Annotated in this window: 58 protein-coding genes and 4 pseudogenes; 47 read left to right on the forward strand and 15 right to left on the reverse strand. The window is 55.2% G+C overall.

Annotated features, from left to right (window positions below):
- Positions 1-185 precede the first annotated feature (185 nt).
- A pseudogene (locus BLU74_RS14100) lies at positions 186-1,357 on the forward strand (IS701 family transposase).
- A 97-nt stretch (positions 1,358-1,454) separates the two neighbouring features.
- Here the strand turns inward: BLU74_RS14100 and BLU74_RS14105 are convergent.
- The 3 genes from BLU74_RS14105 to BLU74_RS14115 all read right to left on the reverse strand — a co-directional run bounded on the left by BLU74_RS14105 (position 1,455) and on the right by BLU74_RS14115 (position 4,654).
- The gene (locus BLU74_RS14105) at positions 1,455-2,432 is read right to left on the reverse strand and encodes a branched-chain amino acid ABC transporter permease (RefSeq protein WP_089768452.1); all 978 of its coding nucleotides are present in this window, start codon (positions 2,430-2,432) and stop codon (positions 1,455-1,457) included.
- A complete protein-coding gene (locus BLU74_RS14110; RefSeq protein ID WP_089768454.1) occupies positions 2,432-3,292 on the reverse strand; it encodes a branched-chain amino acid ABC transporter permease in 861 nt (286 codons plus the stop codon). Before BLU74_RS14110 ends, BLU74_RS14105 begins: the two co-directional genes overlap by 1 nt.
- A 144-nt stretch (positions 3,293-3,436) precedes the next feature.
- On the reverse strand, positions 3,437-4,654 hold the full coding sequence (locus BLU74_RS14115; protein WP_089768457.1) for an ABC transporter substrate-binding protein: 1,218 nt from the start codon (positions 4,652-4,654) through the stop codon (positions 3,437-3,439).
- 491 nt (positions 4,655-5,145) lie between these two features.
- Between BLU74_RS14115 and BLU74_RS14120 the strand changes: the two genes are divergently transcribed.
- The 4 genes and pseudogenes from BLU74_RS14120 to BLU74_RS19385 form a co-directional block, all read left to right on the forward strand.
- Positions 5,146-5,904 (forward strand): IclR family transcriptional regulator, encoded by a 759-nt coding sequence (locus BLU74_RS14120; protein ID WP_089768459.1) that lies wholly within the window; start codon positions 5,146-5,148, stop codon positions 5,902-5,904.
- Positions 5,905-6,134: 230 nt separating this feature from the next.
- Complete coding sequence (locus tag BLU74_RS14125) at positions 6,135-7,463, forward strand: glycine cleavage T C-terminal barrel domain-containing protein (protein WP_089768461.1); 1,329 nt, start codon at positions 6,135-6,137, stop codon at positions 7,461-7,463.
- A gap of 192 nt (positions 7,464-7,655) precedes the next feature.
- Positions 7,656-8,852: an MFS transporter gene (locus BLU74_RS14130; RefSeq protein WP_089768463.1), complete on the forward strand. Its 1,197-nt coding sequence runs from the start codon at positions 7,656-7,658 to the stop codon at positions 8,850-8,852.
- Between the two features lie 250 nt (positions 8,853-9,102).
- Positions 9,103-9,998: pseudogene (locus BLU74_RS19385) on the forward strand (RNA-guided endonuclease InsQ/TnpB family protein); the annotation flags it as partial.
- 351 nt (positions 9,999-10,349) lie between these two features.
- Here BLU74_RS19385 and BLU74_RS14140 read toward each other — a convergent pair.
- Positions 10,350-10,769, reverse strand: a complete 420-nt coding sequence (locus BLU74_RS14140; RefSeq protein ID WP_394327878.1) for a nucleotidyltransferase domain-containing protein — start codon at positions 10,767-10,769, stop codon at positions 10,350-10,352.
- On the opposite strand from BLU74_RS14140, the pseudogene BLU74_RS19615 reads away from it, so the two are divergent.
- Together BLU74_RS19615 and BLU74_RS14150 are read left to right on the forward strand one after the other, a co-directional pair.
- Positions 10,659-10,995 (forward strand): annotated as a pseudogene (locus tag BLU74_RS19615) (hypothetical protein); the annotation flags it as partial. The gene BLU74_RS14140 and the pseudogene BLU74_RS19615 sit on opposite strands and share 111 nt — an antisense overlap.
- Positions 10,992-11,234: pseudogene (locus BLU74_RS14150) on the forward strand (hypothetical protein); the annotation flags it as partial. The pseudogenes BLU74_RS19615 and BLU74_RS14150, both read left to right, overlap by 4 nt.
- A 30-nt stretch (positions 11,235-11,264) precedes the next feature.
- Here BLU74_RS14150 and BLU74_RS14155 read toward each other — a convergent pair.
- A complete protein-coding gene (locus tag BLU74_RS14155) occupies positions 11,265-11,606 on the reverse strand; it encodes a hypothetical protein (RefSeq protein WP_089768468.1) in 342 nt (113 codons plus the stop codon).
- Positions 11,607-11,609: 3 nt separating this feature from the next.
- Here BLU74_RS14155 and BLU74_RS14160 point away from each other — a divergent pair, with 3 nt between their 5' ends.
- The 8 genes from BLU74_RS14160 (at position 11,610) to BLU74_RS14195 (ending at position 16,716) form a co-directional block, all read left to right on the forward strand.
- On the forward strand, positions 11,610-12,095 hold the full coding sequence (locus BLU74_RS14160) for a hypothetical protein (protein ID WP_139175787.1): 486 nt from the start codon (positions 11,610-11,612) through the stop codon (positions 12,093-12,095).
- A 12-nt stretch (positions 12,096-12,107) separates the two neighbouring features.
- Positions 12,108-12,494 (forward strand): hypothetical protein, encoded by a 387-nt coding sequence (locus BLU74_RS14165; RefSeq protein ID WP_089768471.1) that lies wholly within the window; start codon positions 12,108-12,110, stop codon positions 12,492-12,494.
- A 70-nt stretch (positions 12,495-12,564) separates the two neighbouring features.
- Positions 12,565-12,963, forward strand: a complete 399-nt coding sequence (locus BLU74_RS14170) for a hypothetical protein (RefSeq protein WP_089768473.1) — start codon at positions 12,565-12,567, stop codon at positions 12,961-12,963.
- Positions 12,964-12,966: 3 nt separating this feature from the next.
- On the forward strand, positions 12,967-13,470 hold the full coding sequence (locus BLU74_RS14175; protein ID WP_089768475.1) for a GNAT family N-acetyltransferase: 504 nt from the start codon (positions 12,967-12,969) through the stop codon (positions 13,468-13,470).
- On the forward strand, positions 13,467-14,150 hold the full coding sequence (locus BLU74_RS14180) for a hypothetical protein (RefSeq protein WP_089768477.1): 684 nt from the start codon (positions 13,467-13,469) through the stop codon (positions 14,148-14,150). Before BLU74_RS14175 ends, BLU74_RS14180 begins: the two co-directional genes overlap by 4 nt.
- A gap of 58 nt (positions 14,151-14,208) precedes the next feature.
- Positions 14,209-15,294: a hypothetical protein gene (locus BLU74_RS14185; protein ID WP_089768480.1), complete on the forward strand. Its 1,086-nt coding sequence runs from the start codon at positions 14,209-14,211 to the stop codon at positions 15,292-15,294.
- Positions 15,295-15,351: 57 nt separating this feature from the next.
- Positions 15,352-16,116, forward strand: a complete 765-nt coding sequence (locus tag BLU74_RS14190) for a CPBP family intramembrane glutamic endopeptidase (protein WP_089768482.1) — start codon at positions 15,352-15,354, stop codon at positions 16,114-16,116.
- Between the two features lie 87 nt (positions 16,117-16,203).
- A complete protein-coding gene (locus BLU74_RS14195) occupies positions 16,204-16,716 on the forward strand; it encodes a hypothetical protein (RefSeq protein WP_089768484.1) in 513 nt (170 codons plus the stop codon).
- 8 nt (positions 16,717-16,724) lie between these two features.
- On the opposite strand, the gene BLU74_RS14200 is transcribed toward BLU74_RS14195, so the two are convergent.
- Positions 16,725-17,099: a hypothetical protein gene (locus BLU74_RS14200; protein ID WP_089768486.1), complete on the reverse strand. Its 375-nt coding sequence runs from the start codon at positions 17,097-17,099 to the stop codon at positions 16,725-16,727.
- Positions 17,100-17,204: 105 nt separating this feature from the next.
- Between BLU74_RS14200 and BLU74_RS14205 the strand changes: the two genes are divergently transcribed.
- From BLU74_RS14205 to BLU74_RS14215, 3 genes are all read left to right on the forward strand, one after another.
- On the forward strand, positions 17,205-18,086 hold the full coding sequence (locus tag BLU74_RS14205) for a hypothetical protein (RefSeq protein ID WP_089768488.1): 882 nt from the start codon (positions 17,205-17,207) through the stop codon (positions 18,084-18,086).
- Between the two features lie 5 nt (positions 18,087-18,091).
- Positions 18,092-18,445 (forward strand): hypothetical protein, encoded by a 354-nt coding sequence (locus BLU74_RS14210; protein WP_139175789.1) that lies wholly within the window; start codon positions 18,092-18,094, stop codon positions 18,443-18,445.
- A gap of 67 nt (positions 18,446-18,512) precedes the next feature.
- Positions 18,513-19,184 (forward strand): hypothetical protein, encoded by a 672-nt coding sequence (locus BLU74_RS14215; RefSeq protein ID WP_089768492.1) that lies wholly within the window; start codon positions 18,513-18,515, stop codon positions 19,182-19,184.
- A 591-nt stretch (positions 19,185-19,775) separates the two neighbouring features.
- Here BLU74_RS14215 and BLU74_RS14225 read toward each other — a convergent pair.
- On the reverse strand, positions 19,776-20,180 hold the full coding sequence (locus BLU74_RS14225) for an SHOCT domain-containing protein (protein WP_089768647.1): 405 nt from the start codon (positions 20,178-20,180) through the stop codon (positions 19,776-19,778).
- 844 nt (positions 20,181-21,024) lie between these two features.
- On the opposite strand from BLU74_RS14225, the gene BLU74_RS14230 reads away from it, so the two are divergent.
- Both BLU74_RS14230 and BLU74_RS14235 read left to right on the forward strand, forming a co-directional pair.
- Positions 21,025-21,876, forward strand: a complete 852-nt coding sequence (locus BLU74_RS14230) for a DUF6884 domain-containing protein (RefSeq protein WP_089768496.1) — start codon at positions 21,025-21,027, stop codon at positions 21,874-21,876.
- The gene (locus BLU74_RS14235) at positions 21,876-22,406 is read left to right on the forward strand and encodes a hypothetical protein (RefSeq protein WP_089768649.1); all 531 of its coding nucleotides are present in this window, start codon (positions 21,876-21,878) and stop codon (positions 22,404-22,406) included. Before BLU74_RS14230 ends, BLU74_RS14235 begins: the two co-directional genes overlap by 1 nt.
- Positions 22,407-22,421: 15 nt before the next feature.
- On the opposite strand, the gene BLU74_RS14240 is transcribed toward BLU74_RS14235, so the two are convergent.
- Positions 22,422-22,820 carry a hypothetical protein gene (locus tag BLU74_RS14240; RefSeq protein ID WP_089768498.1) on the reverse strand — a complete coding sequence of 133 codons (399 nt, stop codon included), beginning with the start codon at positions 22,818-22,820 and terminating at the stop codon, positions 22,422-22,424.
- Here BLU74_RS14240 and BLU74_RS14245 point away from each other — a divergent pair.
- A complete protein-coding gene (locus BLU74_RS14245) occupies positions 22,800-23,144 on the forward strand; it encodes a hypothetical protein (protein WP_089768500.1) in 345 nt (114 codons plus the stop codon). The two genes, BLU74_RS14240 and BLU74_RS14245, sit on opposite strands and share 21 nt — an antisense overlap.
- 110 nt (positions 23,145-23,254) lie before the next feature.
- Here the strand turns inward: BLU74_RS14245 and BLU74_RS18540 are convergent, their stop codons facing one another.
- A complete protein-coding gene (locus BLU74_RS18540) occupies positions 23,255-23,539 on the reverse strand; it encodes a hypothetical protein (RefSeq protein ID WP_139175791.1) in 285 nt (94 codons plus the stop codon).
- 386 nt (positions 23,540-23,925) lie between these two features.
- On the opposite strand from BLU74_RS18540, the gene BLU74_RS14255 reads away from it, so the two are divergent.
- Both BLU74_RS14255 and BLU74_RS14260 read left to right on the forward strand, forming a co-directional pair.
- The gene (locus BLU74_RS14255; RefSeq protein WP_089768504.1) at positions 23,926-24,525 is read left to right on the forward strand and encodes a DUF7995 family protein; all 600 of its coding nucleotides are present in this window, start codon (positions 23,926-23,928) and stop codon (positions 24,523-24,525) included.
- A gap of 6 nt (positions 24,526-24,531) precedes the next feature.
- Positions 24,532-24,837 (forward strand): hypothetical protein, encoded by a 306-nt coding sequence (locus BLU74_RS14260; protein WP_089768505.1) that lies wholly within the window; start codon positions 24,532-24,534, stop codon positions 24,835-24,837.
- Positions 24,838-25,092: 255 nt separating this feature from the next.
- On the opposite strand, the gene BLU74_RS14265 is transcribed toward BLU74_RS14260, so the two are convergent.
- Positions 25,093-25,449: a hypothetical protein gene (locus tag BLU74_RS14265; protein ID WP_089768507.1), complete on the reverse strand. Its 357-nt coding sequence runs from the start codon at positions 25,447-25,449 to the stop codon at positions 25,093-25,095.
- 353 nt (positions 25,450-25,802) lie between these two features.
- Positions 25,803-27,200: a Cdc6/Cdc18 family protein gene (locus BLU74_RS14275; protein ID WP_089768513.1), complete on the reverse strand. Its 1,398-nt coding sequence runs from the start codon at positions 27,198-27,200 to the stop codon at positions 25,803-25,805.
- A 921-nt stretch (positions 27,201-28,121) separates the two neighbouring features.
- Here BLU74_RS14275 and BLU74_RS14280 point away from each other — a divergent pair.
- The 5 genes from BLU74_RS14280 to BLU74_RS14305 all read left to right on the forward strand — a co-directional run bounded on the left by BLU74_RS14280 (position 28,122) and on the right by BLU74_RS14305 (position 32,131).
- Entirely contained in the window at positions 28,122-29,009 is an 888-nt protein-coding gene (locus tag BLU74_RS14280; protein WP_089768515.1) for an N-6 DNA methylase, read from the forward strand.
- 654 nt (positions 29,010-29,663) lie between these two features.
- Positions 29,664-30,671, forward strand: a complete 1,008-nt coding sequence (locus BLU74_RS14290; protein WP_139175793.1) for a hypothetical protein — start codon at positions 29,664-29,666, stop codon at positions 30,669-30,671.
- Positions 30,672-30,741: 70 nt separating this feature from the next.
- Positions 30,742-31,278 carry a metal-dependent hydrolase gene (locus tag BLU74_RS14295; RefSeq protein WP_089768521.1) on the forward strand — a complete coding sequence of 179 codons (537 nt, stop codon included), beginning with the start codon at positions 30,742-30,744 and terminating at the stop codon, positions 31,276-31,278.
- A 141-nt stretch (positions 31,279-31,419) separates the two neighbouring features.
- Entirely contained in the window at positions 31,420-31,629 is a 210-nt protein-coding gene (locus BLU74_RS14300) for a hypothetical protein (protein ID WP_089768651.1), read from the forward strand.
- A gap of 10 nt (positions 31,630-31,639) precedes the next feature.
- Complete coding sequence (locus BLU74_RS14305) at positions 31,640-32,131, forward strand: hypothetical protein (RefSeq protein WP_089768523.1); 492 nt, start codon at positions 31,640-31,642, stop codon at positions 32,129-32,131.
- 38 nt (positions 32,132-32,169) lie between these two features.
- On the opposite strand, the gene BLU74_RS19690 is transcribed toward BLU74_RS14305, so the two are convergent.
- On the reverse strand, positions 32,170-32,322 hold the full coding sequence (locus tag BLU74_RS19690) for a DUF7837 family putative zinc-binding protein (protein WP_449271659.1): 153 nt from the start codon (positions 32,320-32,322) through the stop codon (positions 32,170-32,172).
- Positions 32,323-32,670: 348 nt separating this feature from the next.
- Between BLU74_RS19690 and BLU74_RS14310 the strand changes: the two genes are divergently transcribed.
- From BLU74_RS14310 to BLU74_RS14320, 3 genes are all read left to right on the forward strand, one after another.
- The gene (locus tag BLU74_RS14310) at positions 32,671-32,892 is read left to right on the forward strand and encodes a hypothetical protein (RefSeq protein ID WP_089768525.1); all 222 of its coding nucleotides are present in this window, start codon (positions 32,671-32,673) and stop codon (positions 32,890-32,892) included.
- Positions 32,893-32,971: 79 nt separating this feature from the next.
- Positions 32,972-33,439 carry a hypothetical protein gene (locus BLU74_RS14315; protein WP_139175797.1) on the forward strand — a complete coding sequence of 156 codons (468 nt, stop codon included), beginning with the start codon at positions 32,972-32,974 and terminating at the stop codon, positions 33,437-33,439.
- A 21-nt stretch (positions 33,440-33,460) separates the two neighbouring features.
- Positions 33,461-33,976, forward strand: coding sequence for a hypothetical protein (locus BLU74_RS14320; RefSeq protein WP_139175799.1), 516 nt, complete (start codon positions 33,461-33,463; stop codon positions 33,974-33,976).
- Between the two features lie 73 nt (positions 33,977-34,049).
- Here BLU74_RS14320 and BLU74_RS14325 read toward each other — a convergent pair whose 3' ends face one another.
- Entirely contained in the window at positions 34,050-34,217 is a 168-nt protein-coding gene (locus BLU74_RS14325; protein WP_089768530.1) for a DUF1931 domain-containing protein, read from the reverse strand.
- A 252-nt stretch (positions 34,218-34,469) separates the two neighbouring features.
- Between BLU74_RS14325 and BLU74_RS14330 the strand changes: the two genes are divergently transcribed.
- The 7 genes from BLU74_RS14330 to BLU74_RS14360 all read left to right on the forward strand — a co-directional run bounded on the left by BLU74_RS14330 (position 34,470) and on the right by BLU74_RS14360 (position 40,523).
- Positions 34,470-35,936, forward strand: coding sequence for a TRM11 family methyltransferase (locus tag BLU74_RS14330; RefSeq protein ID WP_089768532.1), 1,467 nt, complete (start codon positions 34,470-34,472; stop codon positions 35,934-35,936).
- Positions 35,937-35,963: 27 nt separating this feature from the next.
- Positions 35,964-36,245 (forward strand): hypothetical protein, encoded by a 282-nt coding sequence (locus BLU74_RS18545; protein ID WP_139175801.1) that lies wholly within the window; start codon positions 35,964-35,966, stop codon positions 36,243-36,245.
- Positions 36,246-36,320: 75 nt separating this feature from the next.
- Entirely contained in the window at positions 36,321-36,671 is a 351-nt protein-coding gene (locus BLU74_RS14335) for a hypothetical protein (RefSeq protein ID WP_089768534.1), read from the forward strand.
- Positions 36,668-37,594 carry a phosphoadenosine phosphosulfate reductase domain-containing protein gene (locus tag BLU74_RS14340; protein WP_089768536.1) on the forward strand — a complete coding sequence of 309 codons (927 nt, stop codon included), beginning with the start codon at positions 36,668-36,670 and terminating at the stop codon, positions 37,592-37,594. Before BLU74_RS14335 ends, BLU74_RS14340 begins: the two co-directional genes overlap by 4 nt.
- Before the next feature lie 187 nt (positions 37,595-37,781).
- A complete protein-coding gene (locus tag BLU74_RS14345; RefSeq protein WP_089768538.1) occupies positions 37,782-38,864 on the forward strand; it encodes a DUF6610 family protein in 1,083 nt (360 codons plus the stop codon).
- Between the two features lie 112 nt (positions 38,865-38,976).
- Positions 38,977-39,252 (forward strand): hypothetical protein, encoded by a 276-nt coding sequence (locus BLU74_RS14350; RefSeq protein WP_089768540.1) that lies wholly within the window; start codon positions 38,977-38,979, stop codon positions 39,250-39,252.
- Positions 39,253-39,536: 284 nt separating this feature from the next.
- On the forward strand, positions 39,537-40,523 hold the full coding sequence (locus BLU74_RS14360; RefSeq protein ID WP_139175803.1) for a hypothetical protein: 987 nt from the start codon (positions 39,537-39,539) through the stop codon (positions 40,521-40,523).
- 80 nt (positions 40,524-40,603) lie between these two features.
- Here BLU74_RS14360 and BLU74_RS19695 read toward each other — a convergent pair whose 3' ends face one another.
- Positions 40,604-41,686, reverse strand: a complete 1,083-nt coding sequence (locus BLU74_RS19695; protein ID WP_139175805.1) for a transcriptional regulator FilR1 domain-containing protein — start codon at positions 41,684-41,686, stop codon at positions 40,604-40,606.
- A gap of 162 nt (positions 41,687-41,848) precedes the next feature.
- Between BLU74_RS19695 and BLU74_RS14370 the strand changes: the two genes are divergently transcribed.
- The 8 genes from BLU74_RS14370 to BLU74_RS19050 all read left to right on the forward strand — a co-directional run bounded on the left by BLU74_RS14370 (position 41,849) and on the right by BLU74_RS19050 (position 54,032).
- Entirely contained in the window at positions 41,849-43,234 is a 1,386-nt protein-coding gene (locus tag BLU74_RS14370; RefSeq protein WP_175454667.1) for a cytochrome P450, read from the forward strand.
- A gap of 330 nt (positions 43,235-43,564) precedes the next feature.
- Positions 43,565-43,966 carry a hypothetical protein gene (locus tag BLU74_RS18555; RefSeq protein ID WP_139175807.1) on the forward strand — a complete coding sequence of 134 codons (402 nt, stop codon included), beginning with the start codon at positions 43,565-43,567 and terminating at the stop codon, positions 43,964-43,966.
- Between the two features lie 183 nt (positions 43,967-44,149).
- Complete coding sequence (rdfA, locus tag BLU74_RS18560; protein ID WP_139175809.1) at positions 44,150-44,980, forward strand: rod-determining factor RdfA; 831 nt, start codon at positions 44,150-44,152, stop codon at positions 44,978-44,980.
- Between the two features lie 2 nt (positions 44,981-44,982).
- Positions 44,983-46,773 carry an archaea-specific SMC-related protein gene (locus tag BLU74_RS14380; RefSeq protein WP_089768549.1) on the forward strand — a complete coding sequence of 597 codons (1,791 nt, stop codon included), beginning with the start codon at positions 44,983-44,985 and terminating at the stop codon, positions 46,771-46,773.
- A gap of 271 nt (positions 46,774-47,044) precedes the next feature.
- Positions 47,045-49,165: a DUF8186 domain-containing protein gene (locus tag BLU74_RS14385; protein WP_089768551.1), complete on the forward strand. Its 2,121-nt coding sequence runs from the start codon at positions 47,045-47,047 to the stop codon at positions 49,163-49,165.
- A 384-nt stretch (positions 49,166-49,549) separates the two neighbouring features.
- The gene (locus tag BLU74_RS14390) at positions 49,550-51,352 is read left to right on the forward strand and encodes a TrbL/VirB6 family protein (RefSeq protein ID WP_139175811.1); all 1,803 of its coding nucleotides are present in this window, start codon (positions 49,550-49,552) and stop codon (positions 51,350-51,352) included.
- Between the two features lie 272 nt (positions 51,353-51,624).
- A complete protein-coding gene (locus BLU74_RS14395) occupies positions 51,625-52,686 on the forward strand; it encodes a hypothetical protein (RefSeq protein WP_139175813.1) in 1,062 nt (353 codons plus the stop codon).
- Positions 52,687-52,754: 68 nt separating this feature from the next.
- Positions 52,755-54,032 (forward strand): TraC-like domain-containing protein, encoded by a 1,278-nt coding sequence (locus BLU74_RS19050; RefSeq protein ID WP_089768557.1) that lies wholly within the window; start codon positions 52,755-52,757, stop codon positions 54,030-54,032.
- Positions 54,033-54,429: 397 nt separating this feature from the next.
- Here BLU74_RS19050 and BLU74_RS18570 read toward each other — a convergent pair whose 3' ends face one another.
- Positions 54,430-56,262: a hypothetical protein gene (locus BLU74_RS18570; protein WP_139175817.1), complete on the reverse strand. Its 1,833-nt coding sequence runs from the start codon at positions 56,260-56,262 to the stop codon at positions 54,430-54,432.
- On the opposite strand from BLU74_RS18570, the gene BLU74_RS18575 reads away from it, so the two are divergent.
- Positions 56,236-56,892, forward strand: a complete 657-nt coding sequence (locus BLU74_RS18575; protein ID WP_139175819.1) for a hypothetical protein — start codon at positions 56,236-56,238, stop codon at positions 56,890-56,892. The two genes, BLU74_RS18570 and BLU74_RS18575, sit on opposite strands and share 27 nt — an antisense overlap.
- Positions 56,893-56,913: the final 21 nt, after the last annotated feature.

A 56,913-nucleotide genomic window follows, 5' to 3' on the forward strand; every position in this document is an offset into this window, starting at 1 on the left:
AACATTGCGTTCGGGTGACGCGGACGCGTCGCCCTTGCCCGCTACGCTTTCACAGCGTCAGCTCTACCCGACCAACAATCTGCTTCCGAAGAGCGTTAATCTTATCCCCTAACGCTCAGTGGTGTTTAGCTACTTGACTTCGCACGTTATGCTGTTGGAGCACGTAGAGACTACGTGAACTGCTGATGCTGCCGATCACGTCGTTCTTGTCGTGTACTGAGCCAATCGACCAGTTCAGGTGCTTCTCAACCCGGCAGAAACCCACGCCAAAACCTACGTGACAGGTCTTGTTGCGGCCAGCAACAAGACCGTTCAGGGCATCTCGAACATTGTTCTCCCAGCCAAGAGCGAACGAGCCCTCAACAAGTTCCTCACCGAGTACGATTGGGACGAAGACCAGCTCAACAAAGAACGACTTGAGTTGCTCCAGCAGACCGATGAAACGCGCTGGGGCAGTGAAGGTGTCGTCATCATCGACGACACCTTCACGCATAAAACGGGCGACAACATCCCTCACGCTGGGAAATTCTACGATCACGGTATTCACAGCTACATCTGGGGACAGAACCTCATCTACGCACTCTACGCCGACGAGAAAACCACCTATCCTCTTGGCTTCCGTCTCTACGAGAAAGACGACAAGCGGCGTGTCGAACTCGCCATCGATCTCGTTGACGAACTCATCGAGATAGGTGTCCCCGCGGACACCTATCTCTTCGATATGCTCTACTGTTCGGAGGAGTTCGTCACTTACCTCGAAAGCTACGGGAAAGAGTGGGTGTCTGCGGTCAAGAGCAATGCGTACGTCACCTACGGTGGTGAGCGTATCCGTGTCGATGCGCTCGGCCAGCGCATCGACACAGTCCCGCGCACGATCAACGGCGAGACCTACCATATCTGGACACAGAAGCGCGAAGTCGGCCGTCTTGGCGAGATGAAACCGCCGATCACCGAGAAGGAATCAAGCGACGAAGACGAGGAACCGAGCGTGAAGTACATCGTATCGAACAAGATCGACGCACCAGCGAGCCATCTCATCGAGTTGTACGCGATGAGATGGCGCGTGGAGACGTTCTTCAGAGACACCAAGCAGGACCTTGGTTTTGGAGACTGCGAGTTACGGCATACCGCAGGTGCCAGTCGGCACTGGCACCTGCTAATGCTGGCCTACAGCCTCCTCAAGTTCAGTGCTGCACACAGCGCTCTTGGAACACTTCTCGCACACGCGAGTTCACTCCGCAACGACGTCAAGCGATCCTTCCGCGAAAGCGTTCAAAATCTTCTCTCCTGGGCACTCAACAGCCCTGACCGCAGCATCGACGAGCTAATGCACCAGACCGACGGTATGTTCGTCTAACGTGCGAAGTCAAGTAGCTAAGCGTCATAATAATATCGAATGATGAATAGTTCGAAGACAGAATTTTGCAGATTAAATTAAATCCTAATATCCAAAACTATCTGTCTATTATGTCAAGGTCCGCGAGTCCTTGCCGAAACCAGACCACGACACCGTTCTGGAAGTAAATGAAGAGAAGAATCAATAGAGCTCCGAAGAGAGCAGTTCGCCAGTTACTCGCATATGACGCAAGTACTTGTTCAATCGCTACGACGATCACTGCTCCAAAAACTGGCCCAAGAGTTGTTCGGAGACCGCCTACGATAAGTACAATAAGTATCACCACGTCTATCGCAAAGAATGAGAATGCACTGGGAAGGATATAGCCTGCCTCCTTTACAATAAGTGGTCCAGTGAACCCAATAAGGAACGCCGAGAGGAATCCTGCGACCATCTTGTATCTGTCTACGTCGATTCCAATTGACTCTGCGGCCAATTCGTCTTCACGAAGGGCAGCAAATGCTACACCGTATTTTGAGTTAATTAAACGAACATAGAGAAGAAGGGAAACGAGAAGCAGGATAAGAACAAGATAGTAGACTACTACTTTATTTCCAAGTCCAGTAACTGCAGTGATTGATTCAAGTGACAGTACATCGTAGCTAAAACCAGTAGATCCTCCAGTTATATCTCGCGCCCCTACGTATATTTCTGTAAGTACGAATTGAAGACTGAGAGTAAGAATAGCAATAAGAACAACAGTGAAATTCCGTTTCGCAGAGATCCAACTTACAAGAAGGCCAATACCTCCTGCAAGGATGGCAGCCAGTGGCAAAGTAATCCAGGCCGATAGCGACAACCAATCGGCAAGGAGTGCTGTCCCATAAGCACCAAAGCCTGCTAACCCACCACTGAATAAAAACAGTTGATCTGTCTGGCCAAATACGATATTGAGAGCTACGGCTAGTACTGAAATAAGGAGTATGCGCGCTAGAATTCCCTCATAATAGCTACTTCCAAGAACCGGAATTGGCGCAAGAGCTAGCACTACAAACGCTATCCAAATCCCCTTATGATCGTTATCGAGCATCGACATTATGCTAACACCTCCGGCTTTGCCAACAGAGCTACGATTGCGGTAACAAACAAAATGATGGTAGCGACATATGAACCAACAAAGAAATTAGCGAATTGATTCACTGTCCCAAGAAGTAGTCCGGCAACAACAGCTCCTCCAATACTGCGAACACCGCCAACAATAGAAACAATAAGTGCGAACGATGTAAATTCAAACCCAGTTCCAACGGAGACTGTTGTTCCTGATGCCCAAATGAGACCTGCTGATCCTGCAACGACTGTTGATAAGACGAAAATTAACGAACGAATCCGACGGATATTCACTCCCACTAGTTGCGCGCCGCGTTCATCCTGGAATATTGTTCTTGTGGCTTTTCCAAGAAACGTTCGTCGGAGGAAGATTAGTAATATTGCTAATATGAATCCGCCAATAAGAATAATCGCAATCGAAGAACCAGTTAGGATAATTTCACCAATCTGAATCGACGAAATGTCTATCGGAAGATCATATTGGGACGGAAAAAAGTTTGTTAGAGTCCCTTCTAGTAGAACATCAAGGCCAAGTGTTATGAAAATTCCAAGGAGGATCCGATCTTCTCCAGTGGATTGATATACAATCTCAAGCAGCGTTCTATCGACAACGAGGCCAACAAGCCCGATAAACAACAGAGCCGTAACGAGTCCTAACGCAAGGCCAAGACCACTATTGATAGCTGTTCGTGCAGCTAGAACGGTGAGGACAGCAAATATACCGATAGCCAAGTTCAAGACTTCCCCCAACCCAAACACGAGTGTAATACTCACACCCAATAGTGCTAAAACCACCCCATAAGCTAAGCCGTCTACAGTTACCCCAATTAATGTGCTGGTAGCCACCATATCGATAGATAGTGCATAACTCAGTAATGTATGTGTTTCGGTTGCGTCGGAGACTCAGAGGCCAAGCGGTGGTTCCCTCTGCTAGAATAGCTGCCCTCGGTTAATCAAGAAATCAAAACGAGATGCGTGCAGCGGTTTGTACACCTACGGTTCAGGAGCCGGCAGTGACTCCGATTTTCCAACCACTTCCAGATGGTAGTCGCCGTCTGAATAGTATGACGGCGCACCCTCTGTTAATCGACTATACTGTATAACTAAATTCCGGAATTCTCCCCATTCCGTATATTCAAGCGGGTTTTGATACATTACGTCGAAGGAATTGTTCCGAATGTAATTTGCAAGTTCGGTGGGGTCTCCGCTTCCTTCCCTCACTGCTTCAGCTACCATCATTGCGTTAATATATCCAATCGGTGCATACGTGAACATTGTTGCGTCATATTCTTCACCGTATTGCTCACCAAGAGTAGTAAACTGATCTGAAGTTGGAACGGCTAGGTGACGAGTAATGACGTCAGTTGCACGTGAACCTAGTGCGTCAATGATTACACGCTGAGGTGGATCAACACCCAGAATTGGTTGTTCCATCCCTAGGTCCGCCATTTGTGATGCCGCAGATACTGAACCGGGAGGATGACCAACAAAGTCCATCAGTTCGACATCATTTGGCATCTGTCGCAGATAAGATCGGAAATCACTTGTACCAACTGGGGCTGCCTCAATAGTCAGCTCAATATCGTCTGGTGTGAATTGTTCCAGGGCAGCTTCAATTGAGCGTCCCCACGCATAATCAGCAACAATAGCGCCTACAGAGCTAATGTTATTTTGCTGAAAATATTGTGCATCAGCTCGCCCGTGTGATTGGGCCTGTGGCCATCCCGTTCGAAAAACATAGCGAGTATCTCTGGATAGAATCTCCGATGATCCGGCAACGGCTAACAGGTTAGGAACTTGCAGCTCTTCTGCAGTTTGAGCAGTCCGAATACCGACGTCACTGGAAACAACACCAGTGGCTACGACGGCACCATCTTGTTCGACGTGCCGTCGGAATGCACTGTCTGCTTCACCTGGGTCAGCCCCTGTATCTGTAACCACAATCTCAATATTCTGGTCCAGCATATCGCTGTTGTTGATCTCATCAACACCGAGTCTTAATCCGCGTAGATGCTCAGTTGCCCAAGGGGAAAAGGGCCCAGACTGAGGTTCCAAAGCGGCTACAGTAATTGGTTCTGAGGATCCACTTCCTGATCCTGTAGTGGTCCCCCCACCGTTTCCACCATTACCGTTGTTTGAATTACCAGCACATCCTGCTATCGAAGCTACACTTCCTGCTCCAATTAATTTAAGGTATTTCCGTCTCTCCATATACAGAGTTGCCTAAGAGAGTGTGCCTATTTAATTATTACCATTCAGAGAGTCAGATATGCTAAATAATACCACACTGTGATTATTTCTCAAGCTATCAACGTTAGAAAGGCATATTGATTGAGTGAAGATAATATGATGAATTTCTAAGGGGAAAGTCCTATTGGGAAATTCGTTATAAGCGAACGAGTTACTTAGTTTCTCAAAGAGCTGTAGAAGCGGTTTGACGAGTCATTCGAAATCTCAATAACGTTTGACAGGCCACCAATTACAAAACTGGGACTGTAATGATACGGCTATTTTTAGTGAATCTATTGTTCGGTTATAACGGATTTTGGCGGTTGGCTCCAGTACTGGCTCTAAATGGCAGAGTTCCGTTTAATTAGCTATAATAATATTTGTATCGGCAACCGCCAATATATTAGAATAAAATTGGGAAAGGTTGCTACCATTGCAAATGTGTTTTATTGTTGTGCCCTATTGGTAGAAATATGGAAAAACAGGATGCTCCACTGACGACAGTGACTCAGGCATTTGATATCCTCGATTTTATTGAAGAAGAAGGGGTGGTTGGTCCCTCTGCAGTTGCAAAGGAGTTTGACGTTAGCCGGAGTACAGCTCACGAGTATCTTGCTTCGCTTAAGGTGACTGGCTTCGTAGTTGGGAAAAAAGGATCATATGAAATTGGATATCGATTTTTAAAGCGGGGTAGTTTGAAAAAATATAGGAACAAATTTTACCATTCATCGAAAGTCGTATTACAAAAATTAGCTTCTGAAACTGGGGAATTAGCACATATTGGGGTCGAAGAAGATGGGGAGTGGGTACTGCTTCACGATGAAGGTAGTATTACCTCGGTTGAGCTAGGTACATACCCTGGGTTTCGGGTTCCCCTTCATACTCAGGCAGCCGGCAAGGCCCTCCTAGCTGCGATGCCAGAACCTCAGGTAGAAGAGATCTTAGATGGGAATCTAAAGAAAATGACAGAGAAGACGATCACTGATGTCGATCAAATCTATTCAGAACTCAACCAAATTTCTACAGACGGATACGCTGTTGACTGGAATGAGCAAGTACTCGGTGTTGGGTTTGTTGGGTGTGCTGTCAATTGTGATGATGAATTACTCGGAAGCCTTTGCGTTTCCTGCCCAACCGGGCGGCTAAAAGAGGAAAACTACCGCCAGTCGTTGGTTCAGCAAGTACAAGCTGCTGCTGACGAGATTGCACTAAATTGTAGGTATGATAACTAGCCACTCATAGATTGAGGTGTAATCTTGGTTCAGCACGACCTCTTTGGGACTGTTGCTAACTTTAAGAACTCGTTCGTAACTACGCAAGTACGTAGACCGCTTGATCTTCGGTATAGGCTTGAGATTAACACTTTATTTTTACCTCCTCGGATTCTTCTCTGTTCTATACTCAACTCGTACGAATAAACAGTAAGAATAAAGAGTGATTATGATGAAGGCTCGGCTGCAGTATGAGCGAGCACAACAATCGCAGTCTTCCGACTGTAGAAGAACTTCGAGAGAACCAGACTGATTATCACGTCGGATGGAGAAAACGTGAGTTTTCGGGGTGGGTTGATGAGCAGGTCTCCTGGAAGGAAACTTGCTATATCGGAGATTGGTCCTTCCTTCCTGAAGCTAGGCTCAAAGGCCCAGATGCAGAAAAACTGCTTTCTGAACTATCTGTAAATACGTTTGACGATTTCGCCATTGGTCAAGCGAAGCACGTTATTCAATGTAACGAACAGGGTCTAATTGTTGCTGAAGGTCTTCTTATGCGTCTCGATGAGGATGAATACAGTCTTTCTGCGAACCCTGCCTTCTGGACTGGATATAAACTAGCGCAGAGCGATTATGACGCATCTTGGAAAACAGTCGATACTTTTAATTTCCAGGTTCAAGGTCCAAACTCCCTAAAAGTCCTTGAGGAGTTAGTAGATGGCTCACTCCGGGATATTGACTTCATTCATTTCGCAGATGTAACGATAGAGGATCAAAAGGTGACTGCCATTCAAGGCAATCGGAACGTGACCGCTATCCGAATGGGAATGGCAGGCGAGGCAGGGTTCGAACTTCAAGGCCCTGCTGAATATGCTGATGAGGTATGGAATGCAGTGGTCGAGGCTGGGGAAGAATATGGCCTCGAACAACTAGGTGCTCGGACAGTTATGATTAATCACCTAGAGGCTTGCTTCCCCACGAGGGGTAGAGATTACCTTCCTGCCATTTATCACAGTGGGATGGAGGAGTTCAATCAGTGGAAGTTAGAGAACGGCGGAGGATATACTGGAATTGTAGGGATTGCTGGAAGCTTTGAAAGTGACGAAATTACAGACTACTATCGTAACCCAGTAGAGATGGGTTGGAAGAGGAATGTCGCCTTAGATCACGACTTCATCGGCAAAGAAGCACTTGCTGAAGAAGTTGAAAATCCAACCCGGGAGATGGTAACCTTAGAATGGAATAGTGAAGATGTAAATGACGTATCTGCATCTCTCTACCGTGATGAAACACCATACCAACCGATGGATATGCCAACCGAACAAAAGTGGAATATGCGTGCAGACAAAGTTCTCAGTGATGGTGAACTAGTTGGTATTGCTACCTCACGGGGGTACAGCTACTACTTCCGCAAAATGCTCTCACTCTGTACGATTGATGCTGAATACAGCGATCCTGGCACTGAAGTGACTGTCATTTGGGGCGATCCAGATCAACGTCAGAAAGAGATTCGTGCTACTGTTGCCCCTGCTCCCTATAAGGAAGATAAGCGACGAACCAACCTTAATGAGTTCGCTTGAGATAGAATCATTAGACCACGCCAAAATGCCAGGTTCACAATAGTCTAGCATACAAACTTAAACAGATAGTATTTATATGGTACTGAAGATCATTTATATCAGAAACCTAATTCACGCACCTCATTGATAGATTACAGCGATTTCCGTGGAGTCTGAATGTATTGCGATCAAAATCGTGATGAGGTTTAATTAATGGAAACTAGCTCTCAAGGCTCACAAATCGATTCGATGATAGGATGGCTCATTGTCGGTCTTGGATTATGTACTCTAACTTTGATTTGGGGTACTGTATTCACTTTTACAGTATATGCTAACGAGCTAAAAGCTACCTTTGGTTTATCGGAATTTCAAACGTCCTTCATATTTTCAATAATGACATCATTATTTCTAGTTGCAGGTGGACTTCTTGGTATCCTCGTTGCACGATTAAAACTTCGAAAGGTAGTATTATCAACCGCCTTTGGAATAAGTATCGCAGTATTATTGTTCCAAATAGTCAATTCATACCTAGGGGTTATCATAGTATTTGGATTGATTGGTACCGCTGGTGGCACTGCGGTGATTGTAGTAATTTCTCTCGTTCCACAGTGGTTTGACAAGTATCAAGGTAGGGCGATGGGCGTTACACTGACGGGGAGTGGTCTAGGAATATTATTACTTCCATTCATATGGTTGTGGTTATTTGAGCGCACTAACATTCGTGTCTCATTCATTGTAGTTGGCGGAGTCACAGCAGGAGTATTGTTTATAGCTAGTATTGTGTACAGACGTCCGTTTGACATCAAAAATAATGATCTAGACCTAGTTGACTTGGGTTGGGTAATTGAAAATATAACAAATATTAGATTTATGACTGCTATGGTCGGGTTTGCACTTTTATGGACCTGGTATTTTGTTTTATCTGCAAAGCTAGTTGATATTCTCTCTACTCTGGGATTTTCAGATACTCTTGCCACTGCTGCGTTTGGTTTTATTGGCGGAATTAGTATTTTCACACGAGTTAGTAGTGGGATTATCGCTGACAGGTTTGGGCTCCGAACTACATTTATAGGAGGCGTAATTCTTGCCGGAGGAGGTCTTCCTCTACTTTTAACTTCAAATTCTCGTACTGGACTGTACATCGCGTTACTGGTCTTCGGTATTGGATTAGGTGCGATCGCCTCACTCTACTCGCCAATACTCATTCAGCAGTTTGGCCCCCAAAATGCTTCAGCAATTATTGGTACCTTTACACTGGCAGAGGCTTGTACGGCCTTTCTTGGACCCCTCCTAATAAACTCTCTATTTGAAGTGACCGGTAGCTACTCTCTCCCAATTATGGGACTAGCCTGTATCACCTTCGTTGGAGCAGTTTTGTTCTACTGGGGTACTGACTTTACACCAGTTTGAATGAATCACTTTATAGTAGAGGACCTCGGGGTATGCGGAGGTTCAATCGCTTGATCCAGATTACCGGACGCTGGGGGCGACGAGCTGCGTCGAGAACGACGATGGGTGTCGCCTCGATATCTTCAACTGAAGTGGTACGCGGAGTTTCCTTCCACAACGAACGAGCGAGACAAGTGAGTAGGGGGTTGAAGAGCGCGGTCATATCGGCTACACACTGATCTATAAGTAGCAACAGCCTCACATTGAAATTGTGACAGACGGCTACGTGCGGCGGACGGCAATTACTCGCCTCTCGGTAGATGGCGAGCAATGCGAGTTGCTTGAGGAAACCATCTCTGAGTGGAAGCGTGGTTGCCAAATGGCCACGGATATGGTGGGGAAAGTGCAACGCCAAGAGTGACGTACAGCCCCTCGCCTATGACACAGTACGCGACGTAACCAACCTTGGTAGTCAGCACGCGATTCTCGCCACCCACCAAGCCGCCAAGCCATCACCGGCTGCATCGAACGTCGAAACAACGGGAAGAAGGTCAGCAAGCCGTCGTTCACAGCACTAACGGTGAAATATGACACTCGGACTATGACGCTGTTTGATGACGATACGGTGTCGCTCTCTACTACGAAGAACCGCGTTCGGTGTGAACTTGCTCTGCCCGACGCCGACGATGGCTACTAACGGCAGTACCTCAAATCCGACAAATGGAGCGTCACGGAAAGCACGCTCACCGCCCGGGACGGCGACTACTTCCTGCATATTGGCTTTCGACGACCCAAAAATGACACCGAGCGGAACACCGCTGAGGACGGAACGGTTCTCGGGGTTGACCTCGGTGTCGAAAACCTCGCTATCACCAGCACCGCCTACTTCTTCAGCGGCCGTGAGTTGACCCATAACCTCCGCGAGTTCGAGAAGGTACGCGCCGGACTCCAGCAGGCCAGGACGTGAAGCGCCCACCGAACGCTCGAACAAGCGAGTGGCCGCGAGCTTCGCCACATCCGCGACGTACTCTACCAAGCGTCGAACGCTATCGTAGACGAATCACTCCGGTACGACTGTGACGTAATAGCATTCGGAAGACCTAACTCATATGCGTGACCGCACGGGCGCGTCGTGGGGGCACGTGGGCGTTCCAAACGCTGTATCAGCTGAGGTAACTGCCTCGGCGTCCCCGTTGTAGAGAGCACTCCACTCTTCCTCTGTAGCGTAGTAGGTTTTCCACGGGAGAGTTTCCGTGTAGGCCTTCCTTTTCGGTAGACCGTCTTCTTCTGGGTTTTCGCGGTCGATCCGTTCGGTTTCCTCGAGGACGGGGTCCTCAAGACCGTAGCGAGTCTTGAGTGACGGACTCCGCTTCTTGATATGCTGGATGATTTCGTCCGGCGTGACCTCAGTTCGAATCGTCTGCGTACCTTCGACGTAGAATTCTCGGCCACGACCGACCATCCCGGGCGTCTTGGGCGCGGTCCAACGCATCGCGGACGGCAGCCGGGTCTGAGCCACTACTCATCGTTGCCGCCTTCCTCGAGGAGGAGTTTTTCGACGGTCTCGAACTTGTTGGTCGTAAAGATTGGGATGCCCGAGACGACGATCTCCCGGATGTCCTCTGTGTAGGTCGGGATAGCTTGGACTGCTTCGACGTTGATATCGTAGGCGTACCTGTTCCCGTTGAAATCGGCGTCTTCTAAATCACGAGCGACAGCGTTCGCCTCTCGCTGTTTTGCGGCACGGTCTCCCTGAGTGAGTACCCAGATGTCGAGGTCGCTACGTCGGTTTGCTTCCCCTCGGGCAACACTCCCGTAGAGAATGACACCTACGACGCCGTCGCCAACCTCGATGGCTGCTGGCACCTCTCCATCCGGGAGATGAAGCCGGAGTTCATCGGACTGCTGGCCGAGGGCATCGACTTCCTCGATGCTCACAAGACCGACTTGATGCATCAGCTAGGCGGTGCCCGCAACTTCGGCGCAGGGATCGTCGACTGCCGCCTGATCAACCCGCTCTACGAGGAGCGTGAACTGAATCGCGTCTTCGACCGTGGGAAGGGCAACACGAACAAGATGGACGAGAAAGACGACCAGTGGGAAAGAGGAGTACCGCCCGGCGTTCGTGGAGGCGCTGGAAGAGCGCATCGAGGAGGGGCTATGAGCGACGACACGATGGTGGCGGTCTACCACCACGATGCTCACAAGATGAACGGCCAGCCCCACGACTACGCCCCGGAGACGTTCGCGGGCGTTCCCGTGAACCAGACGGTTCCTCACGGCGCGGACGGCGATGCGTCGGCACTCAGCCGGCCCAGCGGCCAGCCTGAACAGACCGTCGAGAACCACGAGACGCTCTACCGGCTGTCCCTCATCGAGGGCGAGAGTCGGTACGACCCACAATAGTTCACGCGCGACTACAAGGTCGGTAGCTCATATCCAAAGACAGTCTTCGTTTACGCCGAGGATGCCTCCGGTGAATCCCTCTCCCACAATGCACTCGAAGCCATCCTTGATGATCGGAATCTCTGGTCGGATGCGCTCACTCCCGTCCTCCTCCCGAAAGGTATCGAAGAAGACCAAGCAACCTGGTACTCCGCGTTCCAATTCCGTCCCCCGGAGCGTGCACCGAGCCTCCGCCGGGTCAAGCGCCAGCTCGACCGCGTCTTCGACAACGCCGAGATCTATCACGAAGGCCCATTCCTCGATGTGCGAATCTGGCACGAGTAGCCGCACCACCTGTTGTTTTTCACCCCCATCTGAAGTGAGGTGCACAAAATGCGATCGTTCCTTCCACCGTCAGAATTCGATCTCTCGGATCTCCCCGAGAGACTCGATGTCGAACAGCAGCTCAAAAACCGACAAGGAGTCCATATGGCGTTTGCGACGACAGCCCTCACGGTCGACATACTCGGTCGTGATCAAGGCGAACGCCACAATGCCCTGAAAGGACTAGTCCAAGCGTGGGACTACCTTGCCCGCCAGTACGGCGAGGATGTCCACGTCGAGTACACCGGGAAGCCGTGGCAGACGCTCAACATCGACGTCATCGATCGCGCCGGCGAGCCCGCAGCAGGAGGCGAAATCACCCAATACGGTGTGCTCAACACGGAACGAGACATCCTCCTCAAGCTCGGTCAGTTCGGCCCGACACTCACAACGAACCGTGAGAAGGCGGCCAAGCAGGCACAGGCGGACAGCCACCTCAAGCTCGTCGAGGTCACGACCATTCCGCTCGATCAAGAGAACCCACTCTCGCACTAACCAAAGGAGAATATGACCTCAGAACCCCAGCGCCAGCTTCCCACCGAAACGTCCGACGCCGTCTCCGCACACATCGCCGCCAGTGAAGAGGCCAGTGACCTCACCTTCCAAGACGCCATCGAGGCGCTCCGAGAAGGGATCGATGGCTACGGGGACCGGGTTCACGCAACCGCCGAAGTTCTCCGCGCCGTCGACGACCTCGGGATCCCGAACAACATCCTGACCCACCCCCGCGTCGAACAAGGTATCTGGCGATACAGCCACGACGCAGACACCGTCCGCCGCGAGATCGAGATCACCATCGAGCGCGAGGCAGACGACGACATCACCGCCGACGAGATTGTCGCCGCTTATCGCGTTGCCGCCGCCCGTCTCGACACGCCTATCGACGTGGACTAACCCACCACGTCCAAATCCGCTAGTAGCCCCGCGGGGTGTCAAACCCAGCAGCTCCCTTCTCAAGCCTCCCATGACAGTCATCGTCATCAACATCAAAGAAGAGCGAATCGACTCCGAAGATCAATCCCCCTCAGACGTTCTTGAGTCACTCCTCATCCCCACCAAATCGCCGGACGATGATACTGTCGGTCCCGAGTACGTCCAGAAACTCCTCCGTCAGCTTCCGTCCGACGCACTCAAAATCCGGCAATCAATTCACGAACCGGACTGGGGATTCGGAGAGCCCTGTCCCGTCTGTGGGACCGAAGCCCTGAGCGCCATGACGGTCAGCGAAGACATTTACAACTCAAGTCACGGCGAGTTCGAGTACGTCAAGACTGGCGACGCGAACGGTCCCGTCCTCTCGGTTATCTGCCCCGAGTGCCGGACGTACCTCTCGCACGTCCCGTACCAAAATCTGACCACCTGACCGATGGCATCCATCGACACCGATCCCGACATTACCGTCGGATACTCACGGCTCTCGCCAAACGCCGTGTGGTGCTTCTTCTACGAGATCGACGATGTCCCGACTCTGACCGCCGCCGAAGAACAGGGAGAGGCGTGGGAGGCCCTTCTCGACGGCGACCGCGTCGGAATGGCAGTCGTCGATACCGTCGGAATGCCGTTCGTGAGTCGAATCGCCGTCACACCGAACGCGCGACGGAGAGGCGTCGCGACCGCAATTCTGGACCGGCTCCAAGACAAGTATTCGCGCCTCCGCTGTCGCGTTCACAAGGAAAATCTGGCAGGTATCAGACTCGTCGAATCCACCGCGTTCCACCGGAAACAGGAGGGTCGCCACGGCGAGCTCCGGTGGTACGATATACAGGTCAACGACGTCGAGGAGGGAGACCAACTCGACACGGAGAGCGACACTACCGCGGTATCCTCGACGCCCGCTTCGACGGCGTCCCTATCAGGAGGTAACCAATGATCGACCACGACACCCGTATCAACCCCGACTGGACCGTTGCACAGCTCCTCGATCTCTACGACGGCCATACGTACGAGACGAAGCACGACCATCCCGACCGCTTCATCTGTGACTTCTGCGCCGCTGGCGTCGCCTATTCGAGCACTCCCCGTGTCGCACAGTACGTTACCGACCGCATCCTCAATCCCGACCATCCCGTCTGGCAGTCCAAAATGCGCGAGCATCCCGGGAAGCGGCCGCTCACACCACTCGCGACCTACTGCGAGGACTGCGCCGCGCGCCGTCTCTACTTTCCGTGTGAGGGTTTCAACGAGGCCCGAGTGTTCTTCACCCTCAAGGAGGATCGCACGATGTCGAATCCCGAGGTTACGGACATCTCGTCGGCCGACGACGGGATACCCTGGAACCCCCGTGAACTCTCCGAAAAGATCACAGGCGTCCCTTGGGAGGCGAACGCCATCCTTGCCGGGGATGAACTCTGGGGGCCCGAAAATATGGTCACAGTCTTTCTCTCGATGGGGAGTGGCGTCGACATCCGCGAACTCGTTAAGTGGGACGGATCACTCGATCCGCAAGTCCTCGGCCACGCACGCCGTGAGTATCGTGCGTTCACTCGGAAGATGCTCGAGAAGGGACAGACTCGAACTGCGTTCCGTGACCACGTTCGCGGAGACAACTGATGTGTGGCACTGCCGAGAGGTGGGTTTTTTCGTCGCCGATAGACAGCGAGCGCCTCTTATGACCGACTCAACCAGAACTCCTCAAGCGCAGCTCACGGACCTCGACTACAAGGGACACGTCCTCGAACAACCTCCTGCGGAGCGAGTAACGGCTTCCGTAGAGACAGCCGAAGACCTCTATGCGGCAGACGAAGGCGACCTTCTCTGGATCGATGGCACCGAATACGCGGTCGTCAAACGAAACTTCGGGATCTTCCACAGCCCGCTCTCGGTCGTCGACGAAGACGGCACACAAGGACGGCTCATCGGGGGCACCATCAACCAGCAGTCGTCGATAGCCGGCATCGCGTGGACACACGACATCCCCGGAGACGACGACGATCGCGCCCCACAGCCGAGTGACCTGCTTGCGCGGTTCGACCGCGTCTACCGCCTCGAGGAAGACCGCCTCGACTGTCTCCACGCCTGGACGCCCGATAGCGACCATCGCGTCTGCCCTGCGTGTGAGGAACGCAGTGGCGAACCGATACGTATCGAACAGCAGGCCGGCAAGGCCGTCGAACTCCGGCAGTGTACGAACACCGACTGCCAACACATCTATCGGTACGTTCGACCCTTCCCGGAACCGGATACCGCAGCCCTCCTCATTTCTACGGGCACAGTGGACTCTCCCGTGCTCGGGTCGGAATACACCACGAGTGAAACCGTCGACGAGTATGAACTCTCAGGGGTCTTCCGCTGTACCGAGCAGGACGATTTCAAGTTCCTCGTCGAGACGAACCGTGGTCGCGACGACGGCTTTTACTTAGCCTCTGAAGTCGCCGCATTCTGCAACCCAAAGCTCGATCACGACGATCCCGACGACCGTTTCGGTACCGTCACCGTCGACACCAACGACCGCACTGGGGGAACAGTCATTCGATGGCGCGACGCACCAGGTAGTCAAGCGAAGATGACCGTCGAGTTTCAGGAACTCGTCGGCGGAACGAGCTCGCCCACGCCGGACTACGACCGCGCTCTCGACTGGAACCTCAACCGAGACGCGCTCATCGCAGTTGTCGATCAGACTGGCTCAACCTGTTCCGACACGTATCCTGACCCTCCCTCTCAACAGAGCACACCCAACGATTACACAACTGCCTGACTCACCCGACCGTTAATACTAGCGAGCCTACAACCGATACACACGACGCGAACAGCGATGGCCACAGATAGTACATTCGAGGAGGATGTCATCCACCTCTGGCGAACGCTCCGCTCTGTCGTCCTCGTACTTGTCTTCATCTTTGGCGCGATCATTACCAGCCTCATCGTCGGCTATGTGGGCATCGTCGTTCTCGATCAGGCCTTCCCAGTTGCCCAGCGGTCAGAGACGGCACGCTTCCTCGCTTCCGCCGCGTTTAGTGAACTCGGATACGCGATCTTTGTCGGTGGTCTCCTCTCCTGGAAAGCGGACCTCCTCCCCGCAGGCCTCCGCTTCCGTCGTCCGACCCGCCGCGACGCTCGCTGGATACTCGGCAGCATTCTCGTGATGATTGTCACAGAATACGTACTCACGTCCCTCTTCACGTTTTTCAACGCTCCAACCGCACAGAACGCGACTGCGATCGAGGCCACCAAACACGCCTCCCTCCCTATGTTCGGCGGGCTCATCGTCGTATCCCTTCTCATCACTGGACCCTGCGAAGAAATCCTGTTTCGCGGCCTCATTCAAGGGTATCTCCGCAGGTACTTCTCGGCCATCGGAGCAATACTCCTCGCCAGCCTCTTTTTTGCGAGCGTACATCTCTTCGCCCTGCAGGGTTCTTTGAGCGGCATCCGAAACGTCCTCCTCTCACTCTTTGCGCTATCACTCATCCTCGGCTTCGCCTACGAGCGTACCGACTCACTCTTCGTCCCGATCCTCATTCACGGTAGCTATAACGCTATCCTCTTCGCCAATCTCGGCCTCACTAGCCTCTACTAACGGCCGTCCCGATCTCACCCAAGCCATCCCGCTGTTCACACCTATTCTACCGGTATTTTTTAATATCGGATATACGACGAGTGGGCTATGCGTTTCGCATTAGCAGAAGCAAACTGGGGAGACGACGACGGCACCACGTCGCTCGCAATCGTCACGCCAACAGGCCTCGATCGGCCCTCAGAGTACGGCCGGGCCGCAACGGGCTATCAAACCGCTGAAATCGGCTACGAATTCGACTCCACATACGATCCAACCGTCAACGACCACCCCGATCCGACTCCCGTCATCTTCTACCCCAACGAACTCCGCGACATCATTACGGAAGTCCGGAATACGCTCCCTGTTGATCCATTCTCACCCGCGAACTTCGATGTTCTCGTCGACTGGGCTGACAACCAGGAGGGTGGAGAAGGGCTTCTCGCGGAGATCGGTACAAACGAAAAGGGGAAATGGTGTAAGCAGCTCAAAATGCTCCGAAACGACGGCGGCCACCCCTATCTCAAAGTCCAGCGCGGCGCCCACCACACTTGGCTCCGCGGATCGCCGACCCTCGGTCGCAAAGAGTTCGAGGGCGTCTTCGGAAACGTCACCGTCATCTGACACGAGAATCAGTCCCCCTTCGGATTGACAGGCGCGATATACTCGTTCTTCCAAGTGTCACCGTCTCGCCATTGCCAATAATAATACCTGTATCCCTGTTTCGGCTCCTTCACCGTGATGTAGGTCCCTGTAGCAGGGACATCATCGTAGTCGTCGGGGTCCATCGAGACACCCTGCTCCTCAAGGTCTTCGACGACATCATCGTCGACAGCATCCTCGGGAGCAGTATCTGGAGATGCAGGTGGTTGCTCCCGCTTCCAATCGGCAAGAGCCTGTGCGTAGTCAGCCAAGTCCTCCAGCTCCTCGACCGATAATTCATCCACCACGTCTCGAACGTGTGCCGGAAGGTCAGGTCCAGAAGGTCGCTCAGTGTCGTCCGTCATTAGTTACCCCACAGAGGGGCATAGCCATAACTATTGTGGGGTAAATTGTGATGAGCACTCTCCAGTTGCTTTCTCGCCCCCCACAGGAGGTGGAGGTAACTACGGATGTCTACCCACCAGATCACCCCGGCGGACGAGCACCTCCCACCGCTCGAACTTCCCCCAGGCGCGCTCGACGCATCGCACCCTGACTATGAGAACACCACGGGTAATGACCCACCGGAGATCGAACCGATCGAGCACCGCATCCGTCTCGACATCATCGAGGCTGGCGGGCTCTTATCTCACGAGACCCACCCTCCCACCCCGCTCGCCCGGCAGTACATCCAGAAAACGCTCGTCGATACTTACGAAAGCGAACGCCGGTTCTTTCCCTCCTACGACCGCCTCGATAACTTCCTGGGCGAGGCTCCTGCCTTCCTCACAGGTGAGCTCGAACCACATTACCGCGAGCTCGAGCAGATTCGCGCCGATCGCCGAAAGTGGTACACGGAGCTCATCCCGAAAAATCTCGACACTATTCAAGGAACAGCCGACTCCCTCCTCCCCCTCCACGCAAACACTTTCCACGGAGTCGTCATCGTCGACGCGAACACCGATCCCATCGAGTATGCCGACGAACACGACCTCGATGTAGACGACATCATTCGGGAAGCCCAGCTCGATAACCACATCCTGCCCGCCGAATACGGGGTCACTCTCCCGGCGCCACTTCTCGTCGGGGAATTCGCCAGCGGGTCCACTTACGCATTCCTTCCCTGGTCAGACGCTGTCGTCTGTGGCTGTCCCTACAAGCAGACGAACAAGTGGGCGGTGATGTGCAAGCACGAGCTCGCGGCTGCGTCCCGTCTCGCCAACGCTTACGAAGGAGACGTCGATGCCAAGTACGTTCTCCCGATCGACGTCGGTGTTGACATCCCGCAGCGCGCCCGCCGGTTCGTCAGCCCGACCGTCGCAGCCACTCACACGCCCCGGAAGCAACGGTGATCACGATGACGCCTTCCATCACAGACCCGGGGAGCCACCCCCAGCTGCAGTGGCTCATTCGCGGGTCGCCCGCGATTACGCTCACTGAAGCTCTCCACAACGCCATCCCTGTCGAGGTCCTCGACAACACCATTGTCGACGCTGACGCCTACTATCACGTCGCGACAGACACCATCATCGTCGTCCAATTCGATACGGTCCAAACCGTCCTCGAACGGGACGGTGCTCCTCTCCGCTGCCCACACGACAACGACCCGGCTTCTTGTCCGTCGTGTGCTACTCAAGGAGACACGACCGATTGCGATTCACTCGATAGCACCGACCACCATCCACACGATCCGTCACCAGCCTGTTCGTGAGTGCCGATGTCCTGCGGACTTCACACGTTCGACGAGAGCCTACCCAAGCACTCCACTCCTCCTGACTATGCAGATCGACACAGCCACCCTCACACAGATCCAGGAGTATCGCGTCACCGCCGACCCAATCATTGCAAGCGACCACGCCACCGGCACCGCCAACCTCAAGAACGGTATCCACGAGGAACGCCGCACACTCGTCGAGGATACATCAGTCGGTGAACGTGTGCCCGTCGCGACGTGGGGTGAGCTCACAGCGCTCTGTTCGACAGCCTCCCTAACGCACGCCGCGTTCACGAACGCGAGGTTCGTCCGCCTCTATCAATACGCCCTCCGAGAATACCTCGACAGGATAGCTAGCGACGACCAGAACGCGAACGCGATACTTCCCTCGAACTTCCCGGTCTTGCCGGCGGACGATGAGACGCACGAGTACGCCCGTGAACTCCGCGAGGCGCTCAAGCGCGACCGCGACCGCTGGTTCACCGAGCACGTCGACGAACTCGACATCGAAACCGACGGCGTCCCGACGGCATTCTGGCTCCACGATTCCACGACGACAGCAGCAGAACTTCTCGCCGAGTGGTACGCGGTCGGTGAAGTCTCCGACCAGCTTCTCCAGAGTCTCCCCAGTCTCCCCGGACAGACTCCCGGAGAGAACCCTGAGACAGCCGAGAGTGCAGCCACCCAGACAACCGACGAGAGTGACCCGGCACAGGCCGGTCTCGATATGTTCTGACTGACTTTGTGAAATCGCCAAAGTCTGACAATCTTTCCACCGCCATCGATACATACAGAAAGTACACTTACTGCTCAATTCAGATTATGATCGGACGGCCACGAGGCCCGCGAGAACAAGTAATGCACCAGTGGCGATTGCGAACAGCGGCGTGCTGAGACTGGAGGGCGAATCAATGGTGAGCAAGAGCGCAGTGCCCGAACAGCTTAACGCGATGAGTGCACTGAGGATCTCGATATGGCGTGGCTTAGCAGTCCCGGTGCGGACACTGCTATACAGGGCGTGTCCAAGCACAGCGACTGGAAAGACGCCTGCGACCACGAGCGCGAAATGGATTGCAATCACGCCTGCCGTGTCGAGTACCGGAATGCTGTTACTGACAAGCGTCCCGAGAGCGTACAATCCGAGTAAGCCAACCAAGAGGACTGCGAGTAAGCGTTCGACACGATTGGCCGACAGACGCGGGGAGTGAGACACTATCTTACCCATGCAAGAAAACCTCGTTCAGAAAGTCTTAAAGTCTCCGACAAGAAGCCCGGGGAGGCAACACTAACTGATTAGTTCGCACAGCGGAGTCTACAATATGGTTACTCATTCGAGCAGACGTTCACGGTCGGCCGTGGTGCGTTCCATGTCTTCGGTTTCGAGGAGCTGGTCAAGGCGTCGCTGAAATGCTTCGTCGCTGAGCTCGCCCTCCGCGTATCGTCGTCGGAGTGTTTCAATTGCAGTCTCGCTTGCCTGGTTTGGTTCCCGTTCGTTTTGTGGCCCTGCCGTGGGTGCTGCGTTCGCCTGTCGAACGACGCCACGTGTTAACTGCCCGGCGACAACGAGGGTGACGACACTAACGAGGAGAAACAGGAGTCCTGTTGCGGCGTTACCAGTCAGTCCGATGAGTCCCAATACCAATGCTGGAACGCCAATCAGCGAGGCGATGATTGCGACAGCGGTTCGACCGGCAGGACTCTCCGGGGCATACTGGTGGACCAATTCATACATCATCTACATCGTAGCAATCCCACTACAAAAGCGCCCGGAAGCCGGACAATCCACTGCACCACTTTGAAGAGTTAAGCACTCTAGAGTGGTGCGGGTCGGCTAGAAGCTCGCACAGGCTGAGAGCAGTTGGGTAGTCACTTTCCTTGGAGGCCATTACACCACAATCGGTCAATACAGAGGATCTATCTGATGTTTCAATTATGTAAAAATACTTGTGAGTAAATCACTATACAGCAGACAATGGTACAAGATCGAGTCATTCTCCGGCTGAATCTCGTTATCTGGCTTCTATTCGTTATGATAGCAATGGACCTATGGCCAGTTCTCCGGATGACGAGAGGTATCATTGTTATCATAGCCGTGACGCTGGCCGCGGTTCTCTATTGGTTACTTTACAAATTAGAGTAGGATTCCACGATTGCTCAAGTCGCAGGGACTATGTAACGGCTGTTTCACCGTGAATAGTATCTAATTAATAGTATTTCAACAGAGGCTTCTAACCCGTCTCCGTTCGAGGATGCCCATAGCAGTCACGGTGTACCGTGAGCGACCCCGCCGGGCCAGTAATCGTCGCCAACGCCAAGCGGATGTCCCGTACATCACCGTCGACGGCCTCTAAACGGTCATTCTCACCGGCCTCCTCTAAGAGACAGCCGTTGAAGCCAGCTCTCGGAACGCAGTCGGGCGATTTTTTTCCTCCAACTGAAATCGAGAGTGGTTTCATGCCTGCACAGTCACCCACGACGACCGAGAGGGCGTACTCTGCGTTCGTGCGTCGGTACGGCTTCCCCGGCCCGGAACGTCAAACCATCCCCCAGCCCCGCTCAACTAGGAGGGCAAGTCGATGAGTATCTCGCCGGCGCAGCCATCGGTCGAGTCCGCCAACGAGCCCGCCTTCCCTACGGGTGAGCGGAGTCAGCTCAGTGACCTATCGGACATCTACGAACACGGGGCGCTCGCTCTCATCGGGTGTGGGGCCGCAAAGCGCGACCCAACCAACGATGACGACATCCGTGTGGCCTCGGTCCGCCCCGACGAGTCCTTCGGCCCCGACTGGAGGGACGAAACCGGGCCCGCGTGGAAGGCTCGCGATCTCTACACCTCGAACTATTTCGGCCTGAAGAAGCAGTTCGCCAGACGCATCACCGGCGTCGAGGGCGGCCGAGACGGCGCCAGCCCATGGGCGATTCTCTCCGCCAAACACCACGTCCTCATGCCCTGGGAGGACGTCAAGTACTACAACAAGTCGATCGACGAACTAGGTGGCGACGAAACGAATCCCGACCACCGCGACGACAACCCCTACGGCCTCCGGCGGCCGGACGGCCGCGAAATCGTCACCGAACTCGACCAGTGGACGCGGCTCGTCGCCTTCGGCCTGGTGAAGTGGATTGCGCCCTTCCGCGCTGTCCGCGACACTCCGGAAACGACGAACGCGCAGACGCTCTTCATCCTCGCCGGCCAAGACTACATCAACCCACTCCGCGACCACGGCGTCTTCAAGTACGGGATCTCGAGGATGACCGGCAATCCCAACCAGCTCACCGAATTCCCCCTCGAACCCCGCTTCCTCTTCGAGGAGATCAACAATGACGGCATCGGCGACCAGATGAGCTGGCTTTCGGACGCCGTCAACCGACTCGACGAGCCCGCAGCGCCCACAGATCAGGTGACCTTCGAAGGGTGGTCGCCATGATGGAGAACGCTATTCTTGCAGCCTACACCTCTACCGAGACCGAACCGGAAGACACGGCTTCACCATCGCTCGAAGAACGCCTCCTTGCGGCCGTCTCAACGACGCTCGGCCTCCGCCTCATTCCTGGAACTGGTGAGCCCTTCTACCTCAAGAACCGAGGAAAGGAACGTTATCTCTTCCGTGACGACCACGCCCACTGGTACATCCTCCAGCCGTCAGCAAAGGCTTCCGAGGAGGCCTATGTTCGCTGGGTATTCCTCCCGGAGGATAAGCCCACGTACCTCGCTCGCACCGGCCTCGAGCATCACACTGTCGTCGGTTACGACTATGTCCGCCGATTCGAGGCTCCTGACCCAGTCGAGACTACAGTCACTGCGAAGGAACTCACGGTTAGATGGGGCGAAACCACCTATGAGTGCGGTGGGTGCGGCGAAGACTTCGACGAATCACTCGATCACGCACTCCACTGCTGGGAGGAACATCCGTGGATACCGACGCCTGGCCAGATTCGTCTCGAACGGGAGAGGTAACCGATGTCAGTCATCTCAGATGGCACTATTGGCGACCAAGCGCTCGAAGATCTCTGGGATCGCCCACTCGCACTCGATCTCTTCGCCGGCGCCGGGGGCGCCTGCCGAGGCCTCCAGACGTACGGCCATCACGGGCTCGGCTGGGAAGTTATCGGCATCGACGGTGACCCGCGGAAGGCTCGTTACTACCCTGGCGTCTTCGTCAAGCACGATCTGACCGAGGGACTTCCCTAGTTCGTCGACGACTACGCCGACCAGATCGAAGTTGTCTGGGCCTCTGCCCCCTGCACGTTCGCGACGGATCTTCAATTCGCACGTTCCGGAGAAAACCTCATCCCGCTCGCCCGCGACCTCTGTCAGGAGATCGATCCGCCGGTGTGGATACTCGAGAACGTGCCGGGTGCTCGCGATCATCTTGAGAATCCCGTCCAGTTCTGCGGGTCAGCGTTCGGTCTTGGCGTCCGCAAACACCGGCTCTTCGAGACGTCGTTCTTCGCGCACGGGACGCCGTGTTCGCACCCCGAGAAGTTCGACTACGCAATCGGCGACCGCGAAGCCCCGGTGACCGGCTACCGGCAGGCCCACGGTCTCTCCCCGCGTGCCCCGTTGCCCGCGAAAGCCCTCCGTGAAGTCATCCCACTCGCCTACATCCACGAACTCCTCGATCAATACACCCACTACGCCCCACACACCTACGAAACCACTCACTCGGCCGACCACACTCCAAAATGCCAGTAAGACCACCGCTTCCCGATAGCGTCTCACCTCCCTCTACTGTGAATGGGTGGGTCTACGACGACGAGGCTTCGTGGAACGCTCACGTCTGGACAGCTCCCGATGCCCCTCAATCAGTCGCCATCTTCGACCACTTCGACGAGGTAGCTGTCAAAGCCATCGACGACCGCGTACAAGGCCTCCACAACCGCGCTCCGGTCGCGACCGTCGACGCCGTGGAAAACGACCGTTCGGCTAGTGTTGTCCGAGCGATCGACAAAGCCGTCGATTGGATGGAAGCTATCTCTCCCGGCGCTTGGAAGCACCCTGCTGTCAACGAGGCTGTATTCGACCCACCACCCGGTTACGAACTCACGCACTACTACATCGAGAGCAGAGAGGTGATCGTCTACTACCATCGAGAAGGTACTCACGAAGATCAGCGACCTACGGGGAGCACGACCGCAGACGGTCTCGAAGTGACTACTGAAACATATCCGTACCTTGTCGTCAAAACGTGGCGAGGCAGCGGGAACGCTACCGTCGCGCTCGCCCCGTGGGACTATGCACACGAAACTGAGATGGTCGACGTCCGAAATCCACCCGACGGGTGCGGACTCGACATCTCACTGACGATTGCTCGCGACTATGTTGCCGCCGTAATCGGCGATGACACCAATCCGCCTGCCGTCGGGCAAGCAAACCTCACAGCGTGGACACAGTAGTTTACCATCCATACACTGTACATCACACCCTTCACCGAGAATTTCTCACCCTCCACGAAGAGTGGAGGTTCTATCGATAGATGCATCAGCTTATCCGCGTACTTGTTCCCGGTACCACTCAAGACGATGCCCTCGCCCGCGCTCACAGTGCCCTCGACAAACTCGTCGGTGTCGGCATCGATACTGCCAGTGTCTACGACTACTACGGGACGTTCGAACAGGCGGACTCGCGTTACAAGCCGTACGTCGCGAACGTCATCAGTGACGGCAGCTCTGAGACTGTCGACGAGACAACGGTCGCTCCAACGTTCCCACTCGACAGCGAAGAGGGACAAGCACTCCTCGATGATGCGCTCGAGGAACAAACGGAGGAGTTCGGAGATACATTGTCAAAATTTCAATCGAAAGTCGACGATCTCTCCGTTGAGGACGTGATGAACAACGTCGACGGAGTACGATTCCACCTGGGACAGCTCGCCGAATGTCGAGGACCGTCAGTGTACATCTATAACGAATACGGAGGCGGTCTCGTATCACCGAAGGCCGTCGACAAATACGTCGATCGCCTACACAACGCCTCGTCCGGTACTTCCGGCGGCGACGGTGACGCCGCAGCGGCCACAAAAGGAGATGAGCAGATGTCCCGGGGATGGCTCGTCCCCGCCGACGTCCATTTCTAGCGCGTTATGCCGAGTGAGCCACAGCTCTTCGAGACGCTTAACGACCCGAATCGGATAGCCTTCCGGGTAGAGCTCCCTGACGGGAAATCAACAGCGTTCGCGACGACTGGACGGACCGACGTTGCAGTCGGCGAGCAGTACTGGAATTCCTACGACGGCGAACTATACCGCGTCACGATCATCGACGACAAGACGGTCGAAGCAGTCCGCGAATTCGGCTGTGGAGATATCCCCCGATCAGTCTCCTTCGACTGTGAGTGGTTTACTCCAGACGGTGACTCCCTCCACCACATCGCTCCGGAGACCGAGTAACCGCCATCACTCTATCGGCTCACCAGTATGTCAGCACTTGCTTTCCCCGTTCGCGACGGTTCGGAACCAGCACCTCTTGACCATTCCTCGCTGGCCAGCAACAAACCAACCGAACTCGCATCGACGATCCGCGCCGGCGACCACATCTTCGAGCGAACCGTCACCGACTCTCGAAATCAGTTCCCCATTCCCGAGGTGAAGGCTGTTTACCGACGTCGCATAATTACTAACGTTGAGCTCACTCAGGAAGGACGTTCATTGGCCGTCCACTTCCAGGAACGGCTCCCTGCCGATGAGTCGATGGTCGCAGTGCTTCATTCGAGTGATCCCGAGTGGCGTACATACCCGCCAGCGGGAATGCCGGATTTCCCACGGCTGGACGTCGAACCTGATGAAAAACCGGATTGGAGGGTCTCCCATTGGGAACCCGAGCGTGTCACACCACCGCCCCTCCAAGACATCACCGACCTCACAGTCCACCGCGTTAGCGGACGAGGGAGTCGACGACTCATCAATCACCTTCTTATCGGTGGTCCGGACGGCCGCATCGACCACCGCCTCGGCGGTGTCGCGAAATGGAAGGCCGGATTCATCGCTACCCAGGATGGGCATCCGTACTCAGTGGCGGTGCTCGCGCAGCCGTACACATACTGTTACGACGGGGCTCGTGAAGAGCTGTACGTTACACGGCTTGCGAATCACCCGAATCGCCCACCGAATACGTCGAGTTGGATGCTTGCGCGTCTTCGAGACTGGGTACGTGAGCATACCGAGCGAGAGCGGCTCGTCGCGATCGCCGGCGTCGACGACAACACTGGAGTCTGCTACCGAGCCGCTGGGTTCGAACTCGATCGGATCAAACCCGTCTCGAGTACTGATTGGGAGAACCGTGAAGGACGTACTGTGCCCCGTCGCGACGAGTGGACGAAACGAAGGTACGTCTCATCAGTATAACATCTGATTAGTCAGGCGAACCGTTTCAGCGAGGATTTAGAGATATCTCCGAATCGAGAATCCTCCATTACGATATCAAGGATAGCCTCAGGATTGTGGAGTAACCGATGAGAGTTGTGGCGGCCACCGCCTTTTCCCATATTCACCTCTTTAGTTTCGATTACCTGGCTGAGCTGCATCTCATCGAGGATATCCCGGAAGCGCCGTATCCCGATCGTGTCCATATCTATCGCGTTAGTGATCTGCTGGTACGCATCGTAGAGTTCACCTGTGATGATGTAATCGTCACGCGAGTAAAGTGATTTAGCAGCGATCGAGAGACAAGCTGCTTTCATTTGAGTGGGGGTTCCCTGGAGGAAGTCGCGGAATCTATCCTTTTCAAGTGCGTCTTGGGCTCTTCGCACGTGGTCTTCCTCAACTACGTCTGCTCCCTCACGATCGGCTAGCTCTCCTGCGGTCCTGAACAATCGCATTGCTTTCCGTGCATCACCGTGTTCCTGGGCTGAGAAAGCCGCGACAAGAGGAATAACCTCATCAGTAAGAACACCATCACGAAATGCGTCATCACGCCCGCGAAGAATCTCTTGAATCTGATTTGCATTATATGGGTCGAAATTGAGTTCTTGAGTCTGGAAGGCACTCTTGGTGCGTGGGTTCAACTCGTCGAAGAAGTTGATTTGATTGCTTATTGCGATGATCCCGATTTGACACGACGTATCATTCGATTCGACTGCCTTCGCGAGACTCATCAGAACGTGGTCGCTCTTGAGAAGGTCGACTTCGTCAAGAATAATGATAGCCGAGTCGTAGTGATCGAGAATCTGCCAGAGCCGTTTGTAGAACTTGTCTTTCGGTAGCCCGGTATCGGGCATTTTCACGATGTCCTCATCCTCGTCATAGATATCCTCGTCGTTCAGCTGTTGCCCGATTGTCGAGATGACTTGGACTTCAGTTGAGGATTTCGAGCAGTCTAGATACGTATGGCCTATTCGGATATCATCAACTGCCGCATTGACAGCTCGACGAGTGACGTATCGGGAGACAAGAGATTTTCCCGTTCCTGTTTTCCCAGTAATTGAGATGTGATTTGGGGCACCACCATAGACAGCGTCGTTCAGACAGCTACTGATAGTGGAAATATAATCGTCACGTCCGACAATTCGATCGCCATCAGGTACCCAACCGACACGGACCATCTCCTTATTTTGGAAAACCCCCTTCCGTTTAGAAAAGAGCGGGTCGTCAACCTTGAATTGTTGACCGTCCCCGTCGCTTGATGGCGGTTTTCCATTCTCGTCTGGACTCCCCTTCGGTTCCGATGTTTGGACACGAGATCGGTCGTCTTGACCGTCTGAAGACGTAGAATCCAAATCTCGACTTTCATCGGAAGTCGAGGTGCCGTTTGACATAGAGGCACCGACGAAACCCGATTACTTAAAAGTATTCCCACCTCGACTTCCGACGTAAATCTACCACGATGGAAAGTCTACTGGAAGGACTACCTCGATCTTCGAACAATCACGGGACCCAACACACACACCCCTTCGGTTCCGTCGTTACCGACGAACGTGTACCCCCCACGGGAAGGATAGGTACAATCACGGTTTAGAGGATAGAACGCGTCTCTACGGCGTTTCTGGACGTTCCAACCCGTTACCGAGCTTCGTCTCGAACGTACCAGTCGCTCCGCTTCTTTATCCCTAGAATTTCGTCCTGCGGAGTTGTTCAAGCTGTACCGTAATAAACCTAGGGGTGAAATAACTCAAATTTCACATATTCTTATCGTGGGACAGAATCCAGGCGACTCTTGCTATTCTCAGTCTAGTTACCGCTTTTCGCGGCTGCTAACGTCGGAACTGGTGGGGTGTGTCTGGTCATCGTGATCTTGAGCTGCGTTGCCCTTGTCTACCTAACGACGGAACCGAAGGGGTGTGGGTCCGTCATCGAGTAGTGGTAGGATTTCCCCGAGACCAATTCTCGTCTCTAACCTTCGTTTATAGACCTGTTCTGCCCGTGGTATCCTGAAGTATTCATCCTTGACGAGAGTTATGAGGCTTTTCTTCCGTTTTTTCATTCCACTCATCCCGCTCTTACTCTCATCTAAAGAGAGTAAATTCGCACGCTAACGTCGGAACTGGTGGGGTGTCCCCACCCGAGATCTGGAGACTTCATACGATTTGTCCCTCGTTTACGACGGAAGTCCAGGGGTGTCCCCATAGCGATAACGCCGGAACCAGTGGGGTGTTTTCCGCCTCGCCTTACGACGGAACTGGTGGGGTGTCCCCTCTCTGGATTTTTCTCTCCCTACGTTGAACTGAGGCGATTCGTCGATGGCTTCCATCACCGACCCGAGTACATACGAACCAATCACCGAGAATCTCGATGAAGTCCACAAGAAAACGGGCTTTCGTACATACGACGTCTTCACGAACTGGCTCAATTTCACCGTCACCGCTCTTAGTCGGAACGACGACGACTACCTTGACCTCGTTCACGATCTCACAGATCGTCTCCACGATGATGACGATCTCATCAGAGATGTTCTCGAGACCTATGGGACTGCACTCGGAGCCCTCGTCAATACAATGGAAGAAACGACCGTTCCGGGATACCCGCACACGGCGGAACTCCTCGGCGGGATTTACGAACACTACGGAGCTAACAGTGATGCCTTCGGCCAGCACTTCACACCCCAGAATGTCGCCATCGCGAAGGCTCAGATGCTCTTCAGCGCCCCCGAGGGCATTCGTGACGCCACTCAGAAGGACCCTATCACGATCAGCGATCCGGCGTGCGGGAGTGGTCGATTCCCGTTCCACGCTGTCCAGCAGCTCCGTCACATTTCACCTAACACGCCCACCGTTGTCGTTGCACGCGACATCGACAAGACGTGCGCTCATATGGCCGTCATCAACTTTGCACTCCACGCCATCCCCGCGTACGTCGTCCACGGAAACTCCCTCACCTACGAGACGTGGCACGTTTGGCGAATAAACCATCCCACGCGAATCCTTACCGACTCAACCGCCAACGGGGTTATCACCGAACTTGACCCCGACAACGTACCCATCAAAACGGACTTTGAGGAGGCCGATGGCTCCGCTCAGGACGACACCAACAACGATAGCGACCTCTCTGAAGGAAACGTTGAGGACGCCGTCACGATCGATGATCCCGATACCATCGAGAACGTCACGCTTGACGCCTTCAGCGAATAACTATCTGTATTCCACACTCCACAATGTCCGTTGTTCTCCAATCCGAGGCGAACCGGCGTCAAGCCCTTCGAGAACTCTTCCAGGCCCTCGAGGACAACGCGACGCCGCCACGGGGTCTCGCACAAACCAAGTCTGGCGTCGTAGCTGCGATCGGGCCCGCACCGATGACCACCCGTGCGTGGTTCCTCGAGCGATACCCTCATCTCAAGGCCAGCGAAGAAACCGCCGAAGCGCAGGTCTATCGAGCGTACTGCTTCGACCCGACTCACACCCGGAAACCAACTACGGATCCCCGCGATCACATCCAAGGGAATTTCGTAGACGATCAGCTCGTCACCTGTCAAGTGTTCGTCCTTGATCTTCCTGCTACCAACTTCGAAAATTGTACGAGACTGGACGCAATCCTCCGGATCGCCAGCGAGCAATTCACTCCTATCATCCGTGACGGGCAACGTGTCCTTGAGAAGACGATTGTTGGCTCCGCTCGAGACGTCCACGCACTCTATCAGCGCACTCGATATCAACCAGCTTGCGACCCATCGACGGATATGTGAACTACACTGCTAACTCGATAGGAACGACGACTACACGCTCGCTCGCGTCGACGACTAGCCAGTTCACGTTGGTCATTCGTAACATTACGGAGTTCTCACGATGCCATCGAATTCCCAATCCCAACTCGATGCGTTCACGACGACCGAAGAATCGACATCCGGCCACTCAACAAATACTCCCGCAGTAACATCGACGACTGAGAAGTCTGAAGCGACCCACTCCACAGCGGAAACACCGCTAAACGATTTCTACGAAAATGTCCACAGGGTCTTCGAGAAAACATATCCGTCGGCACTGTTGAACGTCGATCAGGTTATGGCGCTCACTCCGGATCATAACGTCTTCTGTACATCTGACCTTCCTGATGAGCTCAAAGTCGCCCCAGCCCGTATCGGTCAGTGGGAACTCGATTACCACGACGATACGACCATCACCTACCGAGCCTCGGGACGTGCCTTCGACGAACGATGGGGACAAGGCGGGTCGATTGTCCGACACCGTATCTATCTGAACGACTCCGGAGCGAACCGCGACGGGATGTGGCACTATATGACCGAACTCGTGACCGGCTACGGGAACCCCTCACAGGTTCGGAAGGCAGACACCAGCGATAAGGCGCGACTTTCTGGGATACGCGGCCACAGCGTCCAGAACAACGACGGCGACTACGGCGTCTCCGGAGGGACGAACGCACGTATTGAAGACATCAAGACCGCAGTCGCGACGGTCGTTGCCCAACTCCATACAGAGCCCTCCACAATCCGAACGCACCTCCCTGACACCGACGACCTGGAGTGGACGCTGTCCAAATACGGCCTCAGGACGGCTACTTACGAGCGGCTGGCACCAAACGAAACAGATTACGACTACTTGCGTCTCACCGCAACGCAGGATCGCGTCTACCTCAAGGGGCTCAAAGAGAACGAGTCATCAGCTCAACACGACAGCGTACCTGTCCCCATACCTGATTCGATCCCGCCCGGCTGTGCTACTCAGACCGAGCGAGCGACCACCGTTGTTGCCTCCTCGCTTTCCCCCCTGCTCATCAAGCCAATCCTCAAACCGCCAGTCGAGGAGGTGCTTGAAGCTACCGCGCTTCCGCAATGAGGATGAGACAGTCTCACTTCCCGGAACAGTCTTTTTCTTGCACGAAGAAGATGGAGCAACAGCTCCAGAGATGCATAGACGTGGTCATTACGGGCTCGCTCTTCTCGCCTTCTCACCGCTGGCGTTTTTCCTTACCGTTAGTCGAGCATCCGGAGAAGCCCTCTTGGGGATACTTATCGTCGCCGGCGTGGCACCGATTCCCGATATCGACCAGCGTCTCCCCTTCGTTTCGCACCGCGGTATCACGCACACCGTCTGGTTCATCATCGTCGCGTCCACGATCGCAACGGCTGTGACGTGGGCCGCGGCGCTTCAGGGAACACAATCGGTGAACGGGACGCTGTCAACAGCAAGCGCTCCGTCTCTCGTTGTTCCTGCGCTTGGCGTCGGCTTTCTCGTCGCGCTGGGGCTCACGACGCACCTCCTCGGTGACGTGATAACGCCGATGGGGATCCAACCGTTCGCCCCCGTGGACGACACGGAGTACACGTGGAATCTTACGACGTCAGCGAACAGTACGGCAAATAACGCCCTCTTTGTCGCTGGACTCGGTGCCACAGGAGCTGCTATCTATATCCCGCAGGTCCTCGCGACGATCGGCGTGTAATCGCGGCTCTAACGCGCTAATTGAGCAGGCCGTCTCTGTCAGTTACCCCACGAAATGGGCGATACCATCTCTGCGTGGGGTAACTCAGATAGATCGTCGACCGAATTTCTCTCTCCCCTCTACTGGTGGAGGAATCTACGTATGGGTAGTCTTTCTCGACACCGCGCACAGCAACGCTTCCGCAAGGCACTCGACCAGCGGCTCCAGGATACGTCGAGTCCAACCGAGACGTATTCAGCCTACGAGGAAGCCATCGAGGAGTTCATCGGATTGGCCCTCAACGCCGACGAACTCAACAAGGCAGCTTGCCGCGTCGCAACCGATCCCGACGCAATAGACTTCCCCGACTAACGCCACACTCATGTCCGAATCCGACCCGACCGACGACCGCTGGATCGACGCCCACAGCGTAACCTGCGCCATTTGTGGCTATCTCGCTGACGAACGCGAAACGAAGAACCTCTACAAAGACGACGACATACACCTTGAGGGCGAGGCACATTGGGACTGCTGGGAAACCCACGACTGCCTTGAGGGCGGCTGGCTGATTCGCGATCCCGGCCCCGACGTCGAGGCAGACATCGATCCGCAGTCCGAGACCGTTTCACTCCCTGTCGTCTGCAAGGTCTGTGGGAAGGTTTACCGGATGTGCTACGACTTCGCCGCTCTCTACGACCCAGAGGCCGATACGTTCGAGGTACCGGTACAGATCGACGACAACATCCAGGGCCTCCTCAACACCGTCAATAGACTAGCCAACAACGGACAGATCGACCCTGAAGAAGCTCAGTACCTTCGGGATAACATCATCGCGATCAAGGACCGCCTCGGACAACACCGCTCACGCGAGTAGCAGAAGGCGACATTCAGCAAAGTTCAGCACAAAGTGCATCACTCCGGTGCGACAACGTCCCCGCATCCCGGACAATCGGCCCACACGCCTTCTGTCCCATCATCTTTTTCGTATTCAACTAGAGTCCACGCAGTAGTAATACGCTCATTACAGTCCGGGCAGTGACCGAGTATCTGCGTGTCGTCGGGCATGGAAAGGGGATGGAAGGAGCGTGTGATAGTGTTCCTTCCACACGAACCTTGAATGTTGTCAAAAATGAGCTTTTAGCGGGCTTGCAGGCCGCCCACACCAGAATTTCGGGGAGACAGCCCACCAGAACCATTAATTCAGAGCCGCCGGAACAGGACAACTTATGAGTGTCCGCACAATTCTCGCTCGGTTTCTCTCCACTGGGAAGACAGAGATGGTCGTCGAGTGTCGCCAGTGCGGGACAACGTCTCTTCGGACACTGATGAATGTCCCGGGTGCGGATTGGAAGAGATTGGGTGCTATCAAATCCCGACGTGAATTTGTCACTGGCCGCATCAAGTGATCCGTCTATGACGATCGAAACCGCACACAACGCTCCCGAAGCTGTCATCGCGCCGGCTGAGGAGATCCACGACTTCCTCGCGACTCGATTCGGTCGCGACGACGTCCTCGTTGAGGTTGAGTCATCCGGCGCCGTCCAGACCACAATCCACCAGGATGCCGGCATTGAGTACCCCGGCGAATGGGACACTTTTCAAGATTTCACACCCTCATCAACCGACACCGCCTAACCCTATTGGTCCCCTCGATCACTTCAGCAGTCCCTCGGCTCCTAGCGTCTTTGTTTGCGGCCACGGGCCTGAACCGCTTATGACAACCCTGCAAGCAACCACCGCATCGAATCATCCGACCGTCGACCCCGATGTGGTCGAGGCTATCGAAGCAATCATCGACGATTACGACTTCTACGGGAGTTTCCACTCCCTGACCATCGGCGTCGTCGAACCCGACCAGGAGGACGCCGACCCGTACCTCGAACTCTACGGGTACGTCGCCTTCGAGGTCACAAAGCCAATTTTCGACGAAGACGGGAGTGTCGTCGATCGAACAGAATACTGCACCGAGGAGTTCCTTGAACGTCTCGCTCCCCATCTTGAGGAGCAACTCGTCGTGGAGACCGTCGGATTCGAGAAGTGCCGTTTCCCGCTGCTTGCCGGCCAGTGGGTCGCTTGGCCTGATGGGACTCTTACCTACAATTCGTTCGACCACGCTCCTGAGAACCCGTCCGAGGAGTCGGCTACGGAAACTCTCGACGCACCGTCTGAATCGTCTGCGTAATCCCACACCCAGCTCATCATTATGGAACCACCAGATACAACGTCCGAGAATCAAGATACTGACGAGAACGCAGACCCAGCCGCTAAGCCGACATACATCAGTATACAGCCAGCGTGTCCAGTCTGTCAGAACTCCAAGTTCGAATCTACCGAAGAAGGGGTGCCGAACAATTTCGACACCCACTACGTCCACGTCAGATGTGCGAGATGCAAGACCCAGCTCACCCTCGAGTATCGTGCCATCGATGTCTTCTGGCACGGCGGATTCGACGGCCAACATAGCGCCGTTTCGCAGGACCTCCTCACCCCTATCCAAAACGAGTACGTCGACGAAGCATCGTATGGGATACTTCCAGATAGCGACCTCCTCTCATCCCTCGACTGGCCGCTCACCTGTGACTGCGGCGAGAACCTCACGGGAAACGAGCTCGTCTCCGATCCAACCGTCCTCCCCGATCACGATGTCGACTACGATGATCCCGACTGCGAAACCATCCTCTTTCGATGCGTGAACTGCGACACCATCGTCACCGTATAGTGTCTCAGAGCGGCGGCTACAGAAAGTGCAGATAACAACAGCGAATCAAACGAAATAGGATGACGAAATCGGCTTAGAGATCTCGAATTTGAACGGTCTTCCTGTCGTTCGCGTCTGCACGACGCGCAGCATCGTCAAGGAGGTCAGCGACTTCCTCGTCAAGCGCATCGAAGAAGTCTGCCGAGACGTTCATTTCGTCGAGATGCTCTCGAACCTTCGATTGGACAATCAGGTCTGCCATACGATTCCCCGATTCTCAGACTCCGACTTAATAATTAACGCCTCTATCGTTTGATTTCTCCCGTCCGATCGGTTCCGAGGACTCAGAATGCTCAAGACTCAATCAACTCTGTTGAATAACTCATATACCTCACCAACATCAGATACGTCAGATACAATCTCGACCGAACCGGCCACATCCCCGACGTAACCCATCAGTAACACTCGCCCTCCCTGTAGCGCCCGCTCCGCGAACCATCCTCCACTCATCAGTATGCCCACCTCGCTCTCCTACTGGACGATCCAACCCGACCGCTGGACGTTCAACGCACAGAAGCTTCGTGATTGGGTCGAATCGCAACTCGACGGTCGTGTCCTCAACGCGTGTGCTGGACGGACCCAGCTCACCCATAATGGGCGGATCGTCCGGAACGACATCAATCCCGAGATCGATGCTGACTATCACGTTGATGTCCGCGATCTTCCTGACATCCTCGAAGCTGAATCGTTCGATATGATCGTCCTCGACCCACCCTTCTCGGAACAACAGAACACGACTACTTACGATCGCGAGGACGACACACTACCTACGATCACCGAACTCGCTAGCGTGGTCGACGCCCTTCTGAAACCCGGTGGTCGCGTCATCCGACTCGGCTATACGACGACGCTTATGCCGCCTGGAGAGGAGTATCTGCTCGAAGAGGTCACCATCTGGAACACCCTCGGTCGCCAGCACGACTGGCTTGGGACCGTCGCTCAGAAACCCGATAACGAGACTGCGTCGGCAACCCGCCCAGTACACGTGACTGACGCCGCAGTTCCGAACGCAGGAGCCACCGCGTCAGGCGGTGTCGCGACCAGCGGGAACGGGAACACGCCCCTCTCCCTCGAGTACATCCGCCTCAGCCCCGAGATTATGCCCCAAGCCGGCGTCGCCGACTACCTTGACACCCACCTCTCCGGACGTGTCCTCGACGTCTCGACGTACGAACGGTCACTCTCCCACGACGGCCACTTAGTGCAGACGAGCGTCGATGAATCCGTCGACGCCGCGTACCATTTCGACGAGCGTGAACTTGCCGCCGAATTCGCTGCTGACATCTTCCACACCGTCGTCGTGGACCTTCCGAGTGAGGCGTTCCAGCAGACCACTAATTATGGTGGCCGCACTACTGGCCGGGATACAGCACTCAAGCAGGAACTCCACCCACTCATCGCCGCGGGCGGCCAGATATTCCAAGTCGGCCACACCGCGACCTGTATGCCGCAGCGCCTCGACTATCGTCGATCCCGAGTCGCCGTCATCGAGCATCCCTGCGTCGAGCAGGACTGGATCATCAGTATCGACATGAAACAGAACACGGGACTCGATGTCCACGCGACCGACCGCTCACCCCTGGACATCCACGTGCCCGACTCAGACGCCGAGGCACAGCACTCGTGTATTCGGTGTGGCGAGGGCTGGTATCTCCACCCCTCCTGGTACGTCGACTGTCCTACCTGCGGAGCGCGACCCGAGAACTACTGCGTCACCGACGACGACACCATCCTTTACCGCCCACACCCCGAGCGCCTTGACTACCTCGAAGAGCACCACAACCGACACGAATGCGATCCCGGCGTCACTTCCAGAACGCCATCCACTCTTTCCCCCGACCAGGAGGACGACTCCACAACCTCCTCGACAGCCCCAACCGAACAGGAATCCCTCGAACAGTTCGCTTCACAGAAGAACTAACCTCTGTCCCCCACCCTTCCCAACACTATGTCCTCTCGCGCTCACTCTACGACAACTCGCCGCCAACACCATCAGCGCGCCTCAGCCCACGCCTGTCCCGAATGCGGAGCTGATCCGCTCATCATCATCTTCACTGACCCCGCCTCGAACGAGGACGCGACCTACTGGTTCGACTGTCCACACTGCACCTTCGCTTCGGCGCTTCGTGCGATCCCAACAACTGACGACGAACCCACTCCTCATGCCCCGTTAGCACAGGAAAATATCAACGAGTACGTCGCAGCGATCGACGTCGAACCACCGTTCTAACAGCACCCTCCTCGCTCGGTGTGTTTTTCTCGCTCTTCGAGCCTGAAAGCCCGTCGAACGGGCTGCGTGATCCATATGACCGAGACAGGCTCCACCACGTCCCCCGACGCCCGCAGCGAGACCTCCTACCAGCTCACTGGGCCCCGTCCAAGCGACGAACCGTACTGCGTCACAGCCATCGCACGCGACGACTGGGAGCCGGGTCAGCCCTGTCCCGAGTGTGGGACGTCCCACCTCCACGAGATGCATCTGAACGAGGAATGCGCGATTCATCACGATGGGTCGAGCGCGTTCAGCGCCGCCCTCGATCGACTCGGCACCGTCGAGTACTGGTGTCCCGAGTGTGAGACCGTCCTCTACCGCCACGCCGCATACGCTCTCTGGCTCGCCCTCACAAACAACCTCGAGCACGACGCCTCAGTATGAGCTCTACTGCCGCCGTCTCGTCGACGTCGGACTTCCGGCTGGGTTTCCCCGACGACGTCGACGCCGAGGCCGCGAACACCGCCCGTCGCGTGATCAAGGCCGCCCCTGAAACAGACCGTGTCTACGCGCTCGTCTCCGGCGGCCACGATTCATTGACTGCGATGCACGTTGTCTATCAATCTCACTACCTCGATCTGGATGGTATCATCCACATCAACACCGGGATCGGCATCCCGGAGACGACCGCATTTGTCGAGGAGCGAGCAGAAGCGCTCGACATCCCGTACTACGAGGTTGGGGCGCCCTGCGACGATCCGGGCCAAGAGCACGAGTACCGTCGGCCGCACGAGGAATACACGACGCTCATCCAGCGATTTGGCTTCCCTGGCCCCGGAGCGCACAAGTATATGTACTGGAATCTCAAGGAGAAGCCGCTCTCGCGCTTCCTGAAGATGCTTGAGGACGACCTCCTTCTCATCTCCGGTGTCTCCCGGCACGAATCGCAGAACCGGATGGAAAACGTCGACGCGAGCGGTCAGCAGGAGTTCCTTGGCCATCCGACGATCTCTCCGCTCGTCGAATTCACTCCACTCGATGTTCGCCGCTACCGACGCAGCCTCGATCTCCCGATGTCACCCGTAAAGGAGACGCTCGAAATCTCGGGAGAATGCCTCTGTGGGGCGTTCTCCAAACGGAAAGAACTCCGGATGATCCGGCTCTTCTATCCCGATGTCTATCGGCGCATTCTCTGTCTCGAAGCAACCGTCGGCGCGTTCGCCGCCCTGGACGACGGACCCGACGAGGCGTACAACCGCTGGGGCCATAACCGACTGAAAGACCACGAACGCGAGGCGATGGACGATCCTGACCAGATGCTCCTCTGCCAGAGTTGCGAGCAGCGCCATCAGTGCAATACATCCTAACCGTCGCTCTGGACCACAACTCGTCACCTGAACGCTCGAACTCTCAAGATATGAAATCCTCCATCTCTCGGGACAGTACCTGTCTCGCGAGTCTTTCTTCGCGGCAGCTGGCCTGAGCCGCTGCACAGCACGGCATCCGTATCGTTCGTCAAGTATCGCTGCAACCAGCTGTTCACACCACCCGCGTATGGCTTCTAGTTCCCTTCAGGTAGCCTCGGCTGCGGCTGAGCCGCAACGTCCGTTCACGCCACCGCACGCGGCACCCGAGCCGGACACCCTCGAGTCGTCCCGTCGCCCCGCATATATCGGCTTCCTCTTCAGAGCGCCGTTCGCCACAGACGCCTACAAACTTGGCTTCACCACGGGCATCCGTGAGGACTATCGCCTCCAGATCGACTCCTACCGGAATGTCGACCTCCCGGTGGTTATGCTCGACAACGAGTTCCGCGACCCCGATCCCGACCGATACGTCGACCGGTTTCGCGAGTACGAACCCGATGTGGCCGTCATCGGTGACGCTGAGACGCCACAGGACGCCTGCGAGTACACCCAGCTCGCTCGCGACCTCCGCGAAGAGTTCCCGTCGACAACGTACATTATCGTCCCGAAGTGTCGCGAGGCAATCGAGATCATCGACGACGACCTCGTCCTCGGGTATCCGCTCGGCTATTCATCCCTCCACGCAGACGACTACAGCGACCCAGTGGACTGGCGTGACCGTCATATTCATCTCCTCGGCGGGAGTTCCCCCATCCAGTACGAGGCGCTCCAAGACCTCACGCAGCCAACACTCACGAATGCGCCGCCGGCGAACATCGTCGGAATGGACTGGAACGGACCAGCCAAGGTCGCCTACCTCGGAGAGTACTGGAGTCGCGATGGCTGGCAATCCGCCGACCATCTCGGGATTCGTGAGACTGTCCGTCGGAGTCTCCGTGAGATGCGTGCCTTCTGGCAGGAGCGCGATCTCTGGCCGGAGACGACCCCCTGTGACGTCTACGGAGAAGCGGTTCAGGAGCCACAGGACCCCGTCTGGGCAGCGAGCGGGCGAAATATCTACGAAAAGCCGAGTCCCTTCGCTCCTGACGATGCACCGGTCTACGATCCGGAGAATCCCGACTACGACCCTCTCGAGGATGCGATCGTGGTCGAGTATGAGAACGGATGGACGCTCGCGTACCGCAACGAGTCGGAACGGAAGCGGATCGAGTATCAAGAGGGACTCACGCGTATCAACGGTGATAAGCCTCCTCGCGTTACCCCACGATAAGGATCCACAACGGATTTCGTGGGGTAACTACGGAGAACGCTACCACCTCTGAACGGAAAATCACCCAGAAACGCGGGTTTTTCTCCACCGCTAAGCAGGTGAAGTGCTTCATATGTCAACTGCTGCCTCGACTATCGACCCAGACACGATCGCACAAGCCGGTGACTCGCCTGTAACTATCCGCGACAAGGTCCTCCGCACGCTCTACCACACTGTTCCGGAGATCGAACTTGAAGATGTCCTCGAACTCCAGGTACTCATCGACCCGCCGGCGAACGAGGATTCACATTCGAGGCAAGCGCAAGCCGTCCTCACAGCCGTCCAGGAGGAAGTAGAGACGTGGCCTGACCCGCCGACGATCCACACCCCACCTTCGGCCTATGAGTAAGGCGTCATCCAATGGAGTCGAAGATATCGGGACTGACTCAGACGACAAGATCCTCGAGGAACTCCCACCGAAACGATTTCTCGACACGTCCAACGCCCGCCTTATTAAGGCGGGCCTCCACTGTATGCATTCCCGAGAGACGATCCAGCAGTACCTCGCTTACGAGAACCAGCACAAAAACCGAACGTGGGTACAACGACTTCTCGCGAGACGAGCCCGAGAACTTGCCGACGAGCAGTCGGAGTAGTCACGAACATACCACCGCTTCAAGTGGTCCTTCACCTATGACATCCAAGCAATCAACCCTCAGTTCCCTCGCTCATTCAGATAACAACAGCACATCAACCGCCAAGACCGCGTCACCAGACGACTCCGACAGCTCATCTTCGTCACCGACTCCTCCAAATGACGACGCCTCTACGCCAGCCGAATCGGAAACTTCAGCTGAGTCATCGACCACCGGCCACTCTGGGGGACCACCGACAGACATCGATGAGAATCAAATAACAACGCTCGACGCCAGTGAGGGACTTGACGAATGGACGTTCACCTGCGAGGCCGACAAACTCGATTACGCATATCTCCACGTCCAGGTGGACGTTTATCGAACGCTTACCGACACGTGGTGGGGGCTTCGCGTCACAACGCAGGAGAAGATAATCGAGAATTCCCGGAACAGCTATGGCGGATATGTCAGACAGCACCGCCCCGATCCCGACGAACTCGTCGATACGATCATCAACTGGGTGAGCTCAACGCTCGCCACACCTTTCCTCCCCATGAATGACCACGATCTCCCCATCGGTCACCATCTCCGGTCGGTTCCGAGTGACCGGATTCGTGTCTTCATCGGTGATGACGCGGTCGACTTCCTCACAGAACGCGACATCCCTATTGACGAGGTACTCACTGCACTGGACAATCTCGAAGAGCACTCACCCCCCTCAGCGTACAAGAAGCAAGTGAGGGAGTACTACGATGCTCGAGACACCATCGACACTTCACGTACCCGAATCCGTAAAATCGAGCAAGCAATCGGGGCCGTATTCGGTATCTCGACCGGATATGGTGGGAACGTCCTCAGCGCTCCGCCAGTAGAGTATGCTTCACTCTCTCCGAATGACCTCCAAGACGAGTTGAAAACGGAGCGCGAAACTCAGCAGACAGCTGAAGCCAAACGAGATTCCCTCAAAGAGGAACTGGCGTCACGACAGTCGGCGTGGGCTGACGACCTCAAAACAACGCTAATAGGCCGTCTTCCGTCTTTTTAGAAATATCCACACAACAACCCCTCAAGCTGTTCTACGCAGGTACACCTCGCCTATTGAGAGAGCGATATGGACTGACACGTTTACATCTCGGCAGGGTCGCGAGCCTGCTTCTGGTACTGATTATAGAGATCTTCTCCCCATTGGACTACCGCTTCGTTTGAACTGAGGATCATCGCGATATGTTCTCCCTCCCCCGTTTTATTATACGCCCCAACCGCGATTTGCTCCCTGTCGTAGATCCCAATGCCGAGGGTTAGTGGTTCGTCGAGACAGAAAATCTGAAAGTTGTCGTAGTTTGAGTCGTCCAGAAAGTACTCCATCTCCTCTTCATGGAGTCGCTGGTAGAGCGAGGCGTCGACGATCGCCTCCCCTTTCAGACCAAGTTTGAGCAGTTTATCGTACGCGCTAAAGAGTGTCGGGTTGAAGATCGATGTCAACACGCGGAAGTGGTCAAGCCGTGGATCGCAGAGTTTGAGAGCTGTCGCCAGGACGATTCCTGGAGAGTGGGGTGAGGAGACATACAGCTTTGCGTCAGCGAGGGCTCGAACTGGAATATCCGTCCTAATTGGACTGAGCCGTTGGAACCAAGGTGCTTTATCCAACACCTGCTCGATTGTCTCGGCCAGTTCCTCATACCGTTCTAATGTATGCTGTCCAGCGGGCGTGAGCCTGTGAACACCGTCGCTCTCTACACTCCATCCTTCCGTCTCAAACATCCGTAACGCTCTCCGAACAGTTGCACGCGACGGAGACCCGTTGGTTGTGTCCACCAACTCGCTCGGACGGCTGGGTTGCTCTACAAGCGTTTGTAACAACGGGATAGTATGTCTCGACCGAGTTAGCTGGGTGAGTGGCTCGCGATCGAGACCATCTGGACACGATTCGAACGCTTCCAGCGTGATTTTCCCGCCTGCCGTCAGTTCATATCCACCCGTACCAGCTGTTTTCGTCAATCCCCAATCGGAAAGTTGCACGAGATGTTTCGATACCGTCTGTCGGGTGATTTCTCCCGATTCTGCGATAGTCGAGGCCGTCTTTGCGCGCCCGTCGAGTGAACGCAGTATATCTAAAGAGGTGGACCCAGCAAGATCACTAATAAATTCACGGACGACGATCCGTTCGTCCGTGAGTGGATTTGTGGTCGCACGCTCGGACTGCGTCACTTGTTTTCACCCGTTACTAAACTGCGTACCCAACGCTATGAATATATCGCACAAATCTGATATTGAATCGAGCTTATTCGAATACCCATCCCTTTCAAAACCCAACCGAAACCCGTCTCTCAGCGGTACTTTTTACATATACTGATACAAAGAGCGACTATCGTGAGCTCCCAACTACCACCGGCACCGTCCGGTTATCCGGTCCTCAAAAACGCTGTCCAGTTCGCTCGCGATCCATTCACGTTTGTAGAGCGGGCGACGTCGGAGTGCGGAGACATCTACCGGATGGCTCTCCCGGCAGTTGACGATGTCTTTGTTTTCACTCACCCGGACCATCTTGACCGTATCCTCGTGTCTGATGTCGAAGCCTTCGGGAAAACCGAGGACTATCAACGTGCGTTCGGGAACGGTCTCCTTTCGGTCGAGGGGCAGAAGTGGCGACAACAGCGCGATATGTTACAACCGCTCTTCTACCGAGACCACATAAGAGGCTACACAGAGCAAATGGTTGCGTGTACCGAACGACGTCTCGAGACGTGGATTGAGGGTGAAACACTAGATATGGAGCCTGAGATGAAGAATCTCACTCTGGAGGTCCTCTTTTCCACGCTGTTCGGTCGTTCGTTGGTCCCAGGCGAGGATCAAGAACTTCGGGATGCCGCTGACGGACTCAACGAATGGTTCACACCATCATCGTGGATTCTGCCACCGTGGATTCCGACACCAGCACGGCGTCGATTCAATCAATCCACGAAGCGCCTCCGTCAGGAGGTTCGAAGATTACTCGAAGAAGGAAGCGACCGAACAAGAATCTCAGGCGACGAGGCAAGTGGGTCCAAGGACCAATCGAACTCTAAGCAGGCTGCTCACTCAAATACTCCAGACCTGCTCACACAGCTCCAAAAGGCGCGTAATAGGGCGGATGAAACAGATATCACAATCGAAGAGATCGAAGATCAACTGATCACTATGGTTTTTGCGGGGCACGAGACGACCGCCGCAGCTCTTGCATTTACTTGGTACGCGCTGGCGACGAACCCAGACCTCCAAGAGCAACTTCATACGGAACTGGACACAGTTCTCGATGGAGACTCGCCCACTTACGACGACCTCCAAAACTTGGAGTTCACAGAGCGAATAATCTCTGAGGCGCTACGGCTCTACCCACCAGTTCATACGATTCCGCGTCGGGCGCTCACTGATGTCGAAGTCGGTGGATATCGGATTCCCGAGGACCACGAGATCCATCTATCGATAATCCATATTCATCGAGATGGACGGTTCTATGATGAACCTCTGGCGTTCCGCCCGGAACGATGGACTGATGAGTTTGAGGAGGAACTCCACGACTTTGCGTATGCCCCCTTTGGTGGTGGACGTCGAACTTGCATCGGTCGGGAGTTCGCTCTCTTAGAAGCAAAAGTAGTCCTAGCAACGGTCGGACAGAAATTCCAATTTGATTGGGAGAACGACGAAGCAATTGAACTTGAACCGCGGGTTACGACTCGATCAAAAGAAGGCATCCCATTGCGAATTCGACAACGTTGAGAGCATAACATACATCTGATCTGATAAACATCCCCTCCGTAATCATCGATTAAATCCCCGCCTTCTGAACCTGTGTATGTTCATACATTTTGACGGTGTAAACACGGGTGAGTATAACACACAACCCGGTGATATTCAAAAGCGTATCTCATGAACCGGAATTCAATCGGCGATCTCCTACTCTTCCCATCTCTAAAGCAGTCATTACTGTTCGATATCTGCCTGCCCGCCCTGCCCGAATTAGACAATGTCAGCACAACACTAGTTCAAAACCCACCGCTCCGGAAGTATTGCCCTGCCAACCGCTCCCTGCAATAGTAGAATGCCCCAATGACGACCATCGTCATCACACTGAAAGACGGAAAGATATCCACCGACGGAGGAATCGATGTTTCGTCCAGCCAATCGACGGCCCCAACCACTGATTCCCACAATATCAATCGTCACCTCGACCTCGATACAGTGGTTGATCTCGTCGAACAAATGTCCGAAGATGAGATCTGCGCCCGACAGAGCACCAAATATCCAAACTGGTCCCGAGGTGACCCTTGCCCTGTCTGTGAAAACACCGAACTCGCTATAATGGAGCTTAGAGAAGCTACCTACACTTCCTCTGACGGCGAGTTCGACTTTGACCACTTTACTGATAACACAGGACCACAGCTCTCGATTGTCTGCAAAGAATGCCGGACACACCTCCTCCACATCCCCTATCACACACTATCTGAATAGGCCGGCTACGACTCGCTCAGCGTTACGGAGCCCAGCTATTGAGAACACAGCTACAAAGTACTCACCACTCAATTAGGAACTCCTTGGATAAGAAACGGATATTAGATCAAGTTTAACTGAATGTCGGGCGGTCTGAAGAACACTTCGCTTTTATTGATGTGGACATAGAATTCCTACCCCGAGATGTGCAAAGTCGACGATCTCATCGCAGAGTATGGATTAACAGCCCCCGGGTCTGACTATGACTCTGTAGATGACTACCTCGCGAAACGGTGGACTGGAACTGACGGCCGCACTTCAGAAGGATATAAAAAACTCACAGACTGGTTCAACAAACGAGTTCTCAAGTCGATATATGAAAAACACGGGAGATCCACTGTTAGCATCCATCTTGACCGAGAATACGATGTTATTATAAACGAAGATAACATCCAACGCGCCGAGCTCGCGGCCGACCTCGAGGGCGACGGGATGGACATCGACGAACTCAAGAAAACGCTCATCTCTCACGGCACAATCCGAAATCACCTCAAAAACTGTCTCGAAGTCGAAAAAGACACTCAGTCCACAACCAATTCCACTACTACGACTCGAGAGAAAGCCATCACGTCGGCGAAACGAATGGCTGCCTCAAAAACAGAAAACATCCTTCCAGAACTGGCAAAAGACGGCGTTGTTCCTTTTGCAGACCAAGCCACCGTCGACGTCGAAATCAGACTACAATGCCCCAAATGCGACACACGGGTCCCCATCGAAGATGCAATCAATCGGGGGTACGTCTGTAACGACCATATGACGGATCCAAACAATACAGACCCACCTAACAATCCAACTCCAGATTCGCCGGAGAATACCGAATCTGACGAAGACGATTCACACCATCAGTCAGATACAACGATGAATTCTATGCCCTCATCACAATCCTCTCTCCTGCTCTCTCTACTGGCCCTCGGAGTCACTTCGTTCTCGTCCCAATCGCCTATGCTAATAGATAGTATGCTCAACACCACGTAACCATGACCTGGCATCTAGAAATCGAAAATATTGCAGGCATCCATCGAGGGGAGGCTACGATCGAATCCGGTGTGAACGCTGTCCGAGCGAGTAACTGGCAAGGAAAATCGAGCTTCCTAACCGCAATTGAAACAGCCTTCGGGACTGAAACAAGCCTCACCGAAGGCCAAGATCACGGTCATGTTGAGCTCGAAATCGACGACACCACCTACGCTGTCGACCTTGATCGTACCAACGGCACGATTACACAATCCGGCGATCCATACCTCACCGATGATGTCGATCGCGTCTGTGCTGACCTCTTCGCGTTCCTCGATGAAACCAACGAGGTCCGCCAAGCCGTCCGTGTGGGTGAAAACCTTGAGGACCTCCTCACTCGTCCCCTCGATTTCGAGAACATCGACGAGCAGATTGCCGACCTTAAAGCCGAACAGAAACAGGTCGAGGCCGAACTCGACCGAGCCCAAAACGCTGCTAACCGCCTCCCGCGCCTCCAAGAGAGGGTCACTTCGCTCGAATCCCAACTCGAAGACCTTCAGGAAGAGTGGGACGAACTCGACAACGAAGCTTCTTCAGATAGTGACGCTCGAGACGAGCTGAGTAACCTCCGCGCCCAGCTCGAGAAGACCAAGACAGACATCAACCGGTACGAATCAACCGCAGATCGCGTCGGGGATGAACTTGAAGCAAAAAAAGAGGAACTTGAGACGTTGGATGTCCCAACACACGAGGAGCTCGAAGACGACCTCGAGGATCTCCAATCTGACCTCCACGAAATCGAACGGGATAAAGAACTCCTCCAGTCGATTTATGAGGTAAATCAGCGCATTCTCGAAGAAGACCGTCTCTCGCTTCTCACAGACGTCTCTCACGATATGCTCTCCGACCAGCTTGCCTGCTGGATCTGTGGCAACGACACCTCTCGTGAAGAGGTCGAGGCACAGTTAGACAGTATCTCTGACCGTCTTAATTCACTCCGCGACCAAGAGTCGACTCTCCGCAACAAGGTAAACGAGCTTCAGGAGAAACAACAGACTGTACGGGATGCGGAGCGGAAAGAACGCGACCTCCGCGACCGCATCGGAGAGCTTGAATCTCAGCTGGATGACGCACAGACGAATCTTGAATCGGCCAGAGAACGAAAAGCCTCCCTCGAAGCACAGATTGACGAACTCGAAGATCAGGTCAGCGAGACGCAAGACCACGCGACTGACCTCCAGAGTGAGATCAAATACACGGAAGCTGAGCTTGAAGACGCTCGTGACGAACTTGAGACAGTCAAGTCGGAAGCCTCGCAGCGTGATGTCCTCGAAGAGGAACTCGAATCTCTCCGCTCCGAGGTCGAGGACCTTCGAACACGCAAGGAGCGTGTGAAGCGAAACACTCGGGACGCATTCGATTCGGCGCTCTCCGACATTCTCACGAGATTCGACGTCGGGTTCGAGACAGCACGCCTCACCGACAACTTCGACCTCATCGTCGCACGTGGAGGCCGCGAAGCCAGCCTTGACGCTCTCAGTGAAGGCGAGCGGGAACTCCTCGGCATCATCGCTGCTCTTGCCGGCCACGAAGCATTCGATGTCGCTGACCGGGTTCCCGTTATGCTGCTCGACGGGCATACCGGTCTCGACGATACCAACATCCACCATCTCGTCGATTACCTCTCTGAACGCGTCGATGTCCTCGTCCTCTCCGCCTTCCCCGAGTACGACGCCTTCGAGGGTCACGAAGTCACTCCAACCAACTGGGAGACCATCTCCTACGGGGACGATGTTGAGGAAGTCGTAGGATAGTTCTCGCTGCTCACTCTCGATTTTATACCCCGCGGGGGGTTAATCTCTCAACGACTTTTTGCGAAGACGCGACTTCTGGCTCCCATATACTACTCTGTCCGCCCTGGCGTTCACTCATCACGCTCACGAGTAGCTGCTCTACTGTCTCCCAATCGCGGAAAACACTTTGTCGCCGGACCACATATCCGCAGGTAAGTTCGCCCCCTATGCGGCCAGTAGCACTCGCAACTACCATCATCCGGGTTACTATCCAGTCCCGGAGTGGTGATGTATGACCTCCCGGTTTGATACCCCCGCGGGGGATCAAGACAACCCCCGTCCATCCGACGAGCCTTCGTTGACGATCACTAGGGCTACACCTCGGCAGTTTTCCAGCCTCTTCGTCGCCTTCCTTCTCCTTTCGAGTGTCTGCTTCTCCACGATTGCGGTAGTCGCGACCAACGAATCCAACTCTACCGCGCAACCGCCGGTTGACGGGAATGCTCGTGTATTTGTCGCGAGTGACCGCGATACGGAGGCTCTCGGCATTCCGGGTGGCGGTCGTGGTGGCATTCTCCTCCAGTATGTTGTGGAGGCCAACGCGTCGACTGAAAATCTCTCTCGTGCTGTCGACACCTACACGCTTACGACCAATCCAGAGACGCGCGTCCGTATTGATGGCTCACCCCGGACACTGCAGGAGTATCGACTTGACCAGTTGGCGAGAGTTGAACGAACAAACTCAACGAGTCGGTGGCCGGCAAGCGCACCGGACCGGGAGGATAGCCTATTCATCAAAGACGGCTTCATCGCGTATATGGGTGCGACCAGCGCTGCCGAAGTGAACGCCCCAGGAGCGGAAACAAACGGCACTTATCTAATGGGGCCAGACGGGCGTATCCTTGAGTACGTCGACTACCGCGTCGCCCTCCCAGAACCAAATACGACCACCCGCTATGTCCGCGAAACAAAGGATGTCACCCTCAACATCCCTGCGCCGGAGGATAACTCGTCGGACGACGTACAGACCGTCACCAAGACAGTTGAGTTCGAGACGCTCGACGGTCACACTATCACGCGTACCGTCAGCGCCACCGGTCGTGGCCCGCTAACCGTAAATCGCTCTGTGACGGCCGTCGTCGGCGGCTATCGCACTAACACCACATACGATCTCGCCTCACAACGGGTTGAGCGTAACCTCAGCATCGACGATCAGACGTGGTCGAAACACACGACACCAGAAACATCGGCACGAGAGGCCCGGTATATCGACTACGCAAACGCTCCCCCTTCGGATGGTGAGAGGCAACGTCTAGAGCTTCAGGCGACGATCAACGTCACCGCGGAAGTCACCACTGATCACTATTTCTACCATCCGCACAACGATACGTGGACGTACACTCACACGGAAGTCAATGCCACCTATGATGAGCTCACCGTTACCGACGATCGGCCAGCCCACGTTGTCCCACCAGACAGCGTCTCGATTTCCCAGCGCGTAATTGAGGAACCACACGACCGTCGCTCCATCGTCCTCTCTATCGAGGGCCCGGAGCATCTCTCTGAACGGGCACTTTGGAGTTGGGCCGCCCTCAACGTAGAAGGAGACTCGAATGCTAATGCCCAACGCCTAACGAACGTCTGGCAGGTCTACGGTGTCCGTCAGTACCGCTGGGGCGAAACAACGTCGAACTGGGACACAGACCCACAACGTACGGAGTTCCCACCAACACTTGCCCTCCGACTCACTGCTCGACAACCGTCCCCAAGTGTTGAGGCCGTCGGAGAAACGGATGTGTATCGTCACGGACGGGTGACGGATCTCCGCCAGCGCACTGTTCCTGGTGTCTCGAACCGGGCGACCCTGGCGGAAAATGTGAATCTCACTACGGCGACCGCCAACCAGACCTCGAGAATTGTCATCAGGGACGCTCCCGGTCAGATCACCTCAGTAACGTCGGTCTTCGGGGATGAAATACCCGTCTCGACAACAGAGGTCACCTCGATGGAGGATTCGTCGCTCACCTACACCGTGATTCCGCCGGAAGAAGGGGAAGAAAACGAGCCGCCGGAACTCAGACTCCGTCTTACTGGCCCAGACGGAACTCCACTCCCGGATCGGAAACTAATCTTGACCGGGGCGGTCGAATCCTCAGTCACTACAAACGACAACGGTGTCGCCTACGCTACGTTCGATAGTGCGACGATCACCGCGCGCTTCCCTGGTGACCCATACACAGAGAATCACGACATCTACTACTCGTCCAGCCACACAACCGCGATCTCTCCCGGAAACGGGAGCCTGATTGTTGATCTCTGGACGTTCTTTTTACAGCCAGTACAGGCCGCTCTCCTCTCGCTGGCTGTGAGCGTAGGCTTGCTCGTCGGGGTCGGCTGGTATACCATCAAGTAGCCATCCCTCGCAATATTCTCTCAAGATTGACGACACCCACTTCTTCGTCATTCAGCCGGCCTTGCGAACTTCAGTTGACGATGAGATCGTAGCGCGACTCACTGTCCTCGGTCAATGGCTATATCCGATTGGTTCGGGGATAGAAGTTATAGGTATTGGACAACGTATTCTGACACAGCGATTCACATGGAGCGCTCTCCAACCACCCTTAGTAGGTGGCTCTACCGTGTCGGTCGCCGTCTTCGCCACCGAAAGTCTAGGGACTCAACAGAAACCTCCGCAATGGAACCGTCGACGTCATCCAGCATCCTCTCGGCCAAAATTCAAGACCGTCTCTTGGGTATCGCACCTACAGCTCAACAAACCGTTTCCTCCACTGCGGCGATGGCTGCCCTCCCGATCATTCCGCTATTTAATCCCCTTGATCCAGAGGATTGGTTCGAGGGGATCGTCAACACGCTCGCGACCGGCTTGACGAACGTCCTGGGCGAGGTTTTCGTGGGAATGGTCCAGGAGTTTCTCGTTATCGACCCGTTGTACTACCAGGAAGGAGCGAATGCAACTTTTATACAGAATCTCCAGTACTCGCTGATTCTCTTTCCGACCGTCATCGTCCTCGGAACGATCGCGGCACTCTTTTCGGAAGCCCCAGAGGGCTCCTATTTACGGCAGGGAATCCGTATTGTTAAAGCCCTCTTCGCACTCGCTCTCATCCGTCCATTCCTCCACGTCGCTGTCGTCTTCACGAATAGCGTTACGAAGCTCGTGATGCCCGAGACTTACGCGGTCTCCCTCGCCGGCCCCGCCCTCAACAACGCCATCGGCGATTTGATGGGCTCGGCTATCGCCGCTGTGCTCGTTTACCTCGCCGCCGGTACAATCTCTCTCATCGCTATCGCTCTCGTTGTGATGATCCTCTTCCTCCGCATCTTTATGATCCATCTCGTCTACACCGCTTTCCCGATCCTGCTTGTTATGTGGTACACCGACTGGGGACCACTCCGGTACGCGAACGACGTCGCTATGTTTGTCTTCAAGGTCACAGCGTATCTCCTCCTCGCGGGGCCGCTCATCGCGCTCGCTCTTCAGACCGGCTGTAGTATGTCCGCCCCGGACATCTGTGTGGCTAACGCGAGCGGGGCTCACGGCCCGGAAGCACTCACTGCCGGAATTGACCCATCGCAGAATAAGCTCGTCCTTTGGAAGCGGTTCCTCGGCTGGCTTTCCGGCCTCGGCCTCGCCGGTTTCGTCGGGATACAGGCCCTGTCGATGGGTGGGAGTTCCGCCGGTCATCTTCTAGGGTTTAGTGGCCTGAGTGCGTTACGCGGCGGTGGCAGCGGTAGTCCGTCTTCGTCCGGAGGTAGTGGTGGTGGAGGAGGTGGCGGTGGACCGACTCCGTCCGGTGGCGGTGGCGCCGGACAGCACACCCTCCGAAACTTCGGCGGCGGTAGCGGAACCGGCCCAAAGGCGTATGGAGCGACTGGCTCAGCAAAACCCGAATTCCACCCCCGACAGGCAGCTAGTTCGGCGAAAACTAATCTGAAACAACGTGTCTCATCGGCACGGGATACTGCACGGAGTAACGCGCAGCGCGCCTACCGTGGCGTAAAATCACGGAAAGAATGGATGAGTCAGGCTACGTGGGGACAGGGCGCTCGAGCTGGGGCCGGATTAGCTGGCGGTGGCGTGGCGCTCGGTGCTCGCGAGGCAAAAGCGGGTGTGAGCCACGTGAAAAATAATCTCAACGAGCCGATTGCGAATTGGCCCGGCCACGTCTATCGGCGGGCGAAGAACGGCAATTGGAACCCACCGAATGACGATCTGGGTGCAAGTACGGAAAGCGAAGTCACAGCGGATAATGAAGTGTTGGCACTACCTGAGGGGGATCCGCCTCTCCCAGAGGGTGAGACTCTGACCCCAGAGTATGAAGACAGAGCACTCGATCCCAAGGAAGCTCAAGCGGTTGCTGGCGGGTCCGACATCGAAGACGCGAATCCGCATTCGGTCAACGAATCAGTCCAAGCTTGGTACGACCGCGTGAAGGCAAAGGACCAGCAAAAAGTGGAGGCGATGCGCCCTGACCTCATCAATCGAGATGTCTCCCCGCCTTCCTCCTCACCATCGGAGGAACAAATCCAGGAGTCCGTCGACGACTACGTCGATAGAACCCGCAACACAGACTCATAACGATTCAACCTGAATCCCTCCACTGGTACCGAGTCCCCTCCAGGACCACATTAGAACCAGTAATTGACCCTTCTATGCTGTTGCTCGAGGGGCGTGCTTCCCGGCTGATATTTTAAATAGCAGAACGCGGTAGATTAGTACAGAAACACAAACACATGGGTTCCGAAACGACCACCGCCCGTCGCGTGCTGGCGACTCTCCCTAGGCACCCACTCTCGATCTCGGATTTCATCAGCCTCCAAGCACCCGATAGTTTCGAATCCACCTCCACCTTGGACGGAACCGACATTCACACCCGAGTCGACAACTCCAACATTCAAAATCTGGGCGGCGTCGTCGCTATCGGTGATGACTGGGTCGACCGTGAGGGCATCGTTGGCTTCCGCTTCATCGCCGGAGACACTTGGTTCGGTGTCGGCTTCGAACCAGAGACTGGCTGGACCATCCTCACCGAGGATTCCATCGACGAGAAGTTCTCGCAGGCTATCGATGATCGTATCGCGACTTGGGCAACCACCTTCTACGAGGAGGAAACCGTCCGGCCGTCGTTCTATGATACTTTCGCGGCCGCCTGTGTGTCCCAGCTTCCCCCGCGCCCGCTCCAGCACGGTGAACTCGGGGAGATACTCACTCCTGGAGGGATTTACCAGGAGTCCTTCGTTGAGGTGGTTCCCGTTCCCATCATCCAGATCGAACACACCGACAAGGTCATCGCCTTTTTGATGAAGGTTACTGCCCCTGATCGGTCCGGTCACGTCGTTGAGTATGGGTACCGCCTCCACACCGACGGCGTCTGGCGCAAGGCATGGGCTGACATCATCCCCGGCGAAGAGACCGAGGAAGTCGGTCTTCGTGATCGGCCAGTCGCCACTCTCATCGATGACGCCAATCAGGATTACTTGAATGAGATCGACTTACTCGTGGAGCCTCCGACCGATCACATCCAGATCGAGGTCTACATCGATGTGATGTCACCAGAGCCAGCACCCGGTGGTATGTGGACTGCGGCATCTGACTGGTTCCCATCCATCGAGTACGGTGCTCCTATCGTGGGCCTAAATACTGATGAGAATCCGGGCGAATTGACCGTCGTCGGCTACCTCGAGGGAACGGAGACCGCCGTTTATGTCGGTCTCAACCGCCAGGATGACACGTGGGAAGAGATCATTTCTTTCGACCGCCCCGCCGACAAACGACAGGACACGGAAGTTGTCAATGCTATCGACGGCTGGCTTCAGAGCCAGTACGGCGCTCTCGTTGGGCCGTCGCACCACCCGCTCATCCAGCTCACCGACTGGGAGTCGAAGGTTCCCGACCTTTTTGCTTCCAAGTAATCGACCTCGATGTCAATCGGGGAGAGAATTTTTAGGCATTCACGACACGTATTCACACGAGACGTCCCATGAAACGGTACCCAGTAGCCGGCCAGTTACTCGAGCATCGCCTCTTCTTCGGACTCAGCGTCAGCGATCTCGAAGTCGGCGTAATCCCACTCGCCGCTATCATCCTTGCGTCCGGTATCAACAACGTCTTCGAGCCCTCGTTCAGTGGGCTACTTACTATCGGAAGCGGGATTCTCGGCCTCCTCGTCGGCTTGTACGTTCTCTGGCGAACACCTGCCGGTCAGACCCCTCGCGAGTGGCTCTTCGGGGCTGCAAAACACATCGTGGGCCCGGATCGCTATCTCTGGCAACCCGTCGAACGCGGTCTCGTTTCTGGACAGCACCTTGACGACATCCGTACTCTACATTCTGAGGATTCCGAAACCTCCGACGACAACAGCGATCCGGACCCAGAAACCTCGTCCTCGAGTGGCCCCCAGCAGTCCGCCTCAGATGATAACAGCGGTCAGCAAATCGTAACTGACGGCGGGCAGATGCACTCTCGCGAACGCCCACAGCGTGACCCGAGCCAGTACTACCACCAGCTCACGCAGGAGGAAACAACAACGCAGGCGCAACTAGCTTTCGAGTATGTTCGCGAAGACGGCATTCTAGTCACGGAGAGCGACAACGAGGAACCTGCGTACGTCGGCCTTGTTCACATCACCCCGACGAGTTGGCTTTCCCTCGACGATGAAGGACGCCAGTCTACGATCAACGCGTACGCTGACGTTCTCCGTGGAATCTCCTACCCCTTCCAAGTGCTCGCCCTTCCTCGTGAATTTGATTTGACGACGCACTTCGAGGAGATCGAACGTGCAGCCTACGAGGCCGAGGATCCGCCAGACATTATGCAGCTTGGTCGGTCGACGTACATCGACTGGCTCAATGAGTCGGTCGGTACCCGGCGAGTCAAAGTTCGTGATTTCTACATCGCCGTTAGGGTCGAGAGTTCGCACGTCCGAGAACAGTCCTATGGACACTCTACAGACGTTGTTTCGGGATCTCTCTTCCAACGAATCGTCGGCTGTGTCAATTCTGTCACCTCCTCAGTTCGTTCTCGGATCGGCTCGAATACCGACGACGACGTCATCGAACGACAGTGTATTTCTGAAGTTAGAAGTCGGCAACACGAGTTTGCCGAAGCACTCCCCAGGACCGGTGTTCAGACCGAAGTGATGGACGACCGGGCAGACGTTCTGGACGTCCTCTACCGCTACTACAACCACGCTGACTCACCACTCGACGAGTATTCTCCCAAATCCTACGCGGAAGTTCTCCCAGCTCGCCGGTCGTAGTGATTCCCGACCATCTCAGCATTTCTTCCTCCATCTTCTCGACTGTTCCTGCGGCGCTTGAGGTATCACACCTGCCAGCGTTACCCCACGAGTGAATTATCTCCGCACTTTGTGGGGTAACTCGCTATCCTCCCTCAACCCACTTGCCGAAACGTCTACTTTGTGGAAAGCTATCAACGGGCGAAACCATTTACCGAGGCACTACGTATCCCACGATAGCATGAGTAGCGTCCCAGTAGCCTGGGTACTCGGAATAGCATCCGCTACCGGGCAAGTGCAACAGATCATTCAGACGATCCAACGAGCGATTCAAGGCGGCCCGAACGCCCCGTCACCATTCATTCTTATCGGCGTCGCCGTCGGCGTCGCCCTCCTCCTCGGTCTTGGTATTCTTGCGTCACGCCGACTTGTCGGTTCGAGTCAACATCCATCTACAAACGCAACGAACGGCGCACCTGAGACGGAGGTCGACAGCGGCCGTCTGAATCGTCTTCTCTCTTGGCTTCCCGGTGGTTCTGGATCTATCCCTGGTGCCGGTACCTCCGCCCGAACAGATCCAGCCAACGTCAACCTCGAGAAAATCGACGACGAAACCTTCGACCGCGCCGTCAGCATCCTCGAACAAGAAGGCCGAGAGACGAGTCGGGCAAACATCCGTGAACAGGTTGCTCGCCTCATCGACTTTGAGGCCGCAGACCCCGACGAATTCCGCCTTGGACTCATCCAAGACGCCGACAGCCAAGCCCAGATCGACCAAGCGAGCGTCGCCCCACCAAGTATCGTCCCCGAAGATCCAACCACTCTCTACCGGAACGGCGAATTCGTCCGTATCCTCACTCCCGCAAGCGCTCCTGAGAGTGTCTTCGGTGGCTGGCTTATCAACCTCACCACGACCAATCTTGATGTCCGCGTCAGCTATCATCACACTCCCCGCGACCCCACGACGATTCGTGGTGCCCTCCAGGACCGTCTCACTGAACTCCAGATCGCCCTTTCTCGGAAGGAGGAAAAGGGCGCGACAGACTATCACGAAGACCTCAACCGCCGGGAAGAACTCGATCGTCTCCTTCGTCGCCTCACCGAAGGGACGACTCGACTCTACGACATCGGTATCTACATCGAAGTCGCTGGCAGTACCCGCGATGAACTCGAAGAGACCGCTCGGAAGGTCCAGCAACTCGTGGCTGACCGCGACGTCGAACTCGTTCCCCTTGAATTTCGCCAACTTGAATCCCAAGACGCGATCGCACCTGTCGTCTCCGACCCCATCCAGAACACGGACCTTATGGAACACGACGCGGCGGCCACCCTCTTCGGCTTCGTCGAGCCCGCCATCGCTCACGAGGACGGTGTCCTCTATGGCTTCGATGAGACTGGAAACCCTGTCATCGTCGACCGATACAGCCTCTCCGGCTTCTCTAAAGTCATCACTGGGAAGATCGGGTCCGGAAAAACGTTCGCCGCGAAACTTTCTCTCTGGCGCCGTCTCCTCATCGACCCTGAATTCACGGCTATTGCATTCGACCCCACCGGTGACGACTTTGTCGACTTCTTCGAGACCCTCGGTGGCGATGTCGTCACCTTCGGTGGCGACGTCACCATCAACCCGCTCGAAATCCACCGCGGTACGGGTGAGGCTGAAGACCCCTACAAGGACAAACTCCGTTCCTTGACGGGGATGGTGCGGACGTTCTACGATCAGAGCGGCGACAGCCTGAGCGCTGAACGTGCTGGTCTCATTCAGCAGGTCTTCCACCTTGCATACCTTATGTACGGTATCACTTCCGAACCCCGCACTCACGAACGCGAAAACCCCACTATGGAAGACGTCCTCGACATCCTCAAGGCTCTTGCTGATGGTGAGGACCCACTTGAATTCGTCAGCTACCAAGGAGACGCTACCGAACTTCACCGTGAGGAACGCGACGAGCTCGATGAACGCGTCGACGAAGTCACCTCCCGACTTCAGTCGAAGGACGATAGCAACCTCAAGTCCGAAGCCAACAGCCTCCTCCGCTCGCTCGAAGCCTTCCAGCCAGGTGGCGTCGCTGCGAACCTCTCTGGGAAGACGACCGTCGACCTCGAGGACGAGCGGCTCATCGTCTTCGATATGAGTGCCTTCCAGGATACCAATCAAGCCCCTCTCCTTCAACACGTTATGCTTGATTGGAGCTACCAGCGGGCTCGCGAGAACTCCCGCCGGATGGAGGTCATCTTCGAGGAGGTTCACTACCTGCTCAGTCAGAAATCTGCCCGCTCGCTCATCGGCCTGTTCACCCGCCATTCCCGACACTTCAACGCTGGCTTGACGCTCATCTCCCAGACTGCAGAAGAATTCATGCAGGAGACCGACGATGTCCACTCACCACGCGCGATCTACGACCAGTGCGACATCAAGCAGCTGTTTTACCAGGAATCAATTTCAGACGAGGTGATCGACTACTACGACCTCTCCCCAGCTGATGTCGAGGCCATCCAGAGCTTTGCACGTGGACAGGAGTCCGAGTTCAGTGAATGTCTCCTGAGCGTCACCGGAATCGCGCGTCGACATCTCGAAATCCACGCGAGCGAGCTCACGGTTGATCTCCTTACTGAACCTGAGACGGCCGCCGCAACCGCTCAGTTGGTTGAACAGCGTCGCCAACAGGCTGCCACCGCCCGCAGTGAACAGACTACCACCCAACCAGAAGAGAACGCCGAGACTGCCGGTGGTTTGGGCGAAGAAGCTGCTGAGAAGGAAACTACTGACTCCAGTACGACACCCAGCGAAACGAGTGAGCCACCAACTGACCCCATCACAGACGGAAGTGGGGGCTCATCCTCCTCTGGGGACACTGCTGACGACACTAATTCCGAATAATACCCTTCCCTTCTCTTCTCG

The organism is Halobellus clavatus (assembly GCF_900107195.1).
In the GTDB taxonomy this organism is placed as follows: domain Archaea; phylum Halobacteriota; class Halobacteria; order Halobacteriales; family Haloferacaceae; genus Haloquadratum; species Haloquadratum clavatum.

Excerpts from the sequence above, each read along its gene's own strand:
- BLU74_RS14340 (WP_089768536.1), top strand. The coding sequence starts at position 36,668 with ATGAGCTCTACTGCCGCCGTCTCGTCGACGTCGGACTTCCGGCTGGGT.
- BLU74_RS14190 (WP_089768482.1), top strand. The coding sequence starts at position 15,352 with ATGGCCACAGATAGTACATTCGAGGAGGATGTCATCCACCTCTGGCGA.
- BLU74_RS14205 (WP_089768488.1), top strand. The coding sequence starts at position 17,205 with ATGTCTACCCACCAGATCACCCCGGCGGACGAGCACCTCCCACCGCTC.
- BLU74_RS14380 (WP_089768549.1), top strand. The coding sequence starts at position 44,983 with ATGACCTGGCATCTAGAAATCGAAAATATTGCAGGCATCCATCGAGGG.
- rdfA (WP_139175809.1), top strand. The coding sequence starts at position 44,150 with ATGTGCAAAGTCGACGATCTCATCGCAGAGTATGGATTAACAGCCCCC.
- BLU74_RS14315 (WP_139175797.1), top strand. The coding sequence starts at position 32,972 with ATGACAACCCTGCAAGCAACCACCGCATCGAATCATCCGACCGTCGAC.
- BLU74_RS14185 (WP_089768480.1), top strand. The coding sequence starts at position 14,209 with ATGACCGACTCAACCAGAACTCCTCAAGCGCAGCTCACGGACCTCGAC.
- BLU74_RS14200 (WP_089768486.1), bottom strand. The coding sequence starts at position 17,099 with ATGACGGACGACACTGAGCGACCTTCTGGACCTGACCTTCCGGCACAC.
- BLU74_RS14105 (WP_089768452.1), bottom strand. The coding sequence starts at position 2,432 with ATGTCGATGCTCGATAACGATCATAAGGGGATTTGGATAGCGTTTGTA.
- BLU74_RS14350 (WP_089768540.1), top strand. The coding sequence starts at position 38,977 with ATGTCAACTGCTGCCTCGACTATCGACCCAGACACGATCGCACAAGCC.
- BLU74_RS19050 (WP_089768557.1), top strand. The coding sequence starts at position 52,755 with ATGAAACGGTACCCAGTAGCCGGCCAGTTACTCGAGCATCGCCTCTTC.
- BLU74_RS14230 (WP_089768496.1), top strand. The coding sequence starts at position 21,025 with ATGAGTATCTCGCCGGCGCAGCCATCGGTCGAGTCCGCCAACGAGCCC.
- BLU74_RS14275 (WP_089768513.1), bottom strand. The coding sequence starts at position 27,200 with ATGTCAAACGGCACCTCGACTTCCGATGAAAGTCGAGATTTGGATTCT.
- BLU74_RS14240 (WP_089768498.1), bottom strand. The coding sequence starts at position 22,820 with ATGATCGCGAGCACCCGGCACGTTCTCGAGTATCCACACCGGCGGATC.
- BLU74_RS19690 (WP_449271659.1), bottom strand. The coding sequence starts at position 32,322 with ATGCCCGACGACACGCAGATACTCGGTCACTGCCCGGACTGTAATGAG.
- BLU74_RS14255 (WP_089768504.1), top strand. The coding sequence starts at position 23,926 with ATGCATCAGCTTATCCGCGTACTTGTTCCCGGTACCACTCAAGACGAT.
- BLU74_RS14390 (WP_139175811.1), top strand. The coding sequence starts at position 49,550 with ATGGCTGCCCTCCCGATCATTCCGCTATTTAATCCCCTTGATCCAGAG.
- BLU74_RS14165 (WP_089768471.1), top strand. The coding sequence starts at position 12,108 with ATGACCTCAGAACCCCAGCGCCAGCTTCCCACCGAAACGTCCGACGCC.
- BLU74_RS14290 (WP_139175793.1), top strand. The coding sequence starts at position 29,664 with ATGCCATCGAATTCCCAATCCCAACTCGATGCGTTCACGACGACCGAA.
- BLU74_RS14160 (WP_139175787.1), top strand. The coding sequence starts at position 11,610 with ATGCGATCGTTCCTTCCACCGTCAGAATTCGATCTCTCGGATCTCCCC.
- BLU74_RS14295 (WP_089768521.1), top strand. The coding sequence starts at position 30,742 with ATGCATAGACGTGGTCATTACGGGCTCGCTCTTCTCGCCTTCTCACCG.
- BLU74_RS14280 (WP_089768515.1), top strand. The coding sequence starts at position 28,122 with ATGGCTTCCATCACCGACCCGAGTACATACGAACCAATCACCGAGAAT.
- BLU74_RS14215 (WP_089768492.1), top strand. The coding sequence starts at position 18,513 with ATGCAGATCGACACAGCCACCCTCACACAGATCCAGGAGTATCGCGTC.
- BLU74_RS14225 (WP_089768647.1), bottom strand. The coding sequence starts at position 20,180 with ATGTATGAATTGGTCCACCAGTATGCCCCGGAGAGTCCTGCCGGTCGA.
- BLU74_RS18540 (WP_139175791.1), bottom strand. The coding sequence starts at position 23,539 with ATGGTAGTAGACGATCACCTCTCTGCTCTCGATGTAGTAGTGCGTGAG.
- BLU74_RS14235 (WP_089768649.1), top strand. The coding sequence starts at position 21,876 with ATGGAGAACGCTATTCTTGCAGCCTACACCTCTACCGAGACCGAACCG.
- BLU74_RS14180 (WP_089768477.1), top strand. The coding sequence starts at position 13,467 with ATGATCGACCACGACACCCGTATCAACCCCGACTGGACCGTTGCACAG.
- BLU74_RS14175 (WP_089768475.1), top strand. The coding sequence starts at position 12,967 with ATGGCATCCATCGACACCGATCCCGACATTACCGTCGGATACTCACGG.
- BLU74_RS14385 (WP_089768551.1), top strand. The coding sequence starts at position 47,045 with ATGACCTCCCGGTTTGATACCCCCGCGGGGGATCAAGACAACCCCCGT.
- BLU74_RS14170 (WP_089768473.1), top strand. The coding sequence starts at position 12,565 with ATGACAGTCATCGTCATCAACATCAAAGAAGAGCGAATCGACTCCGAA.
- BLU74_RS18545 (WP_139175801.1), top strand. The coding sequence starts at position 35,964 with ATGTCCTCTCGCGCTCACTCTACGACAACTCGCCGCCAACACCATCAG.
- BLU74_RS14330 (WP_089768532.1), top strand. The coding sequence starts at position 34,470 with ATGCCCACCTCGCTCTCCTACTGGACGATCCAACCCGACCGCTGGACG.
- BLU74_RS14320 (WP_139175799.1), top strand. The coding sequence starts at position 33,461 with ATGGAACCACCAGATACAACGTCCGAGAATCAAGATACTGACGAGAAC.
- BLU74_RS14335 (WP_089768534.1), top strand. The coding sequence starts at position 36,321 with ATGACCGAGACAGGCTCCACCACGTCCCCCGACGCCCGCAGCGAGACC.
- BLU74_RS14125 (WP_089768461.1), top strand. The coding sequence starts at position 6,135 with ATGAGCGAGCACAACAATCGCAGTCTTCCGACTGTAGAAGAACTTCGA.
- BLU74_RS14115 (WP_089768457.1), bottom strand. The coding sequence starts at position 4,654 with ATGGAGAGACGGAAATACCTTAAATTAATTGGAGCAGGAAGTGTAGCT.
- BLU74_RS14310 (WP_089768525.1), top strand. The coding sequence starts at position 32,671 with ATGACGATCGAAACCGCACACAACGCTCCCGAAGCTGTCATCGCGCCG.
- BLU74_RS14210 (WP_139175789.1), top strand. The coding sequence starts at position 18,092 with ATGACGCCTTCCATCACAGACCCGGGGAGCCACCCCCAGCTGCAGTGG.
- BLU74_RS14260 (WP_089768505.1), top strand. The coding sequence starts at position 24,532 with ATGCCGAGTGAGCCACAGCTCTTCGAGACGCTTAACGACCCGAATCGG.
- BLU74_RS18555 (WP_139175807.1), top strand. The coding sequence starts at position 43,565 with ATGACGACCATCGTCATCACACTGAAAGACGGAAAGATATCCACCGAC.
- BLU74_RS14195 (WP_089768484.1), top strand. The coding sequence starts at position 16,204 with ATGCGTTTCGCATTAGCAGAAGCAAACTGGGGAGACGACGACGGCACC.
- BLU74_RS14305 (WP_089768523.1), top strand. The coding sequence starts at position 31,640 with ATGTCCGAATCCGACCCGACCGACGACCGCTGGATCGACGCCCACAGC.
- BLU74_RS14325 (WP_089768530.1), bottom strand. The coding sequence starts at position 34,217 with ATGGCAGACCTGATTGTCCAATCGAAGGTTCGAGAGCATCTCGACGAA.
- BLU74_RS14130 (WP_089768463.1), top strand. The coding sequence starts at position 7,656 with ATGGAAACTAGCTCTCAAGGCTCACAAATCGATTCGATGATAGGATGG.
- BLU74_RS14300 (WP_089768651.1), top strand. The coding sequence starts at position 31,420 with ATGGGTAGTCTTTCTCGACACCGCGCACAGCAACGCTTCCGCAAGGCA.
- BLU74_RS14360 (WP_139175803.1), top strand. The coding sequence starts at position 39,537 with ATGACATCCAAGCAATCAACCCTCAGTTCCCTCGCTCATTCAGATAAC.
- BLU74_RS14120 (WP_089768459.1), top strand. The coding sequence starts at position 5,146 with ATGGAAAAACAGGATGCTCCACTGACGACAGTGACTCAGGCATTTGAT.
- BLU74_RS14345 (WP_089768538.1), top strand. The coding sequence starts at position 37,782 with ATGGCTTCTAGTTCCCTTCAGGTAGCCTCGGCTGCGGCTGAGCCGCAA.
- BLU74_RS18575 (WP_139175819.1), top strand. The coding sequence starts at position 56,236 with ATGGAGGTCATCTTCGAGGAGGTTCACTACCTGCTCAGTCAGAAATCT.
- BLU74_RS14265 (WP_089768507.1), bottom strand. The coding sequence starts at position 25,449 with ATGCCCATCCTGGGTAGCGATGAATCCGGCCTTCCATTTCGCGACACC.
- BLU74_RS14110 (WP_089768454.1), bottom strand. The coding sequence starts at position 3,292 with ATGGTGGCTACCAGCACATTAATTGGGGTAACTGTAGACGGCTTAGCT.